At 64.0% G+C, this 57,128-nt stretch carries 49 protein-coding genes and 2 pseudogenes (1 of these 51 running past the window's edge); 25 read left to right on the forward strand and 26 right to left on the reverse strand.

Annotation, left to right across the window (positions count from 1 at the left end; genetic code table 11):
- Positions 1-122: 122 nt before the first annotated feature.
- Positions 123-1,757, reverse strand: coding sequence for an APC family permease (locus PSUB009319_RS17105; protein WP_124383396.1), 1,635 nt, complete (start codon positions 1,755-1,757; stop codon positions 123-125).
- A 363-nt stretch (positions 1,758-2,120) separates the two neighbouring features.
- On the opposite strand from PSUB009319_RS17105, the gene PSUB009319_RS17110 reads away from it, so the two are divergent.
- A complete protein-coding gene (locus PSUB009319_RS17110; protein ID WP_124383397.1) occupies positions 2,121-3,476 on the forward strand; it encodes an MATE family efflux transporter in 1,356 nt (451 codons plus the stop codon).
- A 200-nt stretch (positions 3,477-3,676) separates the two neighbouring features.
- Here PSUB009319_RS17110 and PSUB009319_RS17115 read toward each other — a convergent pair whose 3' ends face one another.
- Positions 3,677-4,285, reverse strand: a complete 609-nt coding sequence (locus PSUB009319_RS17115; RefSeq protein ID WP_124383398.1) for a helix-turn-helix domain-containing protein — start codon at positions 4,283-4,285, stop codon at positions 3,677-3,679.
- A gap of 87 nt (positions 4,286-4,372) precedes the next feature.
- Between PSUB009319_RS17115 and kbl the strand changes: the two genes are divergently transcribed.
- From kbl to PSUB009319_RS17160, 9 genes are all read left to right on the forward strand, one after another.
- Positions 4,373-5,593, forward strand: coding sequence for a glycine C-acetyltransferase (gene kbl / locus PSUB009319_RS17120; RefSeq protein ID WP_124383399.1), 1,221 nt, complete (start codon positions 4,373-4,375; stop codon positions 5,591-5,593).
- On the forward strand, positions 5,590-6,570 hold the full coding sequence (locus tag PSUB009319_RS17125) for an NAD-dependent epimerase/dehydratase family protein (protein ID WP_124383400.1): 981 nt from the start codon (positions 5,590-5,592) through the stop codon (positions 6,568-6,570). Before kbl ends, PSUB009319_RS17125 begins: the two co-directional genes overlap by 4 nt.
- Before the next feature lie 82 nt (positions 6,571-6,652).
- The gene (locus tag PSUB009319_RS17130; RefSeq protein WP_260393025.1) at positions 6,653-6,925 is read left to right on the forward strand and encodes a hypothetical protein; all 273 of its coding nucleotides are present in this window, start codon (positions 6,653-6,655) and stop codon (positions 6,923-6,925) included.
- A 588-nt stretch (positions 6,926-7,513) separates the two neighbouring features.
- The gene (locus PSUB009319_RS17135; protein ID WP_124383401.1) at positions 7,514-8,515 is read left to right on the forward strand and encodes a response regulator transcription factor; all 1,002 of its coding nucleotides are present in this window, start codon (positions 7,514-7,516) and stop codon (positions 8,513-8,515) included.
- Positions 8,516-8,588: 73 nt separating this feature from the next.
- The gene (gene pgaA / locus PSUB009319_RS17140; RefSeq protein WP_124383402.1) at positions 8,589-11,060 is read left to right on the forward strand and encodes a poly-beta-1,6 N-acetyl-D-glucosamine export porin PgaA; all 2,472 of its coding nucleotides are present in this window, start codon (positions 8,589-8,591) and stop codon (positions 11,058-11,060) included.
- A gap of 59 nt (positions 11,061-11,119) precedes the next feature.
- Entirely contained in the window at positions 11,120-13,288 is a 2,169-nt protein-coding gene (pgaB, locus tag PSUB009319_RS17145) for a poly-beta-1,6-N-acetyl-D-glucosamine N-deacetylase PgaB (protein ID WP_260393029.1), read from the forward strand.
- 1 nt (position 13,289) lies between these two features.
- Positions 13,290-14,573 carry a poly-beta-1,6-N-acetyl-D-glucosamine synthase gene (gene pgaC, locus PSUB009319_RS17150; RefSeq protein ID WP_124383404.1) on the forward strand — a complete coding sequence of 428 codons (1,284 nt, stop codon included), beginning with the start codon at positions 13,290-13,292 and terminating at the stop codon, positions 14,571-14,573.
- Positions 14,570-15,616, forward strand: a complete 1,047-nt coding sequence (locus PSUB009319_RS17155) for a poly-beta-1,6-N-acetyl-D-glucosamine biosynthesis protein PgaD (RefSeq protein ID WP_124383405.1) — start codon at positions 14,570-14,572, stop codon at positions 15,614-15,616. Before pgaC ends, PSUB009319_RS17155 begins: the two co-directional genes overlap by 4 nt.
- A 378-nt stretch (positions 15,617-15,994) precedes the next feature.
- Positions 15,995-16,225: a hypothetical protein gene (locus tag PSUB009319_RS17160; protein ID WP_124383406.1), complete on the forward strand. Its 231-nt coding sequence runs from the start codon at positions 15,995-15,997 to the stop codon at positions 16,223-16,225.
- 284 nt (positions 16,226-16,509) lie between these two features.
- On the opposite strand, the gene PSUB009319_RS17165 is transcribed toward PSUB009319_RS17160, so the two are convergent.
- The gene (locus PSUB009319_RS17165; protein ID WP_124383407.1) at positions 16,510-16,701 is read right to left on the reverse strand and encodes a hypothetical protein; all 192 of its coding nucleotides are present in this window, start codon (positions 16,699-16,701) and stop codon (positions 16,510-16,512) included.
- Positions 16,702-16,748: 47 nt separating this feature from the next.
- Positions 16,749-17,153, reverse strand: coding sequence for a hypothetical protein (locus PSUB009319_RS17170; RefSeq protein WP_124383408.1), 405 nt, complete (start codon positions 17,151-17,153; stop codon positions 16,749-16,751).
- 168 nt (positions 17,154-17,321) lie between these two features.
- On the opposite strand from PSUB009319_RS17170, the gene PSUB009319_RS17175 reads away from it, so the two are divergent.
- Complete coding sequence (locus tag PSUB009319_RS17175) at positions 17,322-18,620, forward strand: phosphatidylserine decarboxylase family protein (protein WP_124383409.1); 1,299 nt, start codon at positions 17,322-17,324, stop codon at positions 18,618-18,620.
- A gap of 9 nt (positions 18,621-18,629) precedes the next feature.
- Here PSUB009319_RS17175 and PSUB009319_RS17180 read toward each other — a convergent pair whose 3' ends face one another.
- The 3 genes from PSUB009319_RS17180 to PSUB009319_RS17190 form a co-directional block, all read right to left on the reverse strand.
- A complete protein-coding gene (locus PSUB009319_RS17180) occupies positions 18,630-23,570 on the reverse strand; it encodes an NAD-glutamate dehydrogenase (protein WP_124383410.1) in 4,941 nt (1,646 codons plus the stop codon).
- Positions 23,571-23,728: 158 nt separating this feature from the next.
- Positions 23,729-24,058, reverse strand: coding sequence for a DUF2322 family protein (locus PSUB009319_RS17185; protein ID WP_124383411.1), 330 nt, complete (start codon positions 24,056-24,058; stop codon positions 23,729-23,731).
- A gap of 78 nt (positions 24,059-24,136) precedes the next feature.
- Entirely contained in the window at positions 24,137-24,391 is a 255-nt protein-coding gene (locus PSUB009319_RS17190; protein ID WP_124383412.1) for a DUF1801 domain-containing protein, read from the reverse strand.
- A gap of 340 nt (positions 24,392-24,731) precedes the next feature.
- On the opposite strand from PSUB009319_RS17190, the gene PSUB009319_RS17195 reads away from it, so the two are divergent.
- From PSUB009319_RS17195 to PSUB009319_RS17220, 6 genes are all read left to right on the forward strand, one after another.
- Positions 24,732-27,116, forward strand: coding sequence for a HAMP domain-containing protein (locus PSUB009319_RS17195; protein WP_124383413.1), 2,385 nt, complete (start codon positions 24,732-24,734; stop codon positions 27,114-27,116).
- Positions 27,116-27,832: a methyl-accepting chemotaxis protein gene (locus PSUB009319_RS17200; protein ID WP_124383521.1), complete on the forward strand. Its 717-nt coding sequence runs from the start codon at positions 27,116-27,118 to the stop codon at positions 27,830-27,832. The genes PSUB009319_RS17195 and PSUB009319_RS17200 overlap by 1 nt, the downstream gene beginning before the upstream one ends.
- 11 nt (positions 27,833-27,843) lie before the next feature.
- Positions 27,844-28,377, forward strand: a complete 534-nt coding sequence (locus PSUB009319_RS17205) for a hypothetical protein (RefSeq protein ID WP_124383414.1) — start codon at positions 27,844-27,846, stop codon at positions 28,375-28,377.
- Positions 28,378-28,405: 28 nt separating this feature from the next.
- Positions 28,406-28,771, forward strand: a complete 366-nt coding sequence (locus PSUB009319_RS17210; protein ID WP_004631346.1) for a response regulator — start codon at positions 28,406-28,408, stop codon at positions 28,769-28,771.
- Positions 28,772-28,817: 46 nt separating this feature from the next.
- Positions 28,818-29,201: a DUF2784 domain-containing protein gene (locus tag PSUB009319_RS17215; RefSeq protein ID WP_124383415.1), complete on the forward strand. Its 384-nt coding sequence runs from the start codon at positions 28,818-28,820 to the stop codon at positions 29,199-29,201.
- A 152-nt stretch (positions 29,202-29,353) separates the two neighbouring features.
- A complete protein-coding gene (locus PSUB009319_RS17220; protein WP_124383416.1) occupies positions 29,354-29,686 on the forward strand; it encodes a hypothetical protein in 333 nt (110 codons plus the stop codon).
- Between the two features lie 37 nt (positions 29,687-29,723).
- On the opposite strand, the pseudogene PSUB009319_RS17225 reads toward PSUB009319_RS17220, so the two are convergent.
- The 3 genes and pseudogenes from PSUB009319_RS17225 to PSUB009319_RS17235 form a co-directional block, all read right to left on the reverse strand.
- A pseudogene (locus tag PSUB009319_RS17225) lies at positions 29,724-29,930 on the reverse strand (SAM-dependent methyltransferase); the annotation flags it as partial.
- Positions 29,931-29,961: 31 nt separating this feature from the next.
- Positions 29,962-30,639: a glutathione S-transferase gene (locus PSUB009319_RS17230; protein ID WP_374704210.1), complete on the reverse strand. Its 678-nt coding sequence runs from the start codon at positions 30,637-30,639 to the stop codon at positions 29,962-29,964.
- A 44-nt stretch (positions 30,640-30,683) separates the two neighbouring features.
- Positions 30,684-31,094 (reverse strand): annotated as a pseudogene (locus tag PSUB009319_RS17235) (helix-turn-helix domain-containing protein); the annotation flags it as partial.
- A 99-nt stretch (positions 31,095-31,193) separates the two neighbouring features.
- On the opposite strand from PSUB009319_RS17235, the gene PSUB009319_RS17240 reads away from it, so the two are divergent.
- Both PSUB009319_RS17240 and PSUB009319_RS17245 read left to right on the forward strand, forming a co-directional pair.
- Entirely contained in the window at positions 31,194-32,600 is a 1,407-nt protein-coding gene (locus PSUB009319_RS17240; RefSeq protein ID WP_124383417.1) for an alkaline phosphatase family protein, read from the forward strand.
- A gap of 285 nt (positions 32,601-32,885) precedes the next feature.
- Positions 32,886-34,433: a methyl-accepting chemotaxis protein gene (locus tag PSUB009319_RS17245; RefSeq protein ID WP_124383418.1), complete on the forward strand. Its 1,548-nt coding sequence runs from the start codon at positions 32,886-32,888 to the stop codon at positions 34,431-34,433.
- A gap of 107 nt (positions 34,434-34,540) precedes the next feature.
- Here the strand turns inward: PSUB009319_RS17245 and PSUB009319_RS17250 are convergent, their stop codons facing one another.
- The gene (locus tag PSUB009319_RS17250) at positions 34,541-35,305 is read right to left on the reverse strand and encodes an SDR family NAD(P)-dependent oxidoreductase (protein ID WP_124383419.1); all 765 of its coding nucleotides are present in this window, start codon (positions 35,303-35,305) and stop codon (positions 34,541-34,543) included.
- Between the two features lie 179 nt (positions 35,306-35,484).
- Between PSUB009319_RS17250 and katE the strand changes: the two genes are divergently transcribed.
- Positions 35,485-37,605, forward strand: a complete 2,121-nt coding sequence (gene katE, locus PSUB009319_RS17255) for a catalase HPII (RefSeq protein ID WP_124383420.1) — start codon at positions 35,485-35,487, stop codon at positions 37,603-37,605.
- Position 37,606: 1 nt separating this feature from the next.
- Here katE and PSUB009319_RS17260 read toward each other — a convergent pair whose 3' ends face one another.
- Positions 37,607-38,191 (reverse strand): ABATE domain-containing protein, encoded by a 585-nt coding sequence (locus PSUB009319_RS17260; protein WP_124383421.1) that lies wholly within the window; start codon positions 38,189-38,191, stop codon positions 37,607-37,609.
- Between the two features lie 158 nt (positions 38,192-38,349).
- Here PSUB009319_RS17260 and PSUB009319_RS17265 point away from each other — a divergent pair, with 158 nt between their 5' ends.
- Positions 38,350-39,420, forward strand: a complete 1,071-nt coding sequence (locus tag PSUB009319_RS17265; protein ID WP_124383422.1) for a nitronate monooxygenase family protein — start codon at positions 38,350-38,352, stop codon at positions 39,418-39,420.
- A gap of 232 nt (positions 39,421-39,652) precedes the next feature.
- Here the strand turns inward: PSUB009319_RS17265 and PSUB009319_RS17270 are convergent, their stop codons facing one another.
- Entirely contained in the window at positions 39,653-40,570 is a 918-nt protein-coding gene (locus PSUB009319_RS17270) for a LysR family transcriptional regulator (protein ID WP_124383423.1), read from the reverse strand.
- Between the two features lie 183 nt (positions 40,571-40,753).
- On the opposite strand from PSUB009319_RS17270, the gene PSUB009319_RS17275 reads away from it, so the two are divergent.
- Positions 40,754-42,019, forward strand: coding sequence for a serine hydrolase (locus PSUB009319_RS17275; RefSeq protein ID WP_124383424.1), 1,266 nt, complete (start codon positions 40,754-40,756; stop codon positions 42,017-42,019).
- Positions 42,020-42,092: 73 nt separating this feature from the next.
- Here the strand turns inward: PSUB009319_RS17275 and PSUB009319_RS17280 are convergent, their stop codons facing one another.
- Genes PSUB009319_RS17280 through PSUB009319_RS17315 form a run of 8 tightly spaced genes read right to left on the reverse strand, consistent with a single transcriptional unit; the run spans position 42,093 to position 50,456 of the window.
- On the reverse strand, positions 42,093-43,625 hold the full coding sequence (locus PSUB009319_RS17280; RefSeq protein WP_124383425.1) for an aldehyde dehydrogenase family protein: 1,533 nt from the start codon (positions 43,623-43,625) through the stop codon (positions 42,093-42,095).
- A gap of 60 nt (positions 43,626-43,685) precedes the next feature.
- Positions 43,686-44,759 (reverse strand): ABC transporter substrate-binding protein, encoded by a 1,074-nt coding sequence (locus PSUB009319_RS17285; protein WP_124383426.1) that lies wholly within the window; start codon positions 44,757-44,759, stop codon positions 43,686-43,688.
- A 44-nt stretch (positions 44,760-44,803) separates the two neighbouring features.
- A complete protein-coding gene (locus PSUB009319_RS17290; protein ID WP_124383427.1) occupies positions 44,804-45,937 on the reverse strand; it encodes an FAD-binding oxidoreductase in 1,134 nt (377 codons plus the stop codon).
- A complete protein-coding gene (locus PSUB009319_RS17295) occupies positions 45,930-47,396 on the reverse strand; it encodes an FAD-dependent oxidoreductase (RefSeq protein WP_374704211.1) in 1,467 nt (488 codons plus the stop codon). The genes PSUB009319_RS17290 and PSUB009319_RS17295 overlap by 8 nt, the downstream gene beginning before the upstream one ends.
- Positions 47,396-47,722, reverse strand: coding sequence for a (2Fe-2S)-binding protein (locus tag PSUB009319_RS17300; protein ID WP_124383429.1), 327 nt, complete (start codon positions 47,720-47,722; stop codon positions 47,396-47,398). Before PSUB009319_RS17300 ends, PSUB009319_RS17295 begins: the two co-directional genes overlap by 1 nt.
- A gap of 13 nt (positions 47,723-47,735) precedes the next feature.
- Entirely contained in the window at positions 47,736-48,530 is a 795-nt protein-coding gene (locus PSUB009319_RS17305) for an ABC transporter permease (protein ID WP_124383430.1), read from the reverse strand.
- 10 nt (positions 48,531-48,540) lie between these two features.
- Positions 48,541-49,398 carry an ABC transporter permease gene (locus tag PSUB009319_RS17310; RefSeq protein WP_124383431.1) on the reverse strand — a complete coding sequence of 286 codons (858 nt, stop codon included), beginning with the start codon at positions 49,396-49,398 and terminating at the stop codon, positions 48,541-48,543.
- Positions 49,395-50,456: an ABC transporter ATP-binding protein gene (locus PSUB009319_RS17315; protein ID WP_124383432.1), complete on the reverse strand. Its 1,062-nt coding sequence runs from the start codon at positions 50,454-50,456 to the stop codon at positions 49,395-49,397. The genes PSUB009319_RS17310 and PSUB009319_RS17315 overlap by 4 nt, the downstream gene beginning before the upstream one ends.
- A 190-nt stretch (positions 50,457-50,646) precedes the next feature.
- Here PSUB009319_RS17315 and PSUB009319_RS17320 point away from each other — a divergent pair, with 190 nt between their 5' ends.
- Positions 50,647-51,489 (forward strand): IclR family transcriptional regulator, encoded by an 843-nt coding sequence (locus PSUB009319_RS17320; RefSeq protein WP_124383433.1) that lies wholly within the window; start codon positions 50,647-50,649, stop codon positions 51,487-51,489.
- A 49-nt stretch (positions 51,490-51,538) separates the two neighbouring features.
- On the opposite strand, the gene PSUB009319_RS17325 is transcribed toward PSUB009319_RS17320, so the two are convergent.
- Positions 51,539-52,948 (reverse strand): VOC family protein, encoded by a 1,410-nt coding sequence (locus tag PSUB009319_RS17325; protein WP_124383434.1) that lies wholly within the window; start codon positions 52,946-52,948, stop codon positions 51,539-51,541.
- 139 nt (positions 52,949-53,087) lie between these two features.
- Between PSUB009319_RS17325 and PSUB009319_RS17330 the strand changes: the two genes are divergently transcribed.
- Complete coding sequence (locus PSUB009319_RS17330) at positions 53,088-54,008, forward strand: LysR family transcriptional regulator (protein ID WP_124383435.1); 921 nt, start codon at positions 53,088-53,090, stop codon at positions 54,006-54,008.
- Between the two features lie 184 nt (positions 54,009-54,192).
- Positions 54,193-54,729, forward strand: a complete 537-nt coding sequence (locus tag PSUB009319_RS17335) for a PadR family transcriptional regulator (RefSeq protein WP_124383436.1) — start codon at positions 54,193-54,195, stop codon at positions 54,727-54,729.
- A 131-nt stretch (positions 54,730-54,860) separates the two neighbouring features.
- Here the strand turns inward: PSUB009319_RS17335 and PSUB009319_RS17340 are convergent, their stop codons facing one another.
- From PSUB009319_RS17340 to PSUB009319_RS17355, 4 genes are all read right to left on the reverse strand, one after another.
- Positions 54,861-55,865: a nitronate monooxygenase family protein gene (locus tag PSUB009319_RS17340; protein WP_124383437.1), complete on the reverse strand. Its 1,005-nt coding sequence runs from the start codon at positions 55,863-55,865 to the stop codon at positions 54,861-54,863.
- A 53-nt stretch (positions 55,866-55,918) separates the two neighbouring features.
- On the reverse strand, positions 55,919-56,362 hold the full coding sequence (locus PSUB009319_RS17345; RefSeq protein WP_124383438.1) for a nuclear transport factor 2 family protein: 444 nt from the start codon (positions 56,360-56,362) through the stop codon (positions 55,919-55,921).
- A gap of 113 nt (positions 56,363-56,475) precedes the next feature.
- Entirely contained in the window at positions 56,476-56,943 is a 468-nt protein-coding gene (locus PSUB009319_RS17350) for a universal stress protein (protein WP_124383439.1), read from the reverse strand.
- Positions 56,944-57,008: 65 nt separating this feature from the next.
- Positions 57,009-57,128, reverse strand: partial view of a LysR family transcriptional regulator gene (locus tag PSUB009319_RS17355; protein WP_124383440.1) — the 3' portion only. 780 nt of this gene lie beyond the right edge of the window; the window shows 120 of its 900 coding nt (coding positions 781-900); its start codon lies beyond the right edge, outside the window — the gene reads right to left on this strand; it ends in the stop codon at positions 57,009-57,011.

Here is a 57,128-nt window from a genome sequence, read left to right on the forward strand (position 1 = left end):
GCCCTCCGTCAGCCAATATCCGTTTGACAGAGTGAAGCCGCAACAGTTTATTCAGACATAGCCATAAAAAACGCCCGCCGGCAGAACCGGTCGGGCGCTTTTTTCTGAGTGCAACTGCGGTGTCAGATGCCTTGCGGGACTCCGCGCGGCGCACGCTTGTTCTCGTGCGCTTCGATGTCTTCGTGCACGCTGCCCACTTCTTCCAGATAGCGTGTGTGCCAGCCGCTGGCCACGCCCCAGTAGTAGAAGAACAGCGAGAGGATCGCCACGACGCCCATGTCCCAGCCGTAAGGGATATAGCCGTGGCCGCCGAATTCCGTGCTGCCGCAGTACGACAGCGCGGCGATGGTCGGCAGGTAGGCGATCATCCACCAGGCCCCCTTGAGTTCAGTCTTGAAGTCGGGCCAGCCGGCCTTGGCCTGGTAATAGAAGTACACGGGCAGGGCCACCAGCATCAGCACGATGATCTCGCCGGTCAGTGGCCACTTGGCCCAGTACAGGATGAGCGATGCACACACAAACGCGAACGGCGCGATGAGCGAGAGCCCCGGCAAGCGCAGCGGGCGATGCAGCCCCGGCGACGTGCGGCGCAGCGACATCACACTGATCGGCCCCGTGAGGTACGAGATAACCGTCGCCACCGAAATGACGGCAGCCAGCGCGCCCCAGCCGCGGAAGAAGAACAGGAAGACGAACGACACCGCCAGGTTGAACCACATGGCCGGACGCGACACGCCAAACACCGGATGCACGCGACCGAAGATGGCCGGCATGGTGTTGTTGCGTTCCATCGCGTAGATCATGCGCGTGGTCGTGGCCATGTATGTGCTGCCCGTGCCCGACGGGCTGACGAACGCATCGATGTACAGCACGATGGCCAGCCAATTCAGGTTCAGCGCAATCGCCAACTGGGCGAATGGCGAGTGGTAGTCAATGCCATGCCAGCCATTGACCAGTGCTTCTGGTGGCACCGCACCCAGGAACGCCACCTGCAGCGCCACGTAGATCACCGCGGCCAGCAGGATCGAGCCGATCACCGCGATGGGCACATTGCGGCCCGGGTTGCGTGCTTCGCCCGCCAGGTTGATCGGGCTCTGGAAGCCGTTGAAGGCAAACACGATGCCGCTGGTGGCAATGGCGGTCAGCACCGCAGACCAGCCGTACGGCGCAAAACCCTGTCCATCGGTGCCGGTGCCGAAGTTGCCTGGGTGGAAGCCCGCCGCAACCAATGCCACGGCCGTGGCCGCCGGAATGATGAACTTGAAGATCGTGATGGCGTTGTTCGCCTTGGCAAACACCTTCACGCCCCAGTAGTTCAGCAGGAAGTACACAATGACGAGCACCGCCGACAGCACCAGCCCCGGCGGCGTCAGCTCACCGTGCTGGAACAGCGTCTGCGCCCAGGGCCACGGCCACGTGCTCATATATTGAATGGATGCTTCGGCCTCAATTGGGATGACCGTGACAATGGCGATCCAATTGGCCCAGGCCGCCACAAAACCCACCAGCGAGCCGTGTGAATAGCGCGCATAGCGCACCATGCCGCCCGATTCCGGGAACATCGCGCCCAGTTCAGAATATGTCAGGGCAATGGCCAGGATGACGATGGCGCCGATCACCCACGTGAAGATGGCGGCGGGGCCCGCCACCTGTGCCGCATGACCGGCACCGAACAGCCAGCCCGAACCGATGATCGAGCCCAGGCCAGTCAGCATCAGTGCCCAGGCGCCGAGATTGCGTTGTACGTTTTTTTCCAAGAGGAGTCTCCGCCCCGGCGAGTCGGAAATTCGACAGGGCATCGCGGTGTGTTGACCAGTCCGCTTAGTTCTACCGAGGCGATGCTGTTTGGGCGTCGCCCGCCGTCCCATGTGGTGGGTGTCACCAACCAGGGACATGCGTGTGCCGGATGACGCGTCGCATCAACCGCACCCGTCCGGCCGCGATGAAAGGCAAAACACGGTGTCTGCCTTCCGGGGGGATTCGCGTATAGTCATCGACGACCTTGTGCGGGGTGCCGCACTTGCCGCTCGATTCCGGAGCCCGCAATGGGGCGCAATGATAGCGAAATCGTTGCCGGTTGCACCGCCTTTTTTCACCATCCCACGCAGTTTTTTGTGCCAATGCAGTCCTCTTTCGTCACATCGGTTGCACCTGCATCACCTGTGCAGTGGCACCGGCGCGTGTTGACGCTGGCGTTTCCGATCGTGCTGGCCAACCTGACGCAGCCAATCCTGTCGGCAGTCGATACGGCTGTGGCGGGGCATTTGCCGGGGCCGGAGTACATTGGCGGCGTGGCGCTGGGCGGGGTGTTCTTCAACTTCGTGTTCTGGGGCTTTGGCTTCTTGCGCATGGGCACCACGGGGTTGGTGTCGCAGGCGCACGGTGCGGGCGACACGCAGGCCCTGCGGGCCAGTGTTGCGCGTGCGCTGTTGCTGTCGTTGACGATCGGCGCGGCGCTGCTGGTGCTGCAGGTACCGGCCATCCGCATCACGCTAGCGCTGCTGGGTGCGAGCGAGTCGGTCACCCGCATGGCCGAGGTGTATTGCCACGCGAGGATCTGGTCAGCGCCGTTTGCGCTGGCCAACTATGTGGTGCTCGGCACGCTGCTCGGGCGCCAACAGGTGCGGCGTGCGCTGCTGCTGCAGGTCTTTATCAACACCGTGAACATGATCGCTGTGCTGAGCCTCGTGCTGGGTGCAGGCATGGGTGTTGGCGGCATTGGCGCCGCGACGGCGCTGGCCGACATTGCCGGTTTTGCGCTGGGCATGTTGCTGCTATGGCTGCAACGGCCGATGGGTCTGCCGCCGCTCACACGTGCAGAACTGCTCGCGCGTGACGCCTGGCGCCGCTTGATGGGCTTGAACACCGATATCTTTCTGCGCACGCTCTGCCTGCTGGCCGCCTTCGGCTGGTTTGCCCGCGCGGGCGCAAAACAGGGTGACGTGGTGCTGGCGGCCAACGCGCTGCTGCTCAACTTCCTGACCTTCATGGCCTATGGGCTGGATGGCTTCGCACACGCGGCCGAGGCGCTGGTGGGCGCTGCCATGGGTGCGCGGGACCGTGCTGCGCTGCGCATGGCGATTCGCGTGTCGACGTTCTGGTCGGTACTGGGGGCAGGGCTGTTTGCGGCGGCGTATGCGTTGGCGGGCGTAGCCATCATCGGTGTGCTGACGGATCAGCCGGCCGTGCGCGAAGCGGCGCGCCACTATCTGGTGTGGGCCGCGCTGCTGCCGATCGTGTCGGTATGGGGCTTTCAGTTTGACGGCGTGTTCATCGGCGCCACGCGCACGCGTGAACTGCTGGTGACGATGGCCTTGGCGGCTGCCGCGTTCTGGGGCTTGTCAATCACGCTGCAGCCGCTGTGGGGCAACCACGGGCTGTGGCTGTCGATGCTGGGCTTTATGGCGCTGCGTGGGTTGATGCTCGGCGTGCTGCTGCCACGGGTGTGGCGGGGGCCTCAGTTGCTGGCGGCCTAGCGTTCGTCAAAAGAGCAAGCGCGCGTGCGTGGGCATTTTTTGTTGGTGTTTTCGGTGGTTCAAGCAATCAGAATTTCCGCCGGAATCTGAAGTTCGGCATGCAGCCGGCGGATCATTTCCAGGCTCAGGCCACGTCTCGGGTCCGCGTCGACGAGCTTCGAAACGATGGCGAGTGCCTCGTTATAGTCGGCGTCGGCCAGTTACTGCGCACACTCGACCACCAGCAACGCCGTCGCCACCGTCTTACCCGCGTTCGAAATCGCGTGCTGCACGTCTGCCGGGTAGCGCGCGGATTCTCCGTGCCGCACCTTCTTCTCGCTCGAACCGGATTGCACCGTCAGCGTGCCGCCAAGCACTGACAGGTGCTCTTTTGTCCCGACCTCATGCGGCTCCGAGGCCAGCACGCCACCGGGCTGAATCGCCAGTTCATACCACTCGAAGCGCGCCGCCAGGTCTACGGGGCCAAGAATCTTCAATTCGCACTTGCCATCCGGGCTTTTGATGACTGGGATGGAGTGAGCGGGGATGACCGTCACCACGGGCGCCGCGTCGGCCGCACCTTCGGGCGAGAGGAAATCCGCCAGCCCTACGCCCAGCGCGGTAGCCAGGCGCCAGAGCACGGCGACGGTCGGGTTGGCCAGATTGCGCTCGACTTGCGAGAGCATGGATTTGGACACGCCCGCGCGGCGCGATAGTTCATCGAGCGAGAGTTTGCGCGCCTGGCGCAGCGTTTGCAGCTTGGCACCAACGGCGGGCGGGCCGTCGGCCAGCGGGTAGGCGGGCACATCGGTAGCAGGGGCTTGTGCCATCGGCTGGTATCTTGTAAATTGAACAAATTATTCGATATATCGAACTTGTTCGATTTATCGATCAACGCAGTCTACAGGAGGAGCACCATGGGGACAACGCAAGCCAACGCTTCCGCCGACGCCTTCTACGCGAACATCCGCCTTGAACTGGAAGCGATCGAGGCGGCCGGTCTGTACAAGACCGAGCGCATCATCACCTCGCCGCAGGGCAGCGTGATCCGCACGAACGATGGCAAGGAGGTCATCAACCTCTGCGCTAACAACTACCTGGGTTTGTCGTCGCACCCGGAGGTGTTGAAAGCAGCGCATGAAGCACTCGACACGCATGGCTTCGGCCTCAGCTCGGTGCGCTTCATTTGTGGCACGCAGGATCTGCACAAGACGCTGGAAGCGCGGCTGGCGACATTTCTCGGCACGGAAGACACCATCCTCTACGGCTCGGCGTTCGATGCCAACGGTGGGTTGTTCGAGACGCTGCTCAGCGCCGAAGACGCCGTCATCAGTGACGAGCTGAACCACGCGTCCATCATTGATGGCATCCGCCTGTGCAAGGCGCAGCGCTATCGCTACAAACACAATGATCTGGATGACTTGCGCGCGCAATTGAAGGCGGCCGATGCAGCGGGCGCGCGCTTCAAGCTGGTGTTTACCGATGGCGTGTTCTCGATGGACGGCACCATCGCGCGCCTGGATGAGATTCGCGCCATCTGCGATGAGTTTGGTGCGCTGCTCGGTATCGACGAATGCCATGCCACAGGGTTTATGGGCAAGCGCGGGCGCGGCTCGCACGAGCACCGCGGCGTGTTCGGCAAGATCGACATCATCACCGGCACGCTGGGCAAGGGCCTGGGCGGTGCGTCGGGCGGCTTCACCAGCGCGCGCAAGGAAGTGGTGGCACTGCTGCGTCAACGCTCGCGGCCGTATCTGTTCTCGAACACGGTGGCGCCGTCCATCGTGGGCGCCAGCATCAGAGTGCTCGACTTGCTGGAAGCCGATACCGCGCTGCGCGACAAGCTGGAAGGCAGCGCGCTGTATTTCCGCCGCAAGATCGTTGAACTCGGTTTTGACATCAAACCGGGTGACCATCCCATCGTGCCGATCATGGTGTACGACGCGCCCAAGGCGCAGGCGCTGTCCAAGCGTTTGCTGGAACTGGGCGTGTATGTGATCGGTTTCTTCTACCCGGTGGTGCCCAAGGGGCAGGCGCGCATCCGCGTGCAGATCAGCGCGGTGCACGAGCGCGCGCAGCTTGATGCCGCGCTCAAGGCCTTTGAAACCGCTGGCAAGGAACTGGGGATCATCCAATGAGCACCGGGGTCGGAGCCAGCGGCGCCGCGCCGCGCATCCTCATCATCGGTGCCAATGGGCAGTTGGGGACGGAACTGGCCACTGCGCTGGCCGAGCGCTACGGCAACGCCAATGTAGTGACCAGCGACATGGTGCCCCGTGGCCGTCACGCGCAGATCCGCCACGAGACGCTGGATGTGACAGACCGCGGGCAGTTGCGCGAGATCATTGAGCGCCACGGCATCACGCAGATCTATCACCTGGCGGCAGCGCTTTCGGCCGCCGCAGAGCAATCGCCCACGTGGGGCTGGCAGCTCAATATGAATGGCCTGCTCAACGTGCTCGAGGCGGCGCGCAACCACCACCTCGAGCGCATCTTCTGGCCCAGCTCGATTGCTGCGTTTGGGCCCACCACGCCTGCTGACAATACGCCGCAGAGCACGATCATGGAGCCCAAGACCGTCTACGGCATTTCCAAGCTGGCGGGCGAGGGCTGGTGCCGCTGGTATTTCGCGAACCACGGTGTGGACGTACGCAGCCTGCGCTATCCGGGGTTGATCTCGTACAAGACCGCACCGGGCGGCGGCACCACCGACTACGCCATCGACATCTTCCATTCAGCCGTGCGCGGCGAGCGCTATACGTGCTTTCTCGATCACGATGAGGCGCTACCCATGATGTACATGCCCGACGCCGTGCGCGCCACCATCGAGTTGATGGAGGCACCGGCCGAGCGCATTGGCGAGCGCGGCAGCTACAACCTGGCAGGCGTGAGCTTTACGCCGGAGCAACTGGCGGCGGAAATCCGCCGGCACCGTCCGTCATTTGACGTGGCTTACGCGCCGGATTTTCGTCAGCAGATCGCGGCCAGTTGGCCCAATTCCATCGACGATTCGGTTGCCCGGCGCGACTGGGGCTGGCAACCCGAGTTTGGCTTGGCGCAGATCACGGCCGACATGCTCCAGAACCTTGCGCACCTGGCTACGCCTGCCGCCTAGTCAGCGTCAGTTAGGGGAAATGCGGGGATTCTGGGGCGCTGTTTTCTGTTTCGCTTCGATCGGTTGTGTTCAACAATGCAGCATGCCCATCACTTCTCACCCCCGCCGCATGCCTTGTCCGTCGCCCGACCCCGCGCCGCGCCATCGTGACGACCCGCCGCCCGCTAAGCGCACGTGGTGGGTGCCGGTGTTGCGCACCTCAGTGGTGGCCGGTGTGGTGGCGGCCATTCCGCATATGTCGATTCCCCTGCCGTTTTCCGATGGCACGTGGATGCTGCACACAGCAGCCGGCCTCATCTTCATGGTGGGCGCGATCGATAGCCTCTTCCTCTTTGCCATGCGCCATAAGCCCTGAGTGGGCGACAAGGGGCGCATCGGCCCTCGGGGCGGCGCCGGCATCGCGTGTCGAGCGGTGCGCGCTTCTCTCGTTCGGTAAGTTTTAAACCTGGTTGTAAAAACGTTCAGGTGACAGCCGACGGCACGATCACGCCTGAGTCACCTGTCGCGAAAACGTAACCAAACCGTTACAGAAATCACCCTCTCTTCCGCAGTGCAGCAATTGGCGTGGCTGCCCGGCAATCCTTTGCTGCATTGGGTTTCTCCAGCTTTCTGCACGACACCTGTTGTGCTGTGGGTGTAAGCAGATGTTGCACTGCACGGAGCTGGCCCGATGCTTGCTCTATGTCGTGCGGTCACTCTGCATGTGCAAGGCAGTTCCGCCACATGCAGAACATTGCTTTTCCTATAAGCGAATCCGGAACCAGATTGGTCTTCACGGTTTTTACGGCATTCGCACTTCGCCTCTCCAGAGCCGGTATATAGCCGGCGGCACGGCGCTTTCTCAGACGGTTCCGGGGTTTTCGACGGTCATATGCGTGCTCGCCCGCAGCGGCTGGCCTGTGCGCGCCTGACCGGAATCGCTTCACGAGAAAACGAGGAAACCATGAAAGCAGTCCTGCTGGAGAATCATCCGTTGCTGCGAGCCGGACTTGCGCAGTTGCTTGCGCATCCCACCCTCGGCCTGGAGGTCGTTGCCCCGGCATTGCCTGCTGGCCTTCCGGGCGAGCTGCATGCCTGCGATGAACGCACCGATCTGCTCGTCATCGGCTTGGACGAGGCCGATGGCTCGACCGACGCTGCCCAATTCTCTACCCAATTCGCTGCCCAATTGCGCGAGGTCATCGTCAGCAGTGAGGCCAGCCATGTGGTGCTGCTTGCTGCCAGCCTGTCTGCTGAAGAAGCGCACGTCGCCATGACGTGCGGTGTGGATGCCTACGTCGCCAAATCGCAATTGCCGGAAGTCTTGCTGGCCACGCTGCGGCTGGTGCTGGCTGGTGGCCAGTCTTATCCGGCGCTGATGCCGCGCGCGGCCAGCCCGGCCTTGCCGATGCTCTCGATGGATGCTTCGGAAGCGGCGCAGCGCCTGAACGTATCGCTGCGACAGTATGAAGTGCTGGTGCTGCTCTCGCGCGGCCACTCCGTCAAGGGTGTTGGCCGTCTGCTGGGCATCTCGGAAGCCACCGTCAAAACGCACGCCTGCACGCTATATCGGCGCCTGAACGTGCGCAACAAGAGCGAGGCGGTGTACGCCGCCATGCGCCTGGGTATTCCACTGGAGTTGCAGGGCGGGCCTGCCGCCACAACCAGCGCTGCATCTGCGCAGGCATTGGTCCAGGCGCCTGACGATGTGCAGGACGCAGACGCGTTCGTGCAAACCGCTGCGCGCACGCCGCGTCCGCTGCAGGCCAGCACGCCGGCCCGGGACGCGGTGATGGTGTCTGCTTCCCCCCAGCCGGTGGCGTCCGATCGGGGCATCGCATCAGCCACTGAATCGGGCGCTGAATCGCGCTGGGCCGCCATGACACGCGCATTTGGGGGCGTGGCTCCTGCCAAGCCGATGCGCGCGCCCGTGCGCACCGCCAACGGTACGGCGCGCCTCGGCTGATTCAGCCCAGGCAGCGCTTCGTGCAATGCGGATGGCGTGCGCCCGCACGCGCCGCTCACTGAACATGAAAACAATGACAACCCACGAGCCACTCTCTTGGAGCCTGCCGGCCGAGCGCACCCGCGCGGCCGCGGTATGGCATCCCCGCCGCTGCGCAATCGCCGCTGCCACCGTTGTGGTGGTCGGCACGGTGCCGATGTTCGCGCACGCCGCGATCGACGATTCCTCCAATGCGGCCACGCGTCGCTTGATCGACACACAACTGAGCGACGCGACTGCCAAGGGCCCGGCCACGTTTGCGTCCACCACTGTTGTTGCGGACGCTGATGCCGTGCCGGTGTCGCCGGCCGGCACGCTGCTGGTTGCGCAGCAGGCGGTGCCGCCTTCGGGTTCCTCCGCTACAACGTCGCTTGCAGCCACGGCGCCGCCCACCCAGTCGCCAATGCCTGCTGCGGATGCGGCATCCCCGGCCCCTTCGCCTGCCGCGGATACGGCATCGCCTACTGTGGTCCTGCCGCCGGGCACCCCGGCACCCGATAAGGCCGCGCAGGCCCCGGCCATGCCTGCGGGCCCGAGCGCACGGGGTCCGGGCGCGCTGGAGCCGCTGCAGGTGTCGCCGGAAGCGTCCAATGCAGCGACCAGCCGTGCCGGCGCCAATGCCCCCGGTAACGTGCCCGTTGGCTCGATGCCGACCGATCGCCAGGGTTTTCACGATGAAGTCATACGCGAGTCGCGCGAAGGCGCGGCCACGCTGGCGCAAGAGAACCTGCGTCAGCACCCGGACTGGTTCAAGGAAGCCGAATCGTGGCATGTCGATCATGCCGCCGCCGCACAGCGCATCCGCTGGGGGCGCCAGCAGTTGAAGGTTATCAACGGGCCAGAGCGCTTTGTCATCATCGACCAGGCCGTAGCCGAGATCGAGGCGCTGCTCAAGAAGGTGCCCGATACGCCAGAGAACGCCGAGTTTCGTCAGGCAATCGTGGCAGACGAAGTGGTGGCATTGGCCTCGCGCGGGCGCATGAAAGATGCCGTCAAACGCTACGAAGCCATGTCGCAGAACGGCAAGGTGCCTGCCTACACGCGTGTGGCTGCGGGCGATGCCTATTCGTATCTCAATACGCCGGATAAGGCTGCCGCTGCGTACACGCAAGCGCTCAAGGATGGGAGCCCCGGCGAGATCGAAACCGGCGACGTTCAGGAAGGCCTGTTCTACGCCATGCTCGATACCGGCCGCTTTGAAGAGGCCCGCGCGCTGCTCGACAAGATGAAGGCCGACAACCCCGAGTACGTGCGCCTGGCGCCGCAAGCCGGTACGCCCAATCCTGACTACTCGCGCATCAAGCGCCTGGAGGCGCAGTACCTGATTCTGACGGGGCGCACGCACCAGGGCATTGCCGAGTTGGACAAGTGGCGCCACGAAGCACCGTTCGCCGCATCGCTGGTGAGCGCGCGTGCCGATGGTGCAATGGTGCAGGCCGAGCCGTATCGCTCGCGCGAGATGTACAAGACCGCGTTGGCGGAGCACCCGGATGACCTGAGCGTGGTGGCTGGCTATGGCCGTGCCTCGCTGGCTGTGGACGATTTGAAGACCGCCAAGGACACCGCCAACGGGCTCGACGAACGCTTTCCCGAGAACGGTTCGGTGCGCGCGCTGCGCAAGGACCTGGACGTTTATCAGAGCCCGCAGCTCATCATCCAGTCGGCGGCCGACAAGGGCAATTCGGTGTTCGCCAACAACGAGTACGGCATCGACACCAAAGCTTACAGCAGCCCGTTTGCTGATCACTACCGCCTGTTCTTCCACAACTTTGCGGGCCGTGCCAAGTTTGACGGCACAGCGCAAAGCCGCGTGCGAAATGGCGCCGGTGTGCAGTGGTTCGACACCGGTGTGGAAGTGAACGGCGAGGTGCACCAGTCCGTCGGCTCGGCTGGCAAGACCGGCGGCACACTCGATGCCGCCTGGATCCCGAGCGACCACTGGAAAGTCTCGGGCATGGTCACCAACGATGACCTGGAGGTGCCCTACAAGGCCTATCAGGTGGGTGTGACCGGCAAGACAGCGAGCGGCAACGTTCGCTACACGTGGGATGAAACGCGCTACGCAACGCTCACGTACGGCGTGTCGCGCTATACCGACAACAACCTGCGCCAGCGCGTGGCCGCCAATTTTTATCAGCAGGTGTTCACCTCGCCGCGCCACACCGTGGGCGTGCTGTTTGGGGCCGACACAAGCCGCAACACGAAGACCGGCCTGAATTACTTCAGTCCCGCGCGTGACTACAGCGGGCAGGCCACGGCCATCTGGTCCTGGACGCCCTGGCGTTATGCCGACAAGTCGTTCACGCAGCGCCTGTACCTGACTGGCGGCATGTACAACCAGCAGTCGTTCGGCAATAGCCCGATGTACGAAGCGCGGCTTGAACACGTGTGGCAGATCAATCGCAAGACGCAGGTGTCCTACGGCATCGGCTTTGGCCGCCACAGTTACGACGGCCAGCCCGAGAACCGCAAGTTCATCTACCTGAACCTCAACATTCCGCTGTGACCGCGCTCATGCCCATGCAATATTTCCGACAACCGTCGTTGCGACGATTCATCGCCTGGATGGCGCCGAGGGTGGCGTTGGCCCTGACATTGGCCTTTCTTGCCGCGGTTCACCCGGCCGCCGCCGTCCAGGTGGACTTCTTGCGCAAACCCGATCCGGACGACGGCAAGACCTTCCGCGTGCTGTGCTTTCACGACATCCGGGACAACCTGCGCGCCAGCTTCGAGACGTTGCCCGATGGCTTTGCCGCCGACACCAAGATGCTGACGAACATGTTCAGCTGGATTCAGGCCAACGGTTATCACCCGGTCACGCTTGCGCAGATCGATGAAGCGCGCCATGGCGGCAAGCCGCTGCCCAAACGCCCGATCCTGCTGACATTCGATGACGGCTATGAGAGCCACTACACGAAGGTCTTCCCGCTGCTCAAGCGGTTCCGCTTCCCCGCAGTGTTTGGGCTGGTGACAGATTGGACCAACGCACCCCAGGGGGCGAAGATCAAGCTGTCGAACACGCAGATCGTTCCGCGTGATTTCTTCATGAACTGGAACCAGATCCGCGAGATGCAGGCCTCGGGCCTGGCGGAATTCGCCACCCACACGGCAGACATGCACCACGGCGCGCTGGGCAACCCGCAGGGTAATGAAATGCCGGCGGCCAGTACGCACGCATACCTGCGCAACCTGGGCCGGTATGAAACCGATGACGAGTACCGCAAGCGCGTGCGCGATGATCTGCAGCGCAGCATCGACATCATCCAGAAGAACGTGGGTACCAAGGTGCAGACCGTGGTGTGGCCGTACGGCGCGCACAACCTGATGCTCGATCAGGAAGCCACCAAGGTTGGCCTGAAGTACATGCTCACGCTGGAGCCGGGCCCGAACACGCCGGACGTGCCGCTCACCGCCATCCGCCGAAGCCTGATGGGCTACGACACCGACACGGGCGATCTCGAGCGCTCGCTGCGCGAGCCCGTGACCCACCACGGCGAGATCAACCCCGTGCAGCGCGTGGTGCAGGTCGATATGGATTACATCTATGACCCCGACCCGAAGCAGCAGGAAGCCAACCTCGGCAAGCTGATCGACCGCATCAAGGATCTCGCACCGCGCGTGGTCTACCTGCAGGCCTTTGCCGATCCGAAAGGCAACGGCGCCGTGGATGCGGTGTACTTCCCGAACCGCCACATGCCGATGCGTGCCGACCTGTTTTCGCGCGTGTCGTGGCAGTTGAAGACGCGTGCGAAGGTGGAGGTGTATGCATGGCTGCCGATGCTGTCGTACAAACTGCCGGCCGACAACCCCGCCGCCACGCACATGGTGCAAGCATTGCCGGGCGCACCGGAGAAGCCGGGCACAGCCAGGCTGCCGCGGTTGTCGCCGTTCGATCCGCAGGCGCGCCAGATGATCCGCGATATCTATGAGGATCTTGCCAAGAACTCCATCATCGACGGTGTTCTGTTCCACGACGACGGCGTGCTCGATGACTACGAAGACGCCAGCCCCGCCGCGCTCAAGGCCTACGAGGCGATGGGCCTGCCGGGTGACATCAACAAGATCCGCCAATCGCCCGAGTTGATGCAGAAGTGGACGCAGGCCAAGACCGCTGCGCTGATCTCGTTCTCGAAGGAGCTGATCGCGGTGGCGCAGGGCTACCAGAACGGCCGCGACATGCTGACCGCGCGCAACATCTTCGCTGGCCCGGTGCTCGACCCGAAGGCCCAGGAGTGGACCGCGCAGAACTTTGACGACTTCCTGGATGCGTACGACTACGTGGCGCTTGAAGCCATGCCGTACATGGAAGAGGCCAAAGACCCGAAGGACTGGATGAAGAAGCTGACCGCGGCGGTAGCCAAGCACAAGGGTGGCCTGAAGAAGACCATTTTCGAGCTGCAAGCGGTCGACTGGCGCAACCAGGACAAGTCGATCCCGACGGCAGTGCTGCGTGATCAGATGCGCGAGCTGCGCTCGGCGGGTGCCCTCAATTACGGGTACTACCCGGACGACTTCATTGCCGGTCGGCCCGATACCGAGGTGCTGCGTGATGTGATGTCGCTCAAGACGTATATCGAGACACGCAAGCGGCCGGGCGGCGATAAGGGCAGCGTTGAAAAGCTCAACAACAGCGCCGCGCCGCAGAGCCTGCCGCCGAACGCTGGTGCGGACAAGAAGCCCGCAACGACCGAAGCGGCCGCGCCGGCCCACACCAACAACAAGGCGGGAGGTTGAGATGGTGGACGCACTTGTCGCCAAGCGCTGGATTTCAGGCTTCGTCTTCTACTACCCGTTCTTCATGTCGTATTTCTGGATGATCGGCGGGCTGCTGCACTACTTCCTGCTCGAACGGGGCACGCAGAACGTGCGGCATCCGCTGGCATTGCTGGGGGTGAGCAGCTACCCCAAGGTGTCGATCATCGTGCCTTGCTACAACGAAGAGGCCAACGTGCACGAGGTGATCAGCCACCTTGCGCGCATGCGGTATCCGAACTACGACATCATCGCCGTGAACGACGGCAGCTCTGACCGCACCGGTGAGCGCCTGAACGAGCTGGCTGCGCAATACCCGCAGTTGGTGGTGATTCACCAGTCGTCCAACCAGGGCAAAGCGATTGGCCTCACCACTGCCGCGCAGGTGACTGACGCTGAGTACCTGATGTGCATCGACGGCGATTCGATCCTGGATGTGGATGCGATTGCCTGGATGATCCGCCACATGCTGGAGAACCCGGCGATGGGTGCCGTTACGGGCAACCCGCGCATCCGCACGCGTTCAACCTTGCTGGGGCGCATGCAGGTGGGTGAGTTCTCGTCGATCGTGGGGCTCATCAAGCGGACGCAGCAGGTGTACGGCCGGTTGCTCACGGTGTCGGGTGTGGTCGTGATGTTCCGCAAGCACGCCATTGAAGATGTCGGCTACTGGAGCAGCGACATGCTGACCGAAGACATCGACATCAGCTGGAAGCTGCAAGTGGGCGGCTGGACGATTCGCTACGAGCCGCGCGCGTTGTCTTGGATCCTGATGCCCGAGACTTTCCGTGGCCTGTATAAACAGCGGCTGCGCTGGGCCAAGGGTGGTATCCAGGCGTTGATCAAGTACGCGCCGGCCATGGTAAGCCTGCGGCAATCGATGATGTGGCCGATCTTCGTGGAGTACGCGCTGTCCGTTGTGTGGGCGTACAACATGCTGATCGTCATCTCGTGGTCGGTGCTTGGCTTTTTCATCACCCTGCCGCCCGAATGGCGCATGGAAGCCCTTCCGCGCTGGCACGGCACGCTGCTGTTCATCACGTGCGTGCTGCAACTGCTGATCGGTTGCTTTATCGACCGCCGCTACGACGACAACATCCTGCGCTACTTCATCGACACCGTTTGGTATCCGGTTGCATTCTGGATTCTGAACCTCGTCACCACGGTGGTCGGTTTTCCGGCTGTCGCCTTTCAGCGCACGCGCGCACGTGCCCGCTGGACCAGCCCCGACCGGGGCATCCAACAACAACAGGGGAATTCACCATGACCATGCTTGTCATTGATGTTTCACGAAACTCGATCCGACAGTCGTTCTCGGACAAAGGGGTCGTCGGCACCTTGCACCATGTGCTGTGGTTTCGCATCTTCCGGCCGGTGCTCGTGATCTCGATCTGGGGCCTGCTGGGCCTGTATGTGGGGTACTCCATCAGCAGCGTTGGCCCCAGCGGGCTGCCATTCGAGCAACTGCGCCTGTACGGCAACATCATCGCCGGCATGGGTGGGGTGCTCGTCGTGTGGATGATCCTGTCGCGCCTGGACCGCGCCATCCGCCGCAAGATGGCGCGTGCGCCGGGCGGGGCAACTGCATCTGCTGCTGCGTCCACCCGCGCGTCGCGTGCGGCGTTGCACGAGCAGCAGCAACGGGCATGGCACCGCCCGCGCAACACGCGCCTGCTGGTGGTCGATCATGACGATGACGGTGACATTACGCATGTGCGTTCGTGGCAGGAATGGTCGGGCCGCCCGGCACCTGCCGGCGCTGCTACGCCGCCCACAGCGTTCACCCGCAGCCCGGAATACGATCCGGACGAGCCGGTGCTGGCCGCTGCTCCAGTGAGCGCAGCCATCGTGCTGGAGAACATTGACCGCGAAGAGCCGTCGCTGGCGCGCGTTGATGCACCGGTGCAGCAACCGCGCGACGTGGTGAAGGCCGTGGATGCAGTGACGGCCGATGCCGCGGGTTTCCATCGTTTTGGATATCGCGGCCGCCTTGGACGTAGCGATTGGGTCGAGCCGGAGTCGCCCACTCAGTCGCCCCCGCAGTCGCACCCGCAGTCGCACCAATCAGCAGCCCAGACGTATGCGATGCGCCTGGGCATGGCCCGCCACTACGGCAGCGTGACGGCCGTGGTACATGGCCGTGCCGCAGTGCAGGCAGCGGATCGTGTGACGGAACGCTATCGTGCGCTGCATGCATTTGGTGCGCACGCGCGACTCGACGATCCGTACGCGCGACTCGAACGCGTTGAACAGATTGACCTGCTGCACGGCTTTGGCCGCCGCGCCAACATCGTCGCCGACGACATGTAAGCGGCCGCTCTGAGTGCAGCAGTCAGCGCCCCGGTGATGCAAATCACCGGGGCGCGTTGTTATGCAAGCCGTGTTAGCACAAACAGACGAGGGCGGAACGCCTGATGTGCTGCGCAATCCTTGTCGCACGTGCGCTGTGCTGCACGGCAAACGGTTGGTGTGCCCCCTTAGCGGTAGCTTGGCCATCTCAACAGAAAGAAGCGCCGAATTGCCCTCTTGAATGCCGCTGCATGGGTGCCTATGCTGGCTTCTCCTGCAAGCCCTTGCGCGCTCTCCCGGTGTTCCAGCGGCGCTTGCAGTGCTCATGGTGTCAGTGAAACCAAGCCCACCCATCGTCACGGTCGCCTGCCGTGGCCAACAGACAAGCTGGAGCCAACTGTGCTGAGTCCCCATGAATTTGCTGTGCTGCTTCTCGTCAACGACGGCGCTGAATCGGACGACCTGGACCGCGCCGATGTCGAGGCGTTGATCGAGCGGCAGCTTGTCACGCTCGAGCGCCGTGGCCCCGACCACTGCTATGCCCGGGTGACCCTTCAGGGCTATATCCTGCTCAAAGCCTCCGGACACGTTTGCACCATCGGCCGCCGCGCGGTGGCCGCGTCTCACTAGGCCGTCTTTCCATCTTGCAGGGCTGCCGCTCGTCATTCGTCACTCGCCACTCGCGCCCGGGCGCAAAGCTCAGGCGGCAAGTGATGCCTGCGTGGTCAATGCAAACAGAAACACACGGTCTTCCACTTGCGTGACCCTGGCGCGCACATAGCAATGCCCGCGAGCCGGGCGATATCCATGGTTGCTCGTCGGGCAAACGGTTAAGCGTGTTTCGCCAGTGCGCCCGTTTCGTGTGTTTCGTGTGTTTTGTGTCGCAGATCGTCGCCTTTCGGCCTTCAGCCCGATCAGCCTCCCCCAATGCCTTGAATGATGGTGCCCGTGCCCTCGCACGTTGGGCACAGGCCGCCCTCGCGCTGGCCTGTGCCGTTGCAGTCGGGGCAGACGGCCTCTCCGCTGCTGGGCGACCCAGGTGCGGCCTCATCGCCTGGGGCGGCCGGTGCGGGTGGCGTGCCGGGAATGGGGGTCTCGCTGTTCATGCTGGCTCCTGATTGTTGCCGACAGAGAGAGGCTGTCGGGTGCCGCCTCACGGCTGCGTTGCCGGGATATTTGGTGCGGTGGCCGGTGGGCGTTCACGCCCCTGCGGGCTGCCGCCGGTCGATTGGTCCTTGACCACGTTGCCGTTCTTGTCCTGATGCGAGCTGGAACCCGCACGTGGCACGTACTCGCCGGAGGGATTGGCGCGGTCGTTGTGGGTGCGTTTGCGCGTGGCGTCACGGCCCGTTGGTCTGTCGGTACTGCTGTCGGTGCGGTTGTCGGTGCGGCCCATCGAGCCGGTGGCAGTGGCGCTGTTTGCATCGGCCGCGGGCGCGTTGCCGCTGCTGCCGGACTGCGCGCCAGTTGCCTGTGCCAGCGCCGCGCCGTTGCCGAGTGCAGCGAACATTGCCGCCACGCACAGAACACGTGCGCGATATGGGGTGCGGATCATCATGGTGGCTCCCAATGAAGTGTCAGTACCGGTTTCATCGACGCAACTCGCGCGCCCGTACGGCGACTTGCCTGCAGCAAGCCGCCGCATATGTTTGAGTGCGAGGGCGTTTTCATGGGCCGGTAGTGCAAGCCACAACAAGCGCAAAGCAACCTGAATGCCACCGGCCCGATGTGGAACGCCCGTTGCTTGACGTCCTGCACAGAGCAGGAGGCCACATTGGATGCTGTATCGAATGTTCCGCTGGACCGGCGCCGCCGCCTGGGTGATTGGCTGCCCGAAGGCGAAGCGAAGCTGGCGGCGTTTCGCGCCGAGCTTGTCGCCCAGGCGCTGTCACGCCCGGCGAAAACGCCCTTGGTGGCGGCCGTGCGTGCGCTCGCGAACCTCATCGACAGCGAGCCGGCGTTGCGCATGCATCTCGCTTGCGCCATCGATGAAGCGCGCGACCATGGATATGAACTCGGCTACAAGGACAGCGCAGAACTGCTGCTGGCCATCGATCACACCGTGACCGGTGCGCCGCGCTTTAGCGAGACGGCCCTGGTGGTGTGTCCGCTCAACGCGCTGCTTGATTGGCCGATGTGCATGCCATCGGGCTACGCGCTGTTCCGTGATCGACGCTTCAACGACGCGCTCAAGGTGGTGCTCAACGGGTGGAGTGCATTCCTCACAGGGCCGCACTCGCGCGCCCACCTGAGCACGCACGCGCCGCACGGATGGTTCAGCCCCGAAGCAACGCGACGCATTGGCATGGCACAGTTTTTGTGCGACCCATCGCAGCCATACTGGGGGTTCAGCTCGTGGAACGATTTCTTCACGCGCCGCTTTCGTGCCGGCATGCGGCCGGTGGCGGGCGAGAATGACAGCAAACTCATCGTCAGCGCTTGCGAGGCCGCGCCCTACAACATCAGCCACGATGCGCGTTATGAAGACGCGTTCTGGATCAAGGCGCAGCCGTATTCACTGCGCGACATCTTCGGGCCGGGCAAGTCGCATCTGGCGAAACATTTTGCGGGCGGCAGCGTGTACCAGGCCTTTCTCAGCGCCTACAACTACCACCGCTGGCATGCGCCTGTCGCCGGCACGATCCGCGACACCTACCATGTGGACGGCACCTACTACTCCTGTGCGGAATCGGAAGGCGCAGACCCGGAAGGGCTGAACGATTCGCAGGGCTACAGCGCGGCGATGGCTGCGCGTGCGGTCATCACCATCGCGTGTGACGATCCGGCTTTGGGCACCGTGGGCTGCGTGTTTGTTGGCATGGCGGAGGTGTCGTCGTGCATGATCGACGTCACCCCCGGCCAGAAGGTGCGCAAGGGCGAGGAGCTTGGCTTCTTCCAATACGGCGGATCGACGTACTGCCTGTTCTTCGAGCCCGGCGTGATTGAAGCCTTTGCAGTGCAGCCGCCGTTTTCGCACGACACGCCGCCCATGCGCGTCAATGCCGCACTGGCGCGTGCACGTTAGCGGCTTGCATCAGGCGTCTACCTCGGCCAGTGCCTTGAGCCCCACAGACAGCATCGCCAGGTCAGCTGAGCCGGCTGCAACCTGATCGGCGATCACGCGGTTGTAGCGCGCCAGCGCCTCTTGCCGCGTTGCGCGCCATGTGCCGATGAGGGCGTCCACGCTGGCACCGGCCGCCGCGTTTTGCAACACCGATTGCGTCAACCGCCGCCGCAGTTGCCCCAGCTCTTCGAGCAGCGTTGCGCGCGCCAGCATCTGCCAATGCGTTTGCGTTGGCAGGCCGAGGATGCCGCCTTGCAACCACCCGTAGCCAAGCGGTTGGTCAAGGGCAAAGTACACGCGTGCAGCAAGCCGTGCGTCGCAACCACTGGCGGCGGCAACTTCGGCAATGTCGAGCAGCGACACGCGCGCTGGCACGCCGGTCGCCACACGCGCCAGGGTTTCCGGCACTCCGGCTTCGGTCAAGACCTGCTGCTGTTGTGCGGCAGCCTGTGCAGATTCCTCCGTCTGCAGCGCGTCGATCTCGAGAGCGAGCGCATCAACCGCAGCCCGGAAATGCGCGACCGTGGCCGGCACATCTGCCACGCGCCGCCGCAGGAACCACAGCGTGGCGCGCTCATGCAGTTGCGCGAGCGCGGTAAACAGGGTGGTTTGCGTTTCGTGCGGCACCCGGGCATCCAGGGCATCCACGTCGTGCCACAGCGCATCGAGCCGGTAGACGGCGCGCGCAACAAGACTTGCCCACACCACGGCAAGCGGTTCTGCGCCGGTTTCTTCGGCCATCCGGTGCACGAAGGTCACGCCGGCACGGTTAACCAGCGCGTTGGCGTGCATCGTCGCCAGAATCTCGCGACGCAGCGTGTGCCGTGGGATTGACGTGGCGCACCGCGTGTGCAGCGGTTGTGGAAAGTACGCCGGCAGGCCATCGGCCACGAAAGGCTGGTCAGGCAGGTCGCTGCCCAGCAGCACGTCGTACAGCCACATCTTGCTGTAGGCCATCAGCACGGCGCGCTCTGGCGTGGTCAGGCCGCCGCCGCTTGCCCGCCGGGCGTCGATGTCTTCATCGGCCGGGAGGAATTCGATCGTGCGGTTCAGGCGCCCGTTGCGCTCCAGATGCCGCATCAGCCGCGTCTCAGGGTCGAGCCACAACGCCGTGCGTGTGCGCGCCAGCGACAGCGCCTGCGTCTGGAAGTAGTTGTCGCGCAGCACCAGCTCGCCCACCTCGTCAGTCATCTCGGCCAGCAGCGTATTGCGCTGCTTGAGCGTCATCTCACCATCGGCCACCACCAGGCCCAGCAGGATCTTGATGTTGACCTCGTGGTCAGAGCAATCCACACCGGCGGAGTTATCGATGGCGTCGGTGTTGATGCGCCCGCCATGCTGTGCGTATTCAATGCGGCCGAGCTGCGTGCAGCCCAGGTTGCCGCCCTCGGCCACTGCCTTGCAGCGCAATTCGGCACCGTTGACGCGCAGGCCATCGTTGGCGCGGTCGCCCACTTGGGCATGTGTTTCGGTGCTGGCCTTGATGTAGGTGCCGATGCCGCCGTTGTAGAGCAGATCCGCCGGGGCCTTGAGGATGGCGTGCAGCAGATCGTTCGGCGCCATCTCGGTGGCGCTGTTGTCTGGCAGATCCAGCATGGCGCGCACTTCGGGGGAAAGCGCAATCGCTTTGACCGTGCGGGGGAATATGCCGCCCCCGGGGCTGATCAGCGCCCGGTCATAGTCGGCCCAGCTTGAGCGCGGCAGGTTGAACAGGCGCTCGCGCTCGGCAAAGCTCGTGGCCGCATCGGGCGAAGGGTCCAGAAAAATATGCCGATGGTCGAATGCCGCCAGCAGCCGGATATGGTGCGAGAGCAGCATGCCGTTGCCAAACACATCGCCCGACATGTCGCCCACGCCCACGACGGTGAAATCCTGCGTTTGCGTATCGACGCCCATCTCGCTGAAATGCCGCTTGACCGATTCCCACGCGCCGCGCGCGGTGATGGCCATCTTCTTATGGTCGTAGCCGACTGAGCCGCCGGAGGCGAAGGCATCGCCCAGCCAGAAGCCGTATTCGGCAGAGATGGCGTTGGCGTAATCGGAGAACGTGGCGGTGCCCTTGTCGGCGGCCACGACCAGGTAGGGGTCGTCCTGGTCGTAGCGCACCACATCGCGCGGCGGCATGACGCGGCCATCGGCGTAGTTATCGGTCAGGTCCAGCAGCCCGCGCAGGAAGGTCTGGTAGCACGCCACGCCTTCAGCCAGATACGCATCGCGGTCGCTCGCCGGCGGCGGTTGTTTGACCACAAAGCCACCCTTGGAGCCCACCGGCACGATAACGGTGTTCTTGACCATCTGCGCCTTGACCAGGCCCAGCACCTCGGTGCGGAAATCCTCGCGCCGGTCAGACCAGCGCAGCCCGCCCCGTGCGACCTTGCCGCCGCGCAGGTGCACGCCTTCCACGCGCGGCGAATACACCCAGATTTCAAACATCGGCTTGGGTTCGGGCAAGCCCGGCACGCGCGCGGGGTCGAACTTGAACGACAGGTAGGGCTTGGGCTGCCCATGCGCCGTGCTCTGGAAGTAGTTGGTGCGCAGCGTGGCTTCCAGCACGCCCAGAAACTGCCGCAGGATGCGGTCTTCGTCCAGGTTCGGCACGTCTTCGAGCGCTTCGTCGATCTGCTTGCGCAGCGTTTCGCTCGCGCGCGAACGTTCGGCATCTGCAAGCGCGGGGTCGAAACGTACCAGGAACAGCCGCACCAGCGCACGCGCAATCGACGGATTGCCGTTCAGCGCGCTTTCCATATACGCGTTGCTGAAGGTCGAGCCGATCTGGCGGATGTAGCGCGCATACGCCCGCAGGATGCGCACCTCGCGCCAGGTCAGGCCGGCTTGCAGCACAAGGCGGTTGAGATCGTCGTTCTCCAGCTCGCCGCTCCAGATGCGTGCAAAGGCGTCTTCAAAACGCGCGCGCGCTTCGTCGAGGTCGACCTCGCTGCCGTCGATGGTCTCCATGCCAAAGTCGTGCATCCAGATCGGGGCGGCGTCAGCGGGTTCAATGCAATAGGGGCGCTCTTCGTTGACGCGCACGCCAAGGTGTTCAAGCATCGGCAGGCTATGCGACAGCGATGTCGGCTGGCCTGCGCGGTAGATCTTGAAGCGCAGGGCGCCGGGTGGCGCTTCGAGCGGCCGGTACAACTGCATGGCGAGCATGCTGTTGGCGGCATCCGCATTGTCTGCGTTGTCCGCATTGAGCAGAGGCTCCATCAGCTCGATGTCGCGCACGGCAAGGCGCGCGGCGTAGTCCTCTCGGAAGCCAGCGGGGAACGCGCCTGCATAGCGGCGCAGCAGACGGTTGCCGCGCTCCTCGCCGCCGCGTTCGAGCAGCGCGTCGGCCAGGTCGTCCTGCCAGCGCCGGGCAGCCTGCACGATGCGGTCTTCGAGTTCAGCCACGTCCACCTCGGGCACGTTGCCCGGCTGCGTGCGCACGGTGATATGGATGCGCGCGAGCATGGATTCCGATAGCAGCGGCGTGAACTCCGCGGCCGTGCCGTTGTATGCCGTTTGCAGCAGGCCCTGGATGCGCAAGCGCAGGTCGGTGTTGAACTTCTCGCGCGGCACGAACACGAGGCACGACACAAAGCGGTCAAACGGGTCACGGCGCACGAACAGGCGTGTACGCTGGCGCTCCTGCAACCGCAGGATGCCGAGCACGATGTCGTGCAGGGCCTCGCTGTCGATCTGGAAAAGCTCGTCGCGCGGGTACTGCTCAAGAATGGTCGCCAGTGTCTTGGCCAGGTGACCGTTCGGCAGAAAGCCGGTGCGCTCGATCACGTTGGCAACCTTGCGCCGCACGAGCGGTATGTCCTGCGCCGGCACCATGTAGACGTTCGACGTGTACAGCCCAAGAAAACGCCGCTGCCCGCACACGCGGCCCTCCGCATCGAACAGCTTGATGCCGACGTAATCGAGATAGCCCGGCCGGTGCACCGTCGCGCGCGAGTTGGCCTTGGTGAGAAAGATGGGTTCGGGCGCGTCGATGATCTTGGCCGCATCTGCTGACAGCCGCGAGATATCCGGCGTGGTGGGGTCACGCAGCGCCTCGCGCAGCACGCCAAGCCCGGTTCCTGGCATGCCGCGCAGGTAATGGCCATCGTTCTGGATGACGAGTTCGTAGTCCCGATAGCCGAGGAAGGTGAAGTGCCGTTCGAGCATCCAGGCCAGGAAGGCCTGCGTTTCGGCAATCTCTACGCGCTCGGCCTCACTGGTGGAGGCTTGCGCGGCACGTGCGGCCAACGCATCGATCGAGGCGCGCGCTTCGGCCTGCATCGGCTTCCAGTCTTCCACTGCGGCGCGCACGTCGCCCAACACATGCATCAGACCGTCATGCAGCGTCTGCATGCGTGCTGGCTCGGAAAACCGATCCACTTCGATGTGGATGGTCGACTCGAAGCGCGCCGTGCCGTGGGTTTCGCTATCTGCATCGGCAGGCGTGTCAGGCATGTCGCCCGCCAGGGCAGTGGGGCGCTGTACGCCGCCGCCAGCCGATAGGGCCACGCGCATGCCTGCGGCATCGCGCTGCACGCGATAGACCGGATGAAACGCTGAATGCAGCGCAAGCCCTTGCCGGTTGATCTCCATGGTCACGGAGTCGAACAGGAATGGCATGTCGTCGTTGACGATCTCGACGACTGTGTGTCCGCAGTACCAGCCATGCTGCTCGAGGCTCGGGTTGTAGATGCGCACGCGCGGCTGCCCCGACACGAATTTCTGGCCCAGTTGCCAGTGCGCCATCGCCGCGCCGTAGAGGTCGGCCACGCTGCGCGAGATCACATCTTCAGGGTCTGCCAACCCGTAGTAGTGCCGCAGAAAGGGCTCGAACAGGTTGGCAATATCGGGCGCGCGAACACGCGCCAGGGCCACTGCATCCGCCATGTGCTGGCGGACCTTGTCTTCGTGCTGGGCAGACATGAGGCGGCTCCCGAAGAAGGGCTGCTTCATGCTACGCCGCGTGCCCTCGGCTGGCAATCAGGGTGCGCGGTGCGTCGGTTGCCCTGATGCTGCTGTGTGCGGTGCAGCGAGAGAACGGGTGGTTCGCTCGCTGCGTGCAAGCGTGGCCTGAAGTGCCATCAAGCCTTGATGACGTTGATGCGCAGCGCAGGCTCACCCGCCACGATGGCCAGCAGGCGGTCTACATTCGGGTGGGCGCCAGGGCGGTTGCGCGCATCGATGGTGTGTTCGGCAAACACAGCCAGACCGTGCTCGGCGGCTTTTGCATCGAGCTGGCCGAACGCTTGCTGCAGGTAGTGATACACCGCCACCGAACCTTGCTTGCCCGGCTTGTTTTCGATGTCGGCCACCACGGCGCCTTGGCCGTCGACCAGATCAATGCGCTGGATGCCGTCAATGGCGGGCAGTTGGGCGAGGTTGTCCTTGAATACGGTGGTCGGTTGAATCACTGCTGTTACTCCGTTGGTTGATCAGGCGGGCCGTATGTTAATGGCTTCTGGCTGACCGGCACGCGCTTCGGCCTTCGTTCAACGTTTGGCGCCAGCCTTGTTTACGGCAACGGCAGCCTGGATGCGCGCCTTCAACGCTTTCTCGTTCACCTTGTCGCCCTCATGAAAACCGATGGCGCGTTGGGTGTTGCCATCCAGACTGGCGTTAAACAGGCCAGAAGGGTCGGGCGCGGAGGCCCCTTTGGGGAACGTCATCTTCACCGCCTGCTTGCAGGCCTCGCCGGTGCAGATCAGGTTGTCGGTGGAGAACCTTGAAATACCTTTTTGTTGTATTTGGAATCAAGGCAAAAAAGCAGCGAAAAATTAAAGAGAAATAACGCGGCCGTAAGTAAACGGCGATTGGAGAAATAACTTTAGCGTTCTTTCACAATTCCCCACCTGAGTGGGGGGTGCGAAACGATTTCGGCGCCGTTTTGCCCGAAATTCAAGCCTGATGCCAGTGTGAAGCGTAGTGCGCGCGTGCGGAAATACAATCGTGCAATGCCCTGATGAAACGTGTGACAGTCATCGATTGGTCATCTTTCGACTTCAATAATTGCGCCTCCGATGTTCAGGCAAGCATATTGGATCGCACCCTTCTTTCAGGGGGGCGATTAAATCGAGAGACTTTCAAATGACGATTCGTCATCGCATTACATTGCTGGTGGTGCTGATGTTTGTCGCGCTGGCGGCCATTGGCGGGTACTCGGTCTACCAGACCCGCAGCAGCGCTGCAGAGGTCCGCCAGGTGACCGAGGGCGTGGTGCCGAGCGCGCTGGCATCAGCCGACCTCGTATCGCTCGTCAAAGACGTGCAGCTCGCGACGATGGTGCTGGTGTACGCGCCCGACGGCAACATCGTCGCGCAGGCCAAGGATGACCTGATGGCCAAAGAGGCCGCGCTGCGTGCCGCACTGGACGTGCAGACCAAGCGCGCCAACAGCCATGCGCAGGAAGGGCTGGTTGCGCAGGCCAAGGAAAGCGTCGACAGCTATGTCGAGGCCATCCAGCAGACCACTGACATGAAGCTGGCGGGCAAGAACGAACTGGCCCAGGCCTTCCTGTTTGCCAACGTGGCCAGCTATCGCGACGTGCTCGAGAAGATTGTCGAGACGCTGCGCATCGAGAAGAACCGTGAGAAGGACGAAGCCATTGCAGGCCTGAACGGCAAGCTCGCCAGCACGGCGACCACCATCGGCGTGGTGAGTGGCGTGGCCATCGTGTTGCTCACTGCTATCGGCATGCTGCTGTATCGCCAGATCACACGCCCGCTCACGCGCATGCAGGCCGAGATGAGCGAGATTGCCACCAGCCAGGACTTCACCCGCCGCGTGCCGGTGGGCCGCATGGACGAGATCGGCCACTCGGTGGTGGCGTTCAATCAGATGATTGAGAAGATCCAGGAGAATGCCGCGCTGCTCAAGCAGAAGACGGCCGACATCCAGGCAATGCTGCAGAACATGCAGCAGGGCATTCTGACGGTGGTGGAAGGCAGCGTGGTGCACGAGGAGTACTCCATCTACCTCGAGTCGATCTTCGAGACGCAGCACATTGCCGGCCGCAACCTGATGGAGCTGATCTTTGCAGATACCAGCCTGGGCGCCGATGCGCTGTCGCAGGTGGAAGCGGCGGTGGATGCCTGCCTGGGGCAAGACGTCATCAACTTTGCGTTTAACCAGCATCTGCTGGCAAGCGAAGTGGAAAAGCGCATGCCCGATGGCCGCGTGAAGACGCTGGACCTGTCGTGGTCAGCCATTACCGACGAGAGCGACACCATCCTGCGCCTGATGCTGTGCGTGCGCGACGTAACCGAGCTGCGCAAGCTGGCGGCAGAAGCCAGCGAACAGCGCCGCAACCTGGAGATGATTGGCGAGATCCTGGCGGTGAGCCAGGAGAAGTTCCAGCACTTCATCGACAGCTCCACCACCTTTGTGCACGAGAACGAGCGGATCATCCGCCAGTATTCGCAGGCCGACAGCGCGGCCATTGCGGCGCTGTTCCGCAACATGCACACCATCAAAGGCAACGCGCGCACATACAACCTGCAGCACCTGACCAACGTCGTGCACGAGACCGAGCAGACCTACCACGCGCTGCGCGAAGCCGACAGCGAACACACGTGGGACCAGGACTGGCTGATGGAAGAACTGGCCCGCGTGCGCGAGGCCATCGAAAACTACGCCCGCATCAACGAGGTGAAGCTGGGCCGCAAGGGTGACGCGGTGCCGGGCACTGCCGTGCAAGCCGCGCCCGATGCGATGGCGCGCATTCAGGAAAGCCTGCGCCTGTTGGAATCGGCCAACCCAGGCAGCCTGTACGAACTGGTGGCGATGCGCGATTCGGTTTATCAGCTACTGCGTTTGCTGGGCAGCGAGACGGTGGACGATCTGTTGTCAGGCGCGCTGCAATCGCTGCCGTCGCTTGCGCAGGAGTTGGGCAAGGCGCCCGTGGCCGTGCGCATTGACGACAACGGCTACCGCGTGCGCACTGAAGCGCGGGGCGTCCTGCAGAACGTATTCATGCACCTGCTGCGCAACTCCATCGACCACGGCATTGAACCGGCAGACGTGCGCATCGCCCACGGCAAGCCGGCAGCGGGCACGATCGACATTGAAGTCGGTGTCGATCAGGGGATGCTGCAGATCACGCTGTGCGATGACGGCCGCGGCCTCGCGCTCGATCGCATCCGCAGCATCGCAGTCGAGCGTGGCTGGATCGGCGCTGATGCACATGCCAGCGACGAAGACGTCGCACAGTGCATCTTCCGCCCCGGTTTTTCCACCGCCGACAAGGTGACGGAAGTGTCGGGGCGCGGCGTCGGCATGGATGCAGTGCTGGAGTTCCTCAAGCGCGAGAACGGCCGCATCGAATTGCGCTTCACCGATGACCACAAGGGTGCCGCGTTCCGCCAGTTCCAGACGGTGGTCTGCCTGCCCGAACGTTTTGTGGTGGATGGCGTGAGCGCCGCGCTTGGCGAGCAACCCGCAGTACGCATGGATCTGGATAAGGAAGCATCGTGATTGGAATGATTGTTCTGGCCGTGCTGGCCGGTGGGCTGGTCGCTGGCGTGTTGATGTGGGTGATTCGGCAGCGGAAGGTGAATGCGATGGCACGCGCCTTGGGCGACGCCGATCACCGCATCGCCGGTCTGTCGGCCGATCTTGCGAAGCAGGCTGCATTGGTGGAAAGCGGCGCGCGTGAAGTGGCCGCACTGGAAACCACGGTTGCTCAGATGCGCGATGCCACTTCCGACCAATTGGAAGTGATCGAGCAACTGCGCACCGAACTGCAGTCGGCAACCGCGGCCAAAGAGCAGTGGGCCAGCCGTGCCGGGCAGATCGCCGAGGAAGCGGCACGCCTGCGCGGCCTGGCGCTGACGTTCGAGCGCTGGCACGAGCAGATGATCTCGCTCATGGAACAGAACCACGACATGCACGCCAAGAACCAGGAGCTGCAATCCATCGTGCGGCATGTGGTGATCGTTTCGCTCAACGCGTCCATTGAGGCGGCGCGCGCGGGCACGGCGGGGCGTGGCTTTGCCGTGGTGGCCAGCGAGGTGCGCTCGCTTGCGGCGCGTTCGGAAGAGCTGTCAAAGAGCTACCGCAACAGCCTGTACCTGAATGATCTGACCACCACCGCCACGTTCCAGGACATCCAGGCGGGCGGCAAGATGATCACCGCGTCGCTGTCGAGTGTTGAGGCGCTGGCCAGCCAGTTTCAAACCCAGCTTCATTAGGCAGAACTGAAGTGATCCGCAGCAACGCGCAAGACAGTTTCGATCGCATTTTCCGCAAGGCCGCACGTACGCGGCTCGCACGGCAAGCGGAAGACACCTGTCACATTGCCTCCGCAGTTGAGGGCGACGCCGTCAGTGGCGAGGACGCCCTGATCCTGACCATTTCATCCATCGCTTTCCGCCTGCTGCTGGTGCTGCGTTTTGACGAGTCAGATGCCACGCGCACGTACTTCACCGGCGAAGGCACCAGGCGTTCCTTTGACGAAGCCCGCCTGGAAATCGGCAACCTGTGCTGCGGCGCGCTGAACCAGGCGCTGCTGCAGGTGTTTCCTGACCTGGGCATGTCGACGCCTTATGTGGTGAGCGCGCGCTGCCTGCCATATCTGGATGTGCTCAAGCCCTGCTATGTGGCTTCCTATGCCGTCACCATCAACGATGCGGTGCGGGTGGACGCTACCGTGTGCGTGTGTGCCCACGCTCCGCTGGATTTCGTCGCCGATGTGAGCGACGAAGTTGAATCCGGCGGCGAGCTGGAATTGTTTTGATTACAAGATTGAGAGCGAGGAAAGAGTCATGAGCAAGATTCTGGTGGTCGACGATTCAAGCACCGTGCGCGATGAGGTTGCCGGCTTTCTGAAGAAGCACGGCCTGGCAGTGGACACCGCCGTGGACGGCAAGGACGGCCTGGCCAAGATCAAGGCCAACCCGGGCGTCAAACTGGTTATCAGCGACGTGAACATGCCCAACATGGACGGCCTGACGATGGTCGAAAAGGTGCGCGGTGAGCTGGGCAACAAGACGGTCAACGTCATCATGCTCACCACGGAAAGCAGCCCTGCCATGAAAGATCGCGGCAAGGCCGCCGGCGTGAAGGGCTGGATCGTCAAGCCGTTCAAGGGCGACGCCGTGCTCGAGACGTTCAAGAAACTGGCAAGCTGAACCGCTTGCGCCCACACTGGCCTTCTTGTGCGCAAGGAGGCTTGGCATGACGGGCTTGGCGGATGCGGTGCTTGTGCTGCACGCGTTGCTTGTTCTGTTTGTCGTCGGCGGGCTGGCGGCCGTCTGGGTGGGCGCCGCGTTTGGTCAAAGCTGGGCACGCAATCGCGTGTTCCGGCTGACGCACTTGGCGGCCATCAGCGTGGTCGCCGCGCTGGCCGCGCTTGACCTGCCATGCCCGCTAACCCTGCTGGAAGATTGGCTGCGCCCAGGCGCAAACGGCTCAGGTGGCTTCGTCCAGCGCTGGGTGAGCGCGCTGCTCTACTACGATCTGCCGCTTTGGGTGTTTACCGCGAGTTACGTGGCGTTCCTGCTGGCAGTGTTGCTTACGTGGTGGCGTATACCGCCGCGCCCCGGGCGGGCACTTTCGTGATTCCCTTGCGCTGAATCCTTGATACGCTGGATCCCATCGGGCCGGCGTCGCGCGCTGCTGCAGCAGCGTCTGGTGAGTGATGCTTGTGACACAGCGGGGTTGGCAACCCATCCTCGGCATTCCCGGAGCGCGCGTGGGCCGAAGGAGCCACTATGCAAGAGCTTGCCTTTCGCACCCTGCTGTATCGCTACTTCTTCTTCGGGTGGCTGTTTAAAGACGCCAGCCGCGGCAACCTGTTCGAACGTTCCGCCGCGTGGCGCTTCAACCAGGCGCACGCACATTGGCTGCTGGCCTATATGCGGCGCTGGCTCTGGTGCGGGGTGCTCTGCTACGCGTTGGGCGGCGTGCTGGAGCTGGGGCTCCACACGCCGGGCCTGTCGGTGCTGTTCTACGTGCCCAGTGCGTTGAGCGTGCCCGTCAACGTGGTCATCGGCGTGCTGTGGATTGGCCTCAAGGCGTTGCCGGGGCCTGTTCGTGAGCGGTGAGTGCGCGGTAGGCGCGCGGCGGGCACAGGCCATCCGGCCGGCCAGCGATGGACGCCCGGAACGGCCGCGCGAACTGTGGGTCCATGTCGCCGGGCTGTTGCCAGCCGGGGTCGGGCGCAAGCAGCTTCAGGCCCACCTCATCTTCCAGCACGTGCGGCGGTGCATCGTTGCGCACATGCAAGGCACGCCACAACGCGACGCGCGCTGCGGTGCTCTCGGGTGCTGCATGCTGTGGTTCGCTCATCGCGGGCACGCCTCCAGGGGGGATCAGTCGATCAATCGAGACGCTGATACTCGGGAAACACGGCAATGGCCTGCACGGGTTGCCTCGTCATGCAGACCATGAACAGGTGGCTGCCCAGCCATCCGGCCAGCCAGGCCTGAAGTGCCGGCAGCGGCTGGCTGGCAAACCATTCCGGCGCCACCGCCGCAAACTGCCGCACAAACGGGAAGATGGCCAGGTCGGTCGCGCATGGCGTTGGCCCGCCAAGATACCGCTGATGCTGCAGGCGTGACTCCAGCGGCATCAACAGGGTTTCCATTGCCTGGGTGCGGGCCGTCTCGCGCGGCGTGGCCTCGTGTGGGTAGCGGTCAGGGTATTTATAGCGATCGAGCTGGCGTTTGAAATCGCCATCGTTGATGCGCAACAGGGCGAGGTTGTCGTCGGATTGGGCGCGGCGCCACCAGCCTTCTGCATCCGGCGCCTCGAATGCCCAGCGCATGATGTCCAGGCTTTCCTCCAGCACGTTGCCATCGGGCAGAAGCAACACCGGCACCGTGCCTTTGGGCGACAGTGCGAGCAACGCGGCAGGCTTGTCGCGCATGACGATCTCAAAGGTCTGGAAGCGCCGGTTGGCCTGCAGCATCGCCAGGCGGGCGCGCATGGCGTAGGGGCAGCGGCGATAGCTGTAAAGCAGCGGCAGGGCGTTGTGGTGGGACAACAGGTCGGACATCGGGTTGGACATCGGGTGCGGATTGAATGCAGCGTACAAGCGCGTCAGGGTAACGGATTCGTCGGCGTGGTGCGTCTTACGCAACCAGGCGGGCATGTCCTGAGCGCCCCCCGAGTGTCCCCGAGCGCCCCCGAGCGCCGCACCGACTGCGGTGGCTGCCCGAACACGCGGATGAACGCGCGCCGCATGCGTTCGGGGTCGGCAAAGCCCACGGCGCGTGCGGCTTGCTCCAACGATTCGTCACCCGCTTTCACCTGCGGGCGGGCGATTTCGGCACGGAGCTTTTCGATCGCCTTGGCTGGCATCTGGCCGGTATCGGCAACAAAGGCGCGGTCGAACTGGCGCCGGTGATAGACCACCAGCTCGCGGGCCACGGCGCGCCACACCTCGACGCCCAGGTCTTCTTCGACGAGTGCGAGTGCCAGATCGGCGCCCGTGCAAGCGTGTGCTGCCGTCGGTACGTTCATAGGCTTGCTTCGGGCGACGCAGCGCCAATCCCCTCGTTTCTTCCTATAGTGACCGGCACAACCAGACAACGAAACGAGGGAGCCGCTATGGCAGGCTTGGGCGCAATCCAGCACGTGGTCGTGCTGATGTTGGAAAACCGGTCGTTCGACAACCTGTTCGGCACGCTGTATTCAAAGAGCGCCGAGTTTGATGGTCTCTCCGGTGAAGAGACCAACCCCGATGGCAGTGGCGCACCCATTCGCGTGTGGAGCACCCCGGCGCCGCCCAACGTGATGACGTTGCCCAACCCCGACCCCGGCGAGCTGTTCACCGACATCAACCAGCAGCTCTTCGGCCAACAGATGCCGCTGGGGCAAACGCCCACCATGCAGGGTTTCACTACCAACTACGCAAAGAACGGCGGCGACCCGCGCGACATCATGCACGTTTTCACATCGGACCAGGTGCCCGCGCTCAGCACACTGGCGCGCAACTACGCCGTGTCCGACGCGTGGTTTGCCTCCGCGCCGTGTCAGACGTGGCCCAACCGCTTCTTCGTGCACACCGGCACCGCGCACGGTTATCCAAACAATTCGCCGGTGCACTTTCCGTACTTGATGCCAACGCTGTTCAACGTGCTCGACGGCGTGGTGCCAGACGATTGGGCGGTCTACTACCACGACTTCGCGCAGTCGCTCACGCTTACGCGGCTGTGGCTGCATCTTGACCACTTCCACCTGTTCGACGATTTTTTGGACGACGCGTCCAGCGGCAAGCTGCCCTCGTACAGTTTTATCGAGCCCCGCTACTTTGCCGATCTGGATTGGCCCAACGACATGCATCCGCCGCACGATGTCGGCTACGGCGATGCGCTGGTCGCACGGGTGTACAACGCGCTGCGCAGCTCACCGCAGTGGCATCAGACGATGCTCATCATCACCTTTGACGAGCACGGCGGCTGCTTCGATCACGTACCGCCGCCCGCGGTGGTGCCGCCCAGCCCGCCCCAACCGGGGCAGCTCTTCGCATTCGACCGGTTGGGCGTGCGCGTGCCGGCAGTGGTTGTCTCGCCCTGGATTCCCAAGGGCACGATCTTCCGCTCGACCGTGGCACAGCCGTATGACCACACCGCCATCATCAAGACGCTGCGCGTGCGCTACAACATCCAGACGCCGCTCACCGCCCGCGATGCGAGCGCGCCTGATCTTGGCCGGGTGCTGGAGCTGAGCGCACCCGACGACAACCGCGAGCCCGTCGTCGCCCGCGCCATGGCTGCAGACCCGGCCGGCTTGCAGGCCGCACGCAACGCACCGCTCAACGACTTTCAATGGGCCATGCATGAATCGGCGGCGATGCTCGCGCCGCTAGGCACCGGCATCAGCATTGATGACCACGTGCGCAACCTGTCGACCGATCAGCAACCGCCGGTGCCCGCAGCGCAGAACGCCCAGCAGGCGGCGCAGCACATCAAGGACGTGCTCGCGTCCATGGATTTGCCGCACGCGGGGCAATGACCATGTACGCATCTCTTCAGCGCTCGCCCGTGGTGATCTGCGCCTTCCGGCCCATCACGGTGCGTGGCGTGCCCCTGTCCAACGCATTCATGATCAGAACGCAATTTTGATCTGCTGATTTGTGAGAACTGGCTCCCCGTAAGGCTTTCCGCGGGAAGGGAGATTGTGATCGTGTCTTTACAGTGGTTAAAGATCGTTATGAATCTGTCGTTAATTTTGCTCATATCGATGCCTTCTCGAGCACCCGGCAAACGATCACATTTCATTGAGAAGTACACGGCAGATATGAAGACGCTTTCCATCAAGGCCCGGCTCGCGCTGGTGCTGTTTGTTCTCGCTGTATTCCTGACAGGCGTTGGCGCGCTGGGCCTGTACAGCAACATGCGCTCCAATGCGGCGCTCAAGGAAACCTATGCGAACCAGCTCGCGTCCACGCGGGCGCTGGGCCAGGCTGTTTCGCGGCTGGTGCAGGTGCGCACGGCGCTGGATCGTGCCGTCTATGAAACGGATGACGCCAAGATCGCCGATCTGGTAAAGGCAGCCCGCGAGCAGGTCAAGGCAAGTGACGATGGTTGGAAGGCATACAACGCGCTGCCGTTCGCCACACCGGAAGAAGAGGGCGTTGCCGGAGAAGCCAAGCGCCTGCGCGATGCGTTCTTCAATGACGGCTTGAAACCCGCTCTGGCAGCGTTCGATCGCCACGACTACGCAAGCGCGCGCCCGCTGGTGCTCGACAAGCTGTACGAACTGTTCGTGCCATACGCCATTAAGGTCGATCGCCTGAGCGCCATTCAAGCGGAGGTTGCTGCGTTGGCCTACAACAAGGCGCAGTCGTTCTTCGACGCTCTGGTGTGGGCGTTCGTCATCGTGATTGCCGTGGGCGTGGCGCTGGCCGCCGGGTGCTATCTGGTGCTCTCGCGTGCCATTTCGCGGCCGCTGGAAGCCATGCTGGTGCACTTCCACGAGATTGCCGCCGGCAACCTGACAACCGATGTGCGCATTGACTCGCGTGACGAGATGGGCTTGCTGATGGAAGGCTTGCAGCAGATGCAGGCCAAGCTGAAGGAGACCGTGGTGACAGTGCGCCGCGGCAGCGAGTCGATCGCTTCGGCCACGCAGCAGATCGCGGCGGGCAACACCAACCTCTCGCAACGCACGGAAGAGCAGGCCAGCTCGCTGGAGGAAACCGCGTCGAGCATGGAAGAACTCACGAGCATCGTGAAGCAGAACGCCGACAACGCACGTCAGGCGAGCACGCTGGCGGTAAACGCCTCTGAGATCGCCGTGCAAGGCGGTGCCGTGGTGCAGGATGTGGTGACAACCATGGGCGAGATCAGCGAATCGTCGCGCAAGATCACTGACATCATCGCCGTGATTGAGGGCATCGCGTTTCAGACCAACATCCTGGCGCTCAATGCCGCGGTGGAAGCCGCGCGTGCCGGTGAACAGGGCCGCGGCTTTGCCGTGGTGGCGGGTGAGGTGCGCACGCTGGCGCAGCGCAGCGCGGGTGCCGCGAAGGAAATCAAATCGCTGATCGAGGACTCGGCCACGCGTGTGGAATCGGGCTCGACGCTGGTGGCGCGTGCCGGCAAGACGATGGAAGAGATCGTCGTGGCCGTCAAGCGTGTGACCGACATCATGGGCGAGATCAGTGCGGGCTCGGCCGAGCAAAGCACCGGCATTGAGCAGATCAACGAAGCCGTTACGCAGATGGATGACGTGACGCAGCAGAACGCCGCGCTGGTCGAACAGGCCGCTGCCGCCGCGCAAGCGCTGGAAGAGCAGGCGGACGAACTGCGCCGCGCCGTGGCGGTGTTCCGCGTGGCGATGTAACGATGTAACGCACCACATCTGACGGGTTGCCGCCGCAATAAAAATTCAAGGCGCCAGTGCCCGCCCGGTTGGCGCCATGGCTGGGGTCGATCAAATGGGGCGGGTTCTTAAATGAATCCGCCGTCCGTCTTGAGCGTGCGGCCGGTGATCCAGCGCGCGTCATCCGAGGCCAGGAAAGCGACGGCGTCGGCAATGTCATCGGGCTCGGCCAGACGGCCCATTGGCGTTGATTCACGCATGCGGGCCTTCACCTCATCGGGAATCGGCGCGGTCATGTCGGTGCGTGTGAGTGCCGGTGCCACGGCGTTGACGGTGATATTGCGCGGGCCGAGTTCCACCGCAAACGCATGGGTGAGGGCGCCAACGGCGGCCTTGCTTGCCGCATAGACCGACAGCCCCGCGCGTGGCCGGTACACCAGGCTCGACGATACGTTCACGATGTGCCCGCCGCGCGCCGGCATATGCGGCAGCACAGCTTGCGTTACCAGAATCGTCGAGAAGGCATTGGTGCGCAATTGCGCGTCGAACGATGCCAGATCGATGCTGCCCACCGGCTGGCTCTCCAGAATGCCCGCGTTGTTGACGAGGACGTCGATGGCGCCGAAGGCTTCGCGCACGGTGGCGACCATGGCGTCGACGGAGGGCGCGTCACTCACGTCGGCTTGCACAGCAATGGCTGCCGCGCCGGTGCCGCAGATGGAGCGGACCACGGCGTCGGCTTCAGCCGCGTTGCTGCGATAGACCACGGCTACACGGGCCCCGTCTGCGGCCAGTCGGTGCGCCACGGCGGCGCCAATGCCGCGCGAGCCGCCGGTGACGATGGCCGTGCGGCCTGCCAGGCGTTGTGTGAGCGTGGATGCGGGGTGCGTCATGCGGTTCTCCTGAAGGGCGATGTTTCGGCAGACACAGGTTACGAAGCGATGCATGTGCGCGCAGCGTGCGTCAGCGCGACGCGGCGTTGCAACCATGGAACGAACACACCGAAAGCGCAGCGCAAAGGGCGCGGTCTGCTTTTTGCTGGACCCATGCGGGTTCCCTCACAGGAGTTCCCATGGCAACGCAGGAGAAGAAAGGGGCCAAGCGCCCGGCCACACCGCTTGACGCCACATCGGACGCCAAGTCGCACAGTCTCGAACCGTTTCGTGCCCGCCCGCAGGGCGAGGCGCTGCGCACAAACCAGGGTGTGAAGGTCGCCGACGACAAGAACTCGCTGCGTGCCGGTGTGCGCGGCCCGTCGTTGCTCGAAGACTTCATCCTGCGCGAGAAGATCACGCATTTCGATCACGAGCGAATTCCGGAGCGCATCGTGCACGCGCGCGGCTCGGCGGCGCACGGTGTATTCCAGGTCTATGAATCGATGGCGGAGCTGACCAAGGCAGACTTTCTGCAGGACCCATCACACACGACGCCGGTCTATGTGCGCTTCTCCACCGTGCAGGGCCCGCGCGGTTCTGCCGACACGGTGCGCGACGTGCGCGGGTTTGCCGTCAAGTTCTATACGCAGGAAGGCAATTTTGATCTGGTGGGCAACAACATGCCCGTGTTCTTCATTCAGGATGCAATCAAGTTTCCGGATTTCGTGCATGCCGTGAAGCCCGAGGCGCCCAACGAGATGCCCACCGGCGGTTCTGCCCACGACACGTTCTGGGATTTCACCTCCTTGCAGCCAGAGAGCGCCCACATGGTGCTCTGGACGATGTCTGATCGCGCCATCCCGCGCAGTCTGCGCACCATGGAGGGTTTTGGTGTGCACACCTTCCGCTTCGTCAACGCCGAAGGGCGCGTGCGCTTCGTGAAGTTCCACTGGCGCCCGGTGCTGGGCTCGTACTCGCTGCTATGGGACGAAGCGCAGAAGCTGGCCGGAAAAGATCCGGATTTCCACCGCCGCGACCTCTGGGAAGCCATCGAGCGTGGCGACTATCCCGAGTTCGAACTTGGCGTGCAGATCATCGAAGAAGCCGACGAGCACGCCTTTGCCTTCGACTTGCTGGACCCGACCAAGCTGATCCCCGAAGAGGTGGTACCGGTGCGGATCATCGGCAAACTCACGCTCAACCGCAACCCCGACAACTTCTTTGCCGAGACCGAGCAGGTGGCCTTTCATCCGGGGCACATCGTGCCGGGTATCGATTTTTCGAACGACCCGCTGCTGCAGGGGCGGCTGTTCTCGTACACCGATACGCAGATCAGCCGGCTGGGCGGCCCGAACTTTCACGAGTTGCCGATCAACCGGCCGCTCTGCCCGTTTCACAACAACCAGCGAGATGCGATGCATCGCACGACGATCAACGTAGGGCAGGCTTCCTACCAACCCAACTCGGTGGATGGCGACTGGCCGAAGGAAACACCGCCCGGCCCGCACGACGGCGGCTTCGAGAGCTATCAGGAACGCATGGATGGCGTGAAGGTGCGTGCGCGCAGCCCGTCGTTTTCTGACCATTTCTCGCAGGCCACGCTGTTCTACAACAGCATGTCGGATGTCGAGAAAGAGCACATCGCCGCGGCCTATACGTTTGAACTCGGCAAGGTGACGCAGCCTGATATCCGCAAGCGCACCGTCAACGAGATTCTTGCCAACATCGATCTGGGATTGGCCGCGAAGGTTGCCGAAAGCCTGGGGCTGCCCGCGCCCACAAAAGCCAGCCAGCCGGGGAAGCCGCAGCCCGGGCAATCGCCTGCATTGAGCCTGCTCAACCGCGTGAAGCCCGGTATCAAGACGCGCAAGATCGCGCTGCTGGCCGCACCCGGCGCCGATGTGGCAGCGCTCAAGCAGGTGCGCGATGCGCTGGCCAAGGCGGGTGGTGTGCCGCAGGTGATCGCGCCCACGCTGGCGGCCATTGGCGATGTCATGCCCGATGCGACCATCGCCGGTTTGCCGTCGATCATGTTCGATGCGGTGTTCGTCATTTCGGGCGAGCCGTCTGTGAAGACGCTGTCCGCAGATGGCGATGCGCGCCATTTCGTTCTGGAAGCCTTCAAGCACCTGAAGGCGATCGGTGCCGTGGGGCACGGGCGCGAACTGTTGCGTGCCGCGCACCTGCCTGACCCGGCGGACGGGATTGCCACGGGCGAGGACAGCGCGCTCGACAGCGTCCTCAAGGCCTTTACCGATGCAGTGGAGCAGCACCGGGTATGGTCGCGCCGCCCGATGGCGGCGTCAGTGCCGGCCTGATTCAGCCCTGCTGGCGTTTGCGGTACTCGGCCACCTTGTGCCGATTGCCGCAGACCGCCATGCTGCACCAGCGGCGCTTGTGCGATTTGGTGCGGTCGTAGAACCACAGCGTGCATTCGGCGTGTTCGCATACGCGCACGAGCTGGAAGTCGCCTTCGGCCAGCAGGTGTGCGGCGGCTTCCGCCAGTGGGGCGAGACATTGCTCGACTGAATCGGCTGGGCGCACGCGTTCGACGCGCGGCATGCCGTTTTCCCACACCAGCACCGGATGACTTGGCGCTTGCCGCAGAAACACGTTGAGCGCATCGGCGCTGGCCGCGCGGCCCGTCTTGCGCGCCTCTACCAATGTGCGAATCACCTCGCGCAAGTGCCGCGCCACCGCAAGCAGCACGCCGGGCGCATAGCGGCCCGCCACCGGCCCAGCCAGCCAGCCGGCGCGCACCAGCCAATCGGAGACATCGTTGTCGGTCTGCCAGAAATCGTGCCGCTGGCCGTTGACGTTCGCCGCCGTGTTGAGCATGTCCAGCACTGGATCGTCTGCGATCAGCGCGGGCACATCGGGGGAGGCGGCAGTGGGCGTAGTCATGGTGCTTTGCAGGAAAACCGACGGCGCAATTGTAACCACGTAGATGATCTATTCCAGTTACCTTGTGCGTGCGCCTGCGTGCGTCTTTTAACGGCTCGATTCGTTGAGAAGGCCGCCGCATTACCATGTGGCATTCCAGTAATTTGCCGGAGAGGCTCATGAGCGCTTGGCCCGATGCACGCGTGCTGACGTTGTTCAATATCGAGGTGCCCATTGTGTTGGGGCCAATGGCTGGTGTGGCCGGTGTGGAACTGGCGATTGCCGTGGCGCGTGGCGGCGGCCTCGGCTCGCTGCCCTGTGCGATGCTGAGCCACGAGCAGATCCGCCAGCAGGTCGCGCAGTTTCGTGCCGCTGTGCGCGGCCCCATCAATCTGAACTTCTTCTGCCACACGCCACCGCAGCCTGACCCCGAGCGCGACGCCAAATGGCGTGCGCATCTGGCGCCGTATTACGCAGAGTTCGGCATCGATCCGGATGCGCAGGCGCCCGCAGTCAATCGCGCGCCGTTCGACGCAGCCACCTGCGCGCTGGTCGAGGAACTCAAGCCCGAGGTGGTGAGCTTTCACTTCGGTCTGCCGTCGCTCGAGTTGCAGGCGCGCGTGAAGGCCACGGGCGCAAAGATCATCTCAGCCGCCACGACCGTGGAAGAGGCGCGCTGGCTGCAAGCGCGCGGTGTGGATGCCATCATCGCCATGGGCAACGAGGCGGGCGGGCATCGCGGCATGTTCCTCGCCAAGACCATCGAATCGCAGGTCGGCACATTTGCGCTGGTGCCGCAGGTGGCCGATGCGGTCAAGGTGCCCATCATTGCCGCAGGCGGTATCGGCGATGCGCGTGGCGTGGTGGCGGCGTTGGCGCTGGGTGCATCGGCAGCGCAGATCGGCACGGCTTACATGCTGTCTCCGGAGGCCAAGACGTCGGCCATCCATCGCGCGGCGCTCAAGCGGGCAACGGATGCCGACACCGCCCTCACCAACCTGTTCACCGGCCGCCCGGCGCGCGGCATCGTCAACCGGCTGATGCGTGAGATTGGTCCGATGAGCACGTTCGCGCCGGCCTTTCCGACAGCCGGTGGGGCGCTGGCCCCGCTGCGTGCCAAGACGGAACCGACCGGCTCGGGCGACTTCATCAACCTGTGGTCGGGCCAGGCAGCCCAACTGGCCACGGAAGACTCTGCGGAAGCCATCACACACCGCATTGCCGCGCAGGCGCTTGAACGGCTCACCTGAGTTTTTCTGCTGCATCCATCCCGCGCGGGCACGCCAGACGGCGTGCCCGTTTTGTCTGGCATCCCGGATCGGAATGTGGGCAATGGGAAAATTTCATGTAACTCGAAAAACATGGATTCAATAGTTTCCATGGTGCCACTGCTGTTTCCTGAAACCACCCGGCGCCTTGCCATGAACGCCCCACCGCCGTGCGCCACCGCGATCACGTGGTGAGGTAACGCGTCGTTTCCGTTCAGGCCGGCGGCTGCATGGTGGTTTCGGCGGCAAAGCGCTCGCGCAGGAATGTCACCAGGGCTTTGACCGAAGGTGGCACGCCCGCGCGCGATGGATACAGCGCGTGCAAGTCGGCCGGCTCAGCCGTCCAGCCTGACAGCACAGTACGTAAGCGGCCATCGACAAGCGCCGCATGACAGCAATGCTGCGGCAGGATGGCAAGGCCGAGCCCTGCGATGGCGGCTTCACGCAGGGCGATGATGTTGTCGCTGGCAAAGCGCGGGCGAATCGGCAGCGTCAGCCGGTGGCCGCGCGCATCCTGCAGCGCCCAATCCCGGCTGCGCGTGAGCGAGCCTTGGCCCAGGCACGGAAAGTCTTCCAGCGCGGCGGGCGTGTCAGGCTCGCCCACCCTTGCGATCAACGTGGGGCTGGCCACCAGCACACGCGGCGAGACAGCCAGATGCCGTGCCACCACATCGCGCGAGGGCAACGGCCCCGTGGCCGCGCGGATCGCCACGTCAATGCGCTGCTCGATCAGATCGGTGTAGGCGTTGGACAGGTCCAGCTCGATGCGCAGCTTCGGATGCGCATCCGCAAACTCGGCCAGCCAACCGGCCACCAGCGTTTCGGCCAGCAAAGGCGATGTGCCGACGCGCAGCACGCCCGCCGGTTCGCTGCGTGCCGCACCGGCCAGCGCTTCGATGGCCGCCGACGCATCGGCCATGTCACGTGCATGCCGGTACACCGCTTCGCCCACGGGCGTGACGGATACGCGATGGCTGGAGCGCTGCAGCAGGCGCGTGCCGAGCTGCAACTCCAGCTCGGCAATGCGCCGGCTCAGGCGTGACTTGGGAATGCCCGTGGCCCGCTCGGCGGCGGAAAAGCCGCCGGCTTGCACCACGCGCGTGAAGAGATACAGGTCGTCAAGGCGCTTCATGGTGAGGCGAGGTTGCGGTCGAACCGCATTGAAGCATAGGCGCGGGCCGCGCACTGTTGCAGGCCACAATCGGCGCTGTACAGTGTCGCAGGGCGGATCGGCGCGGCTGGCAATAGCACGCAGGCCGGATCGGAATCTGGCAGGCCCGCGCCACCGGTGCGGGCACCAATGCAAGGAGAGGGCATGGACAGGCAAGGCATGCAAACGCTGGGGATGTCCCGCGATCGGCTCGAGCGGGTCGAACGCTTCATCGACGACGCCTACATTGCGACCGGCAAGCTGCCCGGCGCGCTCGTCCAGGTGTGGCGGCGCGGTGAACTGGCCTTGAACGCCGTGCTGGGCCTGGCCGACCGCGAGCGTCAGGTGCCGCTGGCCGAGGACTCGATCTTCCGCATCTACTCGATGACCAAGCCGATCACGTCGGTGGCGTTCATGATGCTGGTGGAAGAGTGCAAAGTTGCGCTGGATGATCCGGTCAGCAAGTACATCCCCGCATGGGAACACCTGGGCGTGCATGCGGGTGGCTTTATGGAGGGCTTCCAGACGCGCCCTGTCACGCGCCCGATGCGCATGGTCGATCTGCTGCGCCACACCTCCGGCCTGACCTATGGCTTTCACCAGAACACCAATGTCGATGCGGCGTACCGGCGGCTGAAACTTGGAGACGTTGCCACCGATGGCACGCTCGACGAGATGATCGAAAAGCTGGCCGGCGTGCCGCTGGAGTTCTCGCCGGGGGAGGCGTGGAACTACTCCGTTGCCACCGACGTGCTGGGCTACCTGGTCGGCAAGATCAGCGGCATCCCGTTCGAGACGTTCCTGAAGGCGCGGATTTTTGATCCGCTGGGCATGGTCGATACGGCCTTCCATGTGCCGCAAGAGAAGGCGTCGCGCCTCTGCGCGTGCTATGCCGTCGGGTCGCTCGGCTCGAAGGCGGTGTCCGAGCGCGGGCCGGTCTTGCAGGACGATCCGTGCACCAGCCCCTATCTCAAACCGCCCAGCTTTGTTTCCGGTGGCGGCGGTTTGATTTCCACCGCGGCGGACTACCTGCGCTTTTCGCGCATGCTGCTGCAAGGCGGTGAGCTGGATGGCGTGCGCCTGTTGGGGCCGAAGACGCTGGCGCTGATGACGGCCAACCATCTGCCGGGCGGGGCCGACATGTCGAGCCTGTCGCCGCCTTCGATGTTCAGCGAGGCGGCCTATGACGGCGTTGGGTTTGGGCTCGGCTTTGCCACCACCATCGCGCCGCCGGCCACGTTGATTCCCGGCAGCACGGGCGATTTCTTCTGGGGCGGCGCGGCGGGCACCTTCTTTTGGGTGGACCCTCAGGAAGACCTGATCGGCCTGTTCCTGACGCAAGTTCTGCCCTCGTCCGCTTACCCGGTGCGGCGGCAGTTGCGCACGCTGGTCTACAGCGCGATCACCGAAATGGGTGGCGCCGCGCGTTGAGCGTCAGGGCGGCGGTGCATTCCACACCGCCGCCTGATGACGGCACATTGATCAACCGCTGATCAACCGCTGATCAAACGTCAAACCGAACGCCTTGCGCAAGCGGCAGCGCGCCGCCGTAGTTGACGGTGTTGGTGGCACGGCGCATGTAGCCCTTCCATGCGTCCGAGCCAGACTCCCGGCCGCCGCCGGTTTCCTTCTCGCCGCCGAATGCGCCCCCGATCTCGGCGCCCGAGGTGCCGATGTTGACGTTGGCGATGCCGCAGTCACTGCCCGCCGACGACATGAAGCGCTCGGCATCGCTCAGGCTGGCAGTAAAGATGGCCGACGACAGGCCCTGCGGCACGCCGTTCTGTATGGCGATGGCCTCGTTGGTGTCGCCTTCGTACGTCACGACATAGAGAATGGGCGCGAAGGTCTCGCGCTCCATCACCTTCGTCGGCTTCGGCATTTTGACCAGCGCGGGGCGCACGTACCAGGCATCCGCGCCCTGGTCTTCGCGAACGCGCTCGCCGCCCAGGACTTCGGCGCCTTCGGCACGCGCCTGTGCCAGCGCCTCTTGCATGCCGTCGAAAGCGGCCCGGTCGATCAGCGGGCCGACGAGCGTGCCCTCGGCCAGCGGGTCGCCAATGGCAATGCTCTGGTAGATATTTTCCAGGCGGCCGAGGAGCGTGCCGGCCACCGAGCGATGCACGATCAGGCGGCGCAACGACGTGCAGCGCTGGCCAGCCGTGCCAACGGCGGCAAAGGTGATGGCGCGGGCCGCCAGTTCGAGATCAGCCGAGGGCGTGACGATCATCGCGTTGTTGCCGCCCAGTTCCAGAATCGAACGGCCAAAGCGTTCCGCCACCTTCACGCCCACCTGACGGCCCATGCGGGTTGAGCCCGTGGCGCTGACAACCGGCACCAGGTGGCTGGCGACCAGCGCTTCGCCCACATCGCGCCCGCCAATCAGCAGTTGGCTCAACCCTGCGGGAATCGCGCCCGGCGTCTGCGCATTGAACGTATCCAACACCTGCTGTATCAGGTGCTGGCATGCAATGGCGGTGAGCGGCGTTTTCTCCGACGGTTTCCACACGATGGCGTTGCCGCAAACCAGCGCCAGTGCCGCATTCCACGACCACACCGCCACCGGAAAATTGAACGCCGAGATGATGCCCACCACCCCCATCGGATGCCAGGTTTCCATCATGCGATGCCCCGGCCGCTCGCTGGCAATGGTCAGGCCGTGAAGTTGGCGCGACAGGCCGACGGCAAAGTCGCAGATGTCGATCATCTCCTGGACTTCCCCCAGGCCCTCGGAAGTGATCTTGCCCGCCTCCAGCGACACCAGTTCGCCCAGTGCCGCCTTATGCGTGCGCAGCACTTCGCCCAAGCGGCGCACCAGCTCGCCGCGCACCGGTGCCGGTACGCTGCGCCATGCCAGATACGCCTGATGTGCGTTCTGGATCGCCGCCGCTGTCTGGCTGGCGGTATGCGATTTCACGGTCGCCAATACCGCCCCGTCGCGCGGGGCGCGGCTCGTCCAGTCCGTACCTTCGTAGGCCTTCAGATCGAGGCCCAGGGCGTTCAGCACTGTCTGCAATCGTGTTCGGGAATCTGACATGGCGCGAATCCTTGCTGTTCTCTCGTGTTCAATCGAAAAGCGGTTGCATTGCGGTGGCGCTCAACGCTCGACCGTGCGGTTCCAGCGCTTGCTCCACTCGGGGCGCTCGGCGTTGATCACGTCCCAGTCCAGCGCAACGGCCGTCTTGAGGATGTTGTTCATCTTGTTCTGCTCTTCTGCCGCCTTGCCCTTGAGCGAGGCCTTGGGGTTGACTGGATTGTAGGAGCCGTTTTCCATGGCGAGCGCCTGTGCCTCGGGGCTGATCAGGTAGTCCGCCAGCTTCTGCGCCAGATCGGCATCCGGGTTGTTGGCCAGCACGCACTGCGCGGTCAGCAGAACGACCGCGCCTTCCTTGGGCGCGACGAACTCCATGGGGATGCCCTTGGACTTCATCAGCTCCACCTGCGTGAGCGTGTAGGGGAACAGCGCCGCATCACCCGCCTGCATCATCTCCACCACCTTCGATGAGTTGGGGATGTACTCGACCACGTTCGGGCCGATGGTGGTGGGCCATGCCTTGAAGGCGGGCTCGACGTTCTTTTCCGTGCCGCCCTTGAGCCGGTTGAACATCAGGAAGGCGTCCAGCCCGAACGACGATGCCGGCATGGATTGCACGACCACCTTGCCCTTGTATTTCGGGTCGGCCAGGTCCCCCCACGACGTGGGCGGCGCCCAGCTCTTGTCGGCAAAGATCTTGGTGCTGTAGGCCAGGCCCGTCAGCCCCATCGACAGGCCCACCGCGTAGTCGCCCTTGAGGCGGGCAATGGCGGGCACGGCCGACAGGTTGGCCGAAGGCTTGAGCTTTTCGCACAGCCCCATGCCGATGGCGCGGAACATGACCCCGTCGTCCAGCGTCATCACGTGCATCTGCGCTTGGCCTTTGGTGGCCTGGGCCTTGGCGAGGATATCGGTCGAGGTGCCGGGCACGACGACAACCTTGACGTTGTTGGCTTTCTCAAACGGCGGGAACACGAACTGCGTGTACGTGCGTTCCATGTTGCCGCCGTTCATGCCGATGTACAGCGTCTTGGTTTGCGCGTGGGCCGTGCCGGCAGCGCCGGCGGCGAGCAGTGCGGCACCGGCAGCCGCTGCAATGAAGGACGTGAATGACGTGGGTGCGTGTTTTGCAAGCATGGTGGTCTCCTGTGGCATCAAGTGCATCAAGTGCATCAATTGCATCAAGCAGCGGGCTGCAGAAAGCGGTGGATGGAGAAGGGCGCGATCGGCGTGGTGGTACGTCCTTCGGCAATCAGTTCGGCCATGACGTCACCCACGCCCGGCCCGAGCTGGAAGCCGGCGCCGGCAAAGCCGAAGGCATGGAACAGGCCGGGGCGGCGGGCGCTGGGGCCAATGACGGGTTGGTCGTCGGGCAGGTTGCCCTCTGTGCCGCTCCACGTGCGGATGATGTGGGCGTGCCTGAGTTGCGGCAGCAGGGCAGCCAACTGCGGCAACTGCCGCAGGATCGCCACGTGTGACGAGCGGGCGCGCTGATCATCGAGCACGTAACCGCGCCCGCCGCCGAACACGACGTTGCCGCGCCGCACCTGGCGGCAGTAGATGCCGCCGCCTTCCACGCCCAGGCTCCAGGGCAGGAAGAACGGTAGCGGCTCGGTTACGCCCATGGTGGGCGGAATCGTGAACATGGGCACCGGTTCGCCCCACTGCGCCGCAAACTGCGCAGCCCACGCGCCGGCGCAGTTGACCAGTGCGGGGGCCTTGATCTCCAGGTCACGATCATGTTGGCGTGCATGAACGACGAACCGTGCGCCGTCATGCTCGACCGATTGCACCGGCGCGTGCTCGCGCACATCGGCACCGGCCGCCTGCGCGGCGCGGGCAAACGCGGGCGACAGCAGGCGCGGATTGGCTTGCCCGTCTTCCGGGCACAGGGAGCCGCCGACGATCTGGTCGCCACCCATCGGAAAGACGTTCTGCAGCGCTGCCCGGCCCTCGATAAGCTGCAGCCCGAGGCCAAAGCCCTCGCTGCGCGCTGCGTAGCTGGCTAGCGATTCCATATCCGCCAGGCTTCGAGCGATCTTGAAGTGTCCGCTGCGCTCGTACTCCGCCTCGGTGCCGATCAGTTCGGTCAGCCGCCCCCAGAGCTGGTGCGAGCGCTGGGCCAGTGGCAACTGCTCGATAAAGCGCCCCTGGCGCCGTACCCCGCCAAAATTGACACCGCTGGAACGCGAGCCGCACAGGTCGCGCTCCAGCAGCGTGACCGTCAGCCCGCGCCGCCGCAGGAACAACGCTGTGGCGCTGCCCATGATGCCGCCGCCGATGATGGCCACGTCGCACGCCAGTTGCTCACGCATGGTGGGCCTCCTGTGCGGACACATTGGACACATCAGTCACATCCAGCGGCAGCGGCTTGATCGGTGCCTGAGCACGCAAACGGCCCACCTTTGCCAGCGGAACAGACTGCGCGTGCGACAGAATTTCCGCCGCCGCTGCGCCGCACATCCGGCCCTGGCAGCGGCCCATGCCCACCCGGCACAGTGCCTTGAGGCGGTTCAGTTCGTGCGCACCGCATTCGGTTGCCGTCTGGCGCAGCGTGCCGGCAGTGACGTTCTCGCAGCGGCACACCACCAGATCGTCGCTGGCGTGCGCGGCCCAGTCGTCGGGAAACGGAAACGCGGTCTCCAGCGCGTGGCGAAACCGCTCGATCTTCTGCAAGCGCTGATGCAACTGCGGCAAGCGATTGGCATCGATCGGGATCTGGCGATCCTGCAACAGCGCGAGCGCTGCCAGTTCGCCGGTGAACTCGGCCGCATCTGCGCCCATGATGCCCGCGCCATCGCCCGCCAGATACACGCCTGCGACGGAGCTGCGCCGCATGGCATCGATGCGCGGCACATGGCAGCGGTGCAGCGCAGAGAACTCGAACGCGCAGCCCAGCAGATCGGCGAGTTGGGTTTCGGGCCGCAGCGCGTAACCCATGCCGACGGCGGAACATGTGGTGCGCTGTTCGCGGCCAGCGCTGTCTTGCCACACGAGTTGCGCCACTGCCGAATTGTCCTCAGCGCCATCAGCGCCATCAGCGCCTTCAGCGCGCAGCAGGCGAACGCCATGGTGCATGGGCACGCCGTGCAGCTTGAGCCAGGCGATCAGCGCCATGCCCTTGGCCATGACGGCAGGCTGGCCCAGCATGGCCGGTGCTGCCTTGTAGCGCGCGGCAGCCGGTGCGGTGTCGAGCACCGCCACCACCTTCGCCCCCGCTTTGGCGTACTGGCAGGCCACCAGGTACAGCAGGGGGCCGGTACCGGCAAACACGACGGCATCGCCAATTGCGCAGCCCTGGTATTTGAGTGCGACCTGCGCGCCGCCCAGTGTGTAGACGCCGGGCAGTGTCCACCCTGGGATGGGCAGCACGCGGTCGGTGGCACCGGTGGCAACGATCACGTCGCGCCAGGGCAGGCTGCAGACCTCACGTGTGGGCGCGTGCAACAGGTCGAGCAGATCGGGCTGCGCATTCCACACCAGGGTCTGCGGGTGGTAGTCGATCTGCCGCTGGAGTTGGTCGAAGGTGGCATGCACGGCTTGTGCGCGCGCGGCTTCCGTGCCGTACAACTCGGCTGCGGTGCGGCCGAAGCCGTCGGGTTGGCGGCGGTAGATCTGGCCGCCTGCACGCGGTGCCTCATCCAGCAAGACGGGTTTGAGGCCATGCGCCAGCAATGTGCTGGCGGCGCGCACACCAGCGGGCCCCGCACCGATGATGACCGGTGGCAGATCCTGCAGTGTCTGGCGCTGCAGTGTCTGAGCAGCTTGCGCCATCATGTCGCGCCGCCGGTGCCGGCCGGTTGTGTGCAGATATGCATGCCCGGTTCGATCATGGTTTGGCAGGCACGCAGCGATTGGCCATCGGCCAGGCGCACCCAGCAGTCCTGGCACGCGCCCATCAGGCAGAAGCCAGCGCGCGGCTGCTGGCTGAACTCGTTGATGCGCAACTGGCGCGTTTGCGTGAGCACGGCCGTCAGCACGGTGTCGCCGGCAAGGGCTTGCGCGGGCTGGCCATCCAGCACGAAGGCCACGGTGGGGCGATGGCGTTCTTTGAGACGCTGGAACTGCGCGCGTGCAGAAGGATTGGCAGGAGCAATCATCGTGATCTCTGTCTCAATGCTTGCCGATCAGAATCCGGTCCAGGCCGTAGACCTTGTCCAGCACCAGCATCAGCGCCAGCGTGAGGAACACGATCAGCGCCGAGACGGCGGCCATCATCGGGTCGAGCGATTCGGTTGCGTACATGTACATGCGCACCGGCAGCGTTACCGTGGCCGGCGACACCACAAAGATGGACATGGTCAGTTCATCAAAACTGTTGATGAAGGCCAGCAGCCACCCGCCCGTGATGCCCGGCAGGATCATCGGCAGCGTCATGCGGCGGAACACCGTAAAGCTGCTCGCGCCCAGCGAATAGGCGGCCTGTTCGACCGAGTGGTCAAAGCCCACCAGCGCTGCCATCACCAACCGCATCGTGTACGGCGTGACGATCAGTGCGTGCGCGAAGATCAGCCAGCCGAAGCTGCCTTGCCCACCCACCAGCGAGAACATGCGCAGCAGCGCCACGCCCAGCACAAGGTGCGGAATGATCAGCGGTGACAGAAACACGCCTTGCAGATATTGCAGGCCCGGTGCCCGGTAGCGGACGATGGCCATGGCCGCCGGCGCCGCCAGCGCGGTAGACAGCGTGGCCGCCGCCAGCCCCAGCCACAGGCTGTTCCAGAACGACTGTACGAAATCCGGGTGATGCAGCACCTGGTCAAACCAGCGCAGCGAGAAATGGCGGGTCGGCAGCGTGAGCGTTTCTTCCGGCGTGAAAGCGACGATGCACACGATCACCAGCGGTGCCAGCATGAAGGTGATGACGAGCGCGTTGAAGATGAGCGCGAGCGGTCCGTTCTTTTGCATGCGCGCCCCTTCAGCCCAGCGTCGTCTTGTAGCGGCCTTCGATCATGCGGTTCCAGCCCAGCATGATGACCAGGTTGGCCGCCAGCAGAATCAGCGCGATGGCCGCGCCCAACGGCCAGTTGAGTTCGTTCAGATATTCGTCATAGATGAGCGTGGCGACCATCTTCACGCGGCGCCCGCCCAGCAGCCCCGGAATGGCGAATGAACTGGCCGCCAGCCCAAACACGATCAGGCTGCCCGAGAGAATGCCCGGCATGACCTGCGGCAGCACCACACGGCGCAAGGTGGTGAAGTGCGATGCGGACAGCGAGAGCGCGGCGTTCTCCACCCACGGGTCGAGCTTTTGCAGCGAGGTCCACACCGGGATCACCATGAAGGGCAGCATCACGTGCACCAGCGCGATCACCACGGCCGTCTCGTTGTACAGCAGCTTGACCGAGCCGATGCCGATGGCCTTGAACGCGGCGTTGATCAAACCCTGCGGCCCAAGCAGCATGCTCCAGCCAAAGGCACGCACCACCACTGAAATCAGCAGCGGCGCCAGAATGACGAGCAGAAAGATCGAACGCCAGGGTTTGCGCATCCGGCTCAGGATGTAGGCCTCGGGCGCGCCGATCAGGATGCACACCAGCGTCACGAGCGCCGATACGCGCAGCGTGCGCCAGAAGATCTCGTAGTAGTACGGGTCTTGCACCACGTGCAGGTAGTGCACCACCGTGAAAGTGCCCGCAACGGGGCCCTTGTCGGCATCGAACGCGTTGAAGGACAGGATCACGCTCAACGCCAGCGGCACGAACAGCATCACCGCGAACAGGGCCAGCGCGGGGCCGGTCATGCTCCATGGCACCCAGGTGGGTCGTCGGGTCATGCAGTCTCCTCAGCACCGATCACGCGCACGTAGCGGTCCTGCCAATCCACACCCACGGTCTGGCCTACGTCGCGCGGGGCATCGCCATCGTTGACGGCTGACACCAGCATCGCGCCCAGCGGCGTGTCGACGGTGTACATCCATTGATTGCCGAGGAAGAAGCGTTCAGTCACGCGGCCTTCGCAGCGGCCGGTGCCGTTGGCAGTGCATGTCATCTTTTCCGGGCGCAGCGCCAGCATGACCTTGCGGCCCACGGGCGCGCCCGGCGGCAGGGCCAGTTGCACGGAGCCGACCGCTGCGTGAAGCGCGCCGTCGCTGCCGGACACCACCGACGCATGCAACAGATTGGCCTTGCCGACAAAGGTCGAGATGAACGCGTTGCGCGGGTGCTCGTATACGGCCAGCGGTGTATCCACCTGCGTGATGCGACCCGCTTCCATAACGACTACGCGATCACTGATCGACATGGCTTCCGCCTGATCGTGCGTGACCATGATGGTGGTCGTGCCCACCTTGCGCTGGATTTCGCGCAGTTCAAACTGCATCTCTTCGCGCAGTTTGGCGTCAAGGTTGGACAGCGGCTCGTCCAGCAGCAGCACCGGCGGCTTGATGACCAGCGCGCGTGCCAGGGCCACGCGCTGGCGCTGCCCGCCAGACAGCTCGCGCGGGTAGCGGTCGATGTGCTTGTCCAGATGCACGAGCGCCAGCGTTTGCATGGCGCGCTCGCGGCGTTCGGCTGCCGGGCACTTGCGCATTTCCAGGCCGAACTCCACGTTCTCGCGCACCGTCATGTGCGGGAACAGCGCATAGGTCTGGAACACGATCCCCAGGCCGCGCGCGTTGGCGCGGGCGCGGGTGATGTCCTTGCCGTCCAGCTCGATCGAGCCTTCGGACACCTCTGCGAAGCCCGCAATCATCTGCAGGGTCGTGGTCTTGCCGCAGCCCGACGGGCCCAGCAGCGAGACGAACTCGCCCCTGTGCACGTCCAGGTTGAAGTCTTGAACCACCCGGAGATCGCCGTACTGCTTGGAGACATGGTTGAGGCGCAGAAAACTCATCGGTCCTCCTGTGCGACTTCTGGGGGTGTCGCCAGACGTCTTCATTTGAAGAATGTGGATATGCTATTGCAACAGCTGTGCCAAAGCATCGAATGCGCCTAGGTGTATACGCTGTGGTTGGAATATTTGTATTCTTTATTCCATTCAGCGGAATACAATCGATCAGCCAAATTCAGTCCATTCCAGCTTCATGACCGTAGATTCCGACGACGACGCGCATCAGCGCAGCGCCATGCACCGCACCTTTCAGATTCTGCGCACCATGGCGGAGCAGCAGCACCAGGGTGTGCGTGTCACCTATCTGGCCAAGACGCTCGGGATGACCCCCGCCACGACGCACCGCCTGCTGCAAGGGCTGACGCAAGAGGGCATGGTCGAGCAGGATCAGCAGAACAAGCTGTACCGGCTGAGCCTGGATCTGTTTTGTCTGGCGGCCCAGGCAGGCGCGGTGAACGATCTGCGCTCGGTGGCCCGGCCGGCCCTGCTGCGCCTGAATGCCAGCCTGGGCGACACGGTGTTGCTGCTGGTGCGTTCGGGTTTTGATGCGGTGTGTCTCGACCGTGTGGAAGGCCAGTATCCGATTCGTACTTTCACGGGCGACGTGGGCGGCCGGATCGAACTGGGTGTCGGGCAGGGCGCGCTGGTCATCCTGGCGCATCTGCCGGAAGCGGAGCAGGAAGAGGTGCTGCGCTACAACCTGCCGCGCATCCGCCACTACAGCGTGTACGACGAGGTCTACCTGCGCTCTGAAGCCAGGAAGGCTCGCGAACGTGGCTACAGCGCCAAGACGGATGGGCTGCTGGAGGGCATGGCCGGCATTGCCGTGCCGGTGTTCGATCGCAATGGCAACGTGGTCGCCGCGCTCTCCGTCGGCACGCTCGCCAACCGCCTGAGTGCCGACCGCCTGCCCATCGTGTACGACATGCTGCTGCGCGAGGCCAACCGGCTGACCACGCAGATCAACCCGTTTGATCCGACGCTGCGCCGCCCCATGCAATCCATGGCGGTGAGCGATGCGTATCGCGCCATCTGAGCACTGAGTGCTGAGGCGGCGCTGCCAAAGCGGTGATCAATCAGGCCGGTCATGCGGCATCCACAACGGCCGTGCCGCGCAACGCGGCGCGCACCTGATCGATGGAGCGCTGCTGCGTCGCTTCATACAGCGCTATTTCGTCATGCACGCGTGCACCCAGCGCGGCCTCGAACGCCTGCTGCGCGGCGCGGGCTTGATACTGCTTTTGTTCCGCGCCACCCAGGTTGGATTGAAAGATGCCCGCCGCGCTCACTGGCAGAAAATCTTCATACGTGATGGGGTCGGCTTGCACCCAGCGCTTGGCCAGGAGTGCTTCCAACGAGGCATCGGCCGCTGTTGCCGTGTCGGCGTGTGCATGGCCCGATGCCGTGATGGTGTAGCGATAGAACGCCAGCCCTTGCGCACGCAGCGCCTCATGGGTGTCTGGAAAGGCGCGAAACGCCTGTGCCAGCCGATCTTCATAGTCGGGCGCGGCGCCGCCGGCATTGCCCATGCCGCGCACCTCAGCCAGTAGTTGGTCGTACAGCGCACGGCCCTTGCGGGTCAGGGCGACGCCGCGCTGCTCGATCTCGCCAAAGCGCGCAGTGTGGGCGCCTGCATCATCGGTAAAGTGCACGGCTTCCTGCAGTGCCTTGAAGCTGGTCTGGCGCAACAGGATGGGGCAGTTGCGGCGTGGGGGGCCTTCCACCACGTCCTTGGCGTCCATGCCGCGCGTGGGCATGGCGGCTTGCGCGGCGTCGATGTCCAGCGTGCGCGGCGTCAGATGGTTGATGTGCGGGCCGCGGAAGCACACCACATCTGCCACCAGACGGTGGGCAGCCTGCAGCGCGCGATACGTCTTGGCGTCGACCGTGGCAGTGCTGTGCCAGCGGAATGTCTCCAGCGCCTCGCGCACAAAGGCGTCGGCATCTGTATCGGCCAGGCCGCCGTCGGCCTCGCATTGGGCGATCAATGCCAGCACGCGCGGCGTGAATATCTGGCGGCGCGCCAGGATGGCGGCGGCATTGTCGCGCAGGGCAGCGTCGGCAATCAGCTCGAGCCGCAGCAGCGAGGTGAACACACGAAACGGATTGACCAGCAGCGCGGCATCGGCCACCGGGCGAAACGCCGTCGAGTGCACAGGCACGCCGGCCACCGACAGATCGTAGTAACCGACCGGTTGCATGCCCATGACGGCAAACAGCCGGCGCAGCGTGGCCAGCTCGGCCGCCGTGCCAACGCGGATGGCACCGTGGCGCTCCACATCCAGCCGCTCCAGTTCGCCCGACTGCGCCATCTGCGTGCGCAGCGCGGGTTGGGCGTCCAGCGTGCGTGCGTTGATGTCGGATACAAGCTCGACCAAGGTGCCGTACTGAGGCACCTCCTCGCGATACATGGCCGACATGGCCCGCGAAAAACGTGAGCGGATTTCGTCCGGATGGATGAAGTTGGAGGCCAAAGGTTGATGCGTCACGCGCATGACTGGATCGGGCTGGATGAGGGGTGGGGCAATGCTAGGGTGGCCAATACAAGCGGGTCAAACGATAATCCGGGCGTAGATCATTCCAGAATGGAATGACTTGATCGACCTCCGCACCGCACAATCCGCTCGGGCCCTCATGTTTCTGTCACGCCGCTTTCTGCCGCCAATGTCGCTGCTTTGCGCGTTCGAGGCGGCCGCACGCCACCAAAGCTTTACAGCCGCCGCCGCTGAGCTGCACCTGACGCAAAGCGCCGTCAGCCGCCAGATACGCGCGTTGGAAGATCGCCTGGGCGCCGAATTGTTCGTGCGCGAGCGCCAGACCGTGCACCTGAGCGCAGCGGGTCAGGCGTATGCGAAAGAAATTCGCTGCGCGCTGATGCGTATCTCCACCGCCACGGTGGGCTTTCGTGCCAATCCGCAGGGCGGCAGCTTGAATCTGGCCATCCTGCCGACCTTTGGCACCCGTTGGCTGGCACCGCGCCTGCCGGCGTTTTTTGACCACCACCCCGGTATCACCATCAACCTGACAACGCGGCTGTCGCAGTTCGACTTTCAACTGGAAGCGGTGGATGCAGCCATCCATTTCGGCATGCCGTACTGGCCGGGGGCGGAACTCGCCCTGCTGATGAGCGAAACCGTTGTCCCCGCCTGCAGCCCTGCGCTATTGGCCCGGTACGGCTTTGCCCAGCCGCGCGATCTGCTCAACGCGCCGCTGTTGCACCTGGCCTCGCGCCCCGATGCCTGGCCGCGCTGGCTGGCCAGCCATCAGGTGGCAGGGGCAGAGCCCCAAGGCATGTTGTTCGACCAGTTTGCCACCGCTGCGCAAGCTGCCGTTGCCGGCCTGGGCGTGGCATTGCTGCCGCGTTTTCTGATCTCCCACGAGCTACAGCAGGGCGACCTTGTGCGAGCGTTGCCGCATGTGCCCGAGATGGAAAGCGCCGAGCGCTACTACCTCGCCTGGCCAACCAGCCGCGCTGACTATCCGCCGCTGCAAGCCCTGCGGACATGGCTGGTGAAAGCAGCGCAGGATTTCATGCCAGCGCAGGCTGCCGAGTGAGACGCGGCGCGTTGGCAAAGGCGTAGAAACGCGAGGGTTCGGCACCAAACCAACGGTGGCAAACCAGTGCATGACGCGTCCACCGGGGTTCTGTAAAGTTCGCAGACCGAATCGGTTGGATCGGGTTAGCCGTGCTCAAAGCCCGATCGATGCAAAAACAAAGCTGACGTTATTTCTTGCGCTCATGTCCATCCAACACGCACTGCTGACATCCCTGCTGGAAAAGCCCTCCTCGGGCTACGAGCTTGCCCGCCGCTTTGACAAGTCGATGGGCTATTTCTGGAGCGCCACGCATCAGCAAATCTACCGTGAGCTTGGCCGCATGGCCGAAGCCGGCTGGGTGAGCGTGGAAGAAGAGGAAGACAGCCGCAAGAAGACCTACACCGTGCTGCCGCCGGGCCACGAAGAACTCGTGCGCTGGGTGCTGGAGCCGACCGTGTCGTCGGACAACCGTGAAGAGGTGCTGGTGAAGCTGCGCGCCGACGCGGTAATCGGCCCACTCGGTTTTGCCGACGAAATGCAGCGCCTGATTGATCAGCACCGCGCCCGCCTGAACACCTTCCGCGAGATCGAGCAGCGCGATTTTTCGCGGCCGGATCTCACGCGTGCGCAGCAGTTGCAGCACGCGGTGCTTCAACGCGGCATCGTCTACGAAGAAGGCTGGCTCGCGTGGGCAGACGATGTGCTGCCGTTGCTTGAGCCAGCCTCTGTGACTGCCTAGCCTGTTTGCGATCCTGATCCTGCTGCGCGCCGATCTTGGCCTTGCGATGCGCACCGTACACGTACGGCTACGCTTCTCAAGCCAACCTCGGGCCGCTCGCTACGGATCGTGAGCAGGCTCTCCAGGTTTGGTTAGACCGTCGCTTTGCTACCTGCCGGGGCGCGCAGTGCCTCGATGCTGTTCAGGCGACGGCGCGCCACTTCAAACTCTTCGGCAAAGCGCTTGACGAGTTCCGCCGCCGGCACCACGCGCTTGACTGCGCCCACGCCCTGGCCTGCGCCCCAGATGTCTTTCCATGCCTTGGCCTTGGCGCCGCCGCCCGAGCCGAAGTTCATCTTGCTCGGATCCGATTCGGGCAGCGCGTCCGGGTCCAGACCGGCGCCCTCGATGCTCTTGCGCAGGTAGTTGCCGTGCACGCCCGTGAACAGGTTCGTGTAGACGATGTCGCTGGCGCTGCTTTCCACGATGGCTTGCTTGTAGCCTTCGATCGCGTTGGCTTCTTCAGTGGCGATGAAGGCTGAGCCGACATAGGCCAGGTCGGCACCGGCTGCCAGCGCCGCCAGAATCGCATTGCCGTTGGCAATCGCGCCCGACAGCAGCAGCGGGCCATCAAACCACTCACGAATTTCGTGGATCAGCGCAAACGGCGAAGTCGTGCCCGCATGGCCGCCTGCACCTGCTGCCACGGCAATCAGGCCGTCCGCGCCTTTCTCGATCGCCTTTTTGGCAAATTTGTTGTTGATCACGTCGTGCAACACGATACCGCCATAGCTGTGCACCGCCTGGTTCACGTCTTCGCGTGCGCCCAGCGAGGTGATCACGATGGGCACCTTGTACTTCACGCACAGCGCCAGGTCGTGCTCCAGGCGGTCGTTCGACTTGTGCACGATCTGGTTGACGGCAAACGGCGCCGAGGGCTTGTCCGGGTGTTGCGCATCGTACTCGGCCAACTCAGTGGTGATGCGCTGCAGCCACGTTTCCAGCAGCTCAGCCGGGCGCGCATTGAGCGCCGGGAACGAGCCGACCACGCCCGCCTTGCACTGCGCGATTACGAGGTCAGGGTTGGAAATGATGAACAGCGGCGAGCCCACCACGGGCACGGACAGGCGGTTTTGCAGGATCGGCGGCAGCGACATGGCAGTCTCCGTTGGAATCGGTATGGGGTGAGGGTAAGGGTGTGCGCCGGGTTTCAGGCTTCGGCCTTGAGCAGCGCGAGCTTGTCAGCCAGCTTGGCACCCATGGCGGCGCCGAGTGCCTGCAGGCCGGTGGCCGGGCGGACCATGACTTCAAATTCGACGATCTTGCCGTCGGCGTTGAAGCGGATCATGTCGATGCCTTTGAGCGCTTTGCCGCTCACGTTGGCGCTGAATTCGAGCACCACGCTCGCGCCGTCGTCGGTGGCGAAGCTGCGCTGGTATTTGAAGTCTTCAAAGACGGTGTTGACGGTGCGCAGCACCAGCGTGGTGGCTGTGCGGCCCGGATACGGCGTGTGCGCCACGGGCGAACGGAAGACCACGTCATCGGCGAACAGCCCGTCAAGATCGTCCATGTTGCCGCTCTCGAGCATGACGTGCCAGGCGTCGAGCGTGGCTTGCGCGGGGGCGTTCAAAGTAGAAGGGATCGGTTGCGGCATGCTGGCTCCTGAGCAGAAAGTGCAACGGATTGCACCAACGTGGGAGCAACATAGCACAGCCGACTTTCTCTATGCAACAAGTTGCATAGTGGTGTGATTCCACCTCACTTGTTTCAGCCGACAGCGTGTTCGGGGTGCTGTGCACGTACCACGATGACGGTGCGGTGCGACAGCCGAACGGTACGCTCTGCCACGCTGCCCAGCAGGATGCGCGCGAGCCCATGCTTGCCTTGCGAGCCAACCACGATGGTGTCGGCCTGCCAGCGCACGGCCTCGTGCTCCAGCGCGCTGCCGATGTCGTCGTCAGTGGCACTGAGCATGAGCACGCCGGTTTCAATGGCGATGCTGTCGGCTTCCAGCGTGCGGTGCAGTTCGGCCAGGGAGTGGTCGGCGGTCTGGCGTTCTGCGTCGCGCAGTTTGTCGACGCTGTAGATCTCGCGCGTCTCAGGCATGCGTGGGCTGCCGATGGCCCAGACTACGCGCATCTGGCCACCGAATGCCTTGGCAAGAGCTGCCGCGTGTTCCACGGCGAGCTGGGCTTCGTGGCTGCCGTCAAAGCCGGCAAGGATGCGTTGATACATGGTGCGCTCCGGGCGTTGAAATGCGCTCACTCTAACAGCCCGGCTTGCTGCTGCCATGCGTCACATCAAGCCTCGTTGTTAGCGTGCACGGGATGAGCCAGCAACATGTCCAGCAGCCCTTGCGCCGCCACAGACAGGCTGCGCCCGTCGCGCCGGATCACATACAACGTGCGCACGAGCCCTGG

It is taken from the genome of Ralstonia sp. SET104, assembly GCF_003851545.1.
Taxonomy (GTDB): domain Bacteria; phylum Pseudomonadota; class Gammaproteobacteria; order Burkholderiales; family Burkholderiaceae; genus Ralstonia.

What these genes read in the sequence shown, in the direction of transcription:
- PSUB009319_RS17110 (WP_124383397.1), top strand. Translation starts at nt 2,121, where the DNA reads ATGCAGTCCTCTTTCGTCACATCGGTTGCACCTGCATCACCTGTGCAG.
- PSUB009319_RS17115 (WP_124383398.1), bottom strand. Translation starts at nt 4,285, where the DNA reads ATGGCACAAGCCCCTGCTACCGATGTGCCCGCCTACCCGCTGGCCGAC.
- kbl (WP_124383399.1), top strand. Translation starts at nt 4,373, where the DNA reads ATGGGGACAACGCAAGCCAACGCTTCCGCCGACGCCTTCTACGCGAAC.
- PSUB009319_RS17125 (WP_124383400.1), top strand. Translation starts at nt 5,590, where the DNA reads ATGAGCACCGGGGTCGGAGCCAGCGGCGCCGCGCCGCGCATCCTCATC.
- PSUB009319_RS17130 (WP_260393025.1), top strand. Translation starts at nt 6,653, where the DNA reads ATGCCCATCACTTCTCACCCCCGCCGCATGCCTTGTCCGTCGCCCGAC.
- PSUB009319_RS17135 (WP_124383401.1), top strand. Translation starts at nt 7,514, where the DNA reads ATGAAAGCAGTCCTGCTGGAGAATCATCCGTTGCTGCGAGCCGGACTT.
- pgaA (WP_124383402.1), top strand. Translation starts at nt 8,589, where the DNA reads ATGACAACCCACGAGCCACTCTCTTGGAGCCTGCCGGCCGAGCGCACC.
- pgaB (WP_260393029.1), top strand. Translation starts at nt 11,120, where the DNA reads ATGGCGCCGAGGGTGGCGTTGGCCCTGACATTGGCCTTTCTTGCCGCG.
- pgaC (WP_124383404.1), top strand. Translation starts at nt 13,290, where the DNA reads ATGGTGGACGCACTTGTCGCCAAGCGCTGGATTTCAGGCTTCGTCTTC.
- PSUB009319_RS17155 (WP_124383405.1), top strand. Translation starts at nt 14,570, where the DNA reads ATGACCATGCTTGTCATTGATGTTTCACGAAACTCGATCCGACAGTCG.
- PSUB009319_RS17165 (WP_124383407.1), bottom strand. Translation starts at nt 16,701, where the DNA reads ATGAACAGCGAGACCCCCATTCCCGGCACGCCACCCGCACCGGCCGCC.
- PSUB009319_RS17170 (WP_124383408.1), bottom strand. Translation starts at nt 17,153, where the DNA reads ATGATGATCCGCACCCCATATCGCGCACGTGTTCTGTGCGTGGCGGCA.
- PSUB009319_RS17175 (WP_124383409.1), top strand. Translation starts at nt 17,322, where the DNA reads ATGTGGAACGCCCGTTGCTTGACGTCCTGCACAGAGCAGGAGGCCACA.
- PSUB009319_RS17180 (WP_124383410.1), bottom strand. Translation starts at nt 23,570, where the DNA reads ATGTCTGCCCAGCACGAAGACAAGGTCCGCCAGCACATGGCGGATGCA.
- PSUB009319_RS17195 (WP_124383413.1), top strand. Translation starts at nt 24,732, where the DNA reads ATGACGATTCGTCATCGCATTACATTGCTGGTGGTGCTGATGTTTGTC.
- PSUB009319_RS17210 (WP_004631346.1), top strand. Translation starts at nt 28,406, where the DNA reads ATGAGCAAGATTCTGGTGGTCGACGATTCAAGCACCGTGCGCGATGAG.
- PSUB009319_RS17215 (WP_124383415.1), top strand. Translation starts at nt 28,818, where the DNA reads ATGACGGGCTTGGCGGATGCGGTGCTTGTGCTGCACGCGTTGCTTGTT.
- PSUB009319_RS17220 (WP_124383416.1), top strand. Translation starts at nt 29,354, where the DNA reads ATGCAAGAGCTTGCCTTTCGCACCCTGCTGTATCGCTACTTCTTCTTC.
- PSUB009319_RS17230 (WP_374704210.1), bottom strand. Translation starts at nt 30,639, where the DNA reads ATGTCCGACCTGTTGTCCCACCACAACGCCCTGCCGCTGCTTTACAGC.
- PSUB009319_RS17240 (WP_124383417.1), top strand. Translation starts at nt 31,194, where the DNA reads ATGGCAGGCTTGGGCGCAATCCAGCACGTGGTCGTGCTGATGTTGGAA.
- PSUB009319_RS17245 (WP_124383418.1), top strand. Translation starts at nt 32,886, where the DNA reads ATGAAGACGCTTTCCATCAAGGCCCGGCTCGCGCTGGTGCTGTTTGTT.
- PSUB009319_RS17250 (WP_124383419.1), bottom strand. Translation starts at nt 35,305, where the DNA reads ATGACGCACCCCGCATCCACGCTCACACAACGCCTGGCAGGCCGCACG.
- katE (WP_124383420.1), top strand. Translation starts at nt 35,485, where the DNA reads ATGGCAACGCAGGAGAAGAAAGGGGCCAAGCGCCCGGCCACACCGCTT.
- PSUB009319_RS17260 (WP_124383421.1), bottom strand. Translation starts at nt 38,191, where the DNA reads ATGACTACGCCCACTGCCGCCTCCCCCGATGTGCCCGCGCTGATCGCA.
- PSUB009319_RS17265 (WP_124383422.1), top strand. Translation starts at nt 38,350, where the DNA reads ATGAGCGCTTGGCCCGATGCACGCGTGCTGACGTTGTTCAATATCGAG.
- PSUB009319_RS17270 (WP_124383423.1), bottom strand. Translation starts at nt 40,570, where the DNA reads ATGAAGCGCCTTGACGACCTGTATCTCTTCACGCGCGTGGTGCAAGCC.
- PSUB009319_RS17275 (WP_124383424.1), top strand. Translation starts at nt 40,754, where the DNA reads ATGGACAGGCAAGGCATGCAAACGCTGGGGATGTCCCGCGATCGGCTC.
- PSUB009319_RS17280 (WP_124383425.1), bottom strand. Translation starts at nt 43,625, where the DNA reads ATGTCAGATTCCCGAACACGATTGCAGACAGTGCTGAACGCCCTGGGC.
- PSUB009319_RS17285 (WP_124383426.1), bottom strand. Translation starts at nt 44,759, where the DNA reads ATGCTTGCAAAACACGCACCCACGTCATTCACGTCCTTCATTGCAGCG.
- PSUB009319_RS17290 (WP_124383427.1), bottom strand. Translation starts at nt 45,937, where the DNA reads ATGCGTGAGCAACTGGCGTGCGACGTGGCCATCATCGGCGGCGGCATC.
- PSUB009319_RS17295 (WP_374704211.1), bottom strand. Translation starts at nt 47,396, where the DNA reads ATGGCGCAAGCTGCTCAGACACTGCAGCGCCAGACACTGCAGGATCTG.
- PSUB009319_RS17300 (WP_124383429.1), bottom strand. Translation starts at nt 47,722, where the DNA reads ATGATTGCTCCTGCCAATCCTTCTGCACGCGCGCAGTTCCAGCGTCTC.
- PSUB009319_RS17305 (WP_124383430.1), bottom strand. Translation starts at nt 48,530, where the DNA reads ATGCAAAAGAACGGACCGCTCGCGCTCATCTTCAACGCGCTCGTCATC.
- PSUB009319_RS17310 (WP_124383431.1), bottom strand. Translation starts at nt 49,398, where the DNA reads ATGACCCGACGACCCACCTGGGTGCCATGGAGCATGACCGGCCCCGCG.
- PSUB009319_RS17315 (WP_124383432.1), bottom strand. Translation starts at nt 50,456, where the DNA reads ATGAGTTTTCTGCGCCTCAACCATGTCTCCAAGCAGTACGGCGATCTC.
- PSUB009319_RS17320 (WP_124383433.1), top strand. Translation starts at nt 50,647, where the DNA reads ATGACCGTAGATTCCGACGACGACGCGCATCAGCGCAGCGCCATGCAC.
- PSUB009319_RS17325 (WP_124383434.1), bottom strand. Translation starts at nt 52,948, where the DNA reads ATGCGCGTGACGCATCAACCTTTGGCCTCCAACTTCATCCATCCGGAC.
- PSUB009319_RS17330 (WP_124383435.1), top strand. Translation starts at nt 53,088, where the DNA reads ATGTTTCTGTCACGCCGCTTTCTGCCGCCAATGTCGCTGCTTTGCGCG.
- PSUB009319_RS17335 (WP_124383436.1), top strand. Translation starts at nt 54,193, where the DNA reads ATGTCCATCCAACACGCACTGCTGACATCCCTGCTGGAAAAGCCCTCC.
- PSUB009319_RS17340 (WP_124383437.1), bottom strand. Translation starts at nt 55,865, where the DNA reads ATGTCGCTGCCGCCGATCCTGCAAAACCGCCTGTCCGTGCCCGTGGTG.
- PSUB009319_RS17345 (WP_124383438.1), bottom strand. Translation starts at nt 56,362, where the DNA reads ATGCCGCAACCGATCCCTTCTACTTTGAACGCCCCCGCGCAAGCCACG.
- PSUB009319_RS17350 (WP_124383439.1), bottom strand. Translation starts at nt 56,943, where the DNA reads ATGTATCAACGCATCCTTGCCGGCTTTGACGGCAGCCACGAAGCCCAG.